The sequence below is a fragment of the Kluyvera genomosp. 3 genome (assembly GCF_011765685.1).
Taxonomy (GTDB): Bacteria; Pseudomonadota; Gammaproteobacteria; order Enterobacterales; family Enterobacteriaceae; genus Kluyvera; species Kluyvera georgiana_A.
Genome location: NZ_CP050321.1, coordinates 2,546,663 through 2,603,463 on the forward strand (window position 1 = coordinate 2,546,663; position 56,801 = coordinate 2,603,463).

Genomic DNA, 56,801 nt, shown 5'->3' on the forward strand with positions numbered 1-56,801 from the left:
TTCAGTGGTACTTCTCTGAGAACCACGCGCTGCTGTTCCACACCGCCGCGCTGCTGGCAGGCAACCTCTTCCCGGATGCCGTTTTCACCCGCTCCGGGCGCAGCGGCCGCGAACAGGCGGCGGCAGGTAAGGCTCGCGTTATCAGTTGGCTGGATCATTTCGAGCAGTGTGAAATGGCCGAATGGAACTCGGTGCCTTATTTCCCTATCGACCTGAAAGGGCTCACCGCGCTGGCAGCCCTGTCTGGCGACGAGCAAATCAGCCAACGCGCCATTGCGGCAATCACCCGTTTGCTGGCACAGATTGCCCGTTCCGCTCACCAGGGATTCCTGACCGCGTCGCAGGGGCGTTCTTACGAACATACCCTTCGCGCCGGGCGCTCTCTGGAGCTGGCGGCGATATCGCGTCTGCTCTGGGGTAAAGGCAACTACGGCTGCCGTTTCCATGCCCTGCCGCAACTCGCCCTGCTACTGCGCGATGGCCTGCTCACCCTGCCGGCAGAACTGGCGGAGGTGGCTGCATGGCAAAAAGAGAGCGCCATTGAGTGGTGCTTTGCTCAGGGGGCCAACCGGATTGCCAAACTCTATCACTACAAAAACCGCCACGCGGCGATGGGCTCAATTGCCGGCTACCGCTGGGGAGAATGGGGTTATCAGGAGACGCCTTTCCATTTGCGTCTTGGCAACCAACCCGAAGCGCAGATCTGGATTAACCACCCCGGAGAAACCCTACACGGCGGTTTCGGTCGCCCTTCTTACTGGGGTGGATGCGGCACGCTGCCTCGCGTTCAGCAATATCGCGGGCTGGCCGTACTGACGTTCAATCTGCATGCCGATCAACCGCCGTTTACGCATGCATGGCTGCCGCAAAGCCAGTTCGATGAAGTCGCTATCAGCGGCCAGCGCGCTGCCGTACGTAGCGGCGACGGCATGGCGCTGCTGGTGGGCAATCAGGCGTTCGAAACGGTGAATACGGGCCCAACCCGCGGCTGTGAAATTCGCCTTAATGGGCAACAAACCTGCTGGCTGGTTCGCATCAACGATCGGGTCGACAGCGACCTGGAGACTTTCAGCGCGCGCTTTAACGACCTGACCATGACGCAACATGACGACGGCAGTATCGAAGTCAACGATCCGCTGTACGGCACGGTGCGTTTCCTGGCCGAAGGACGAGTGAGCGCCGAAAACCGCACGCTTGACCCACAGCAGTGGACCGTTGCAGGCAGTAGCAGTGAACTTCCTCTGTAACCAACGCCCGGCAGAGACCGGGCAAGGAAAATAATAATGGATACGCAAATAGATAAACCGTCTGCGCCTGCCGGGCAGACCTCTGGTGACGTTAATCCGAATACGCTGCACAACCCCGCTCGCGAAGTGGCGAAACCGAAAAGCAACTATCGCTGGGTGGTCTGTTCCATGCTGGTATTTGCGACGACGGTTAACTACATGGACCGTCAAATTCTCGGCCTGCTGGCGCCGATGCTGCAAAAAGATATCGGCTGGACGCAAATGGAGTACAGCTGGCTGGTCAATGCGTTTACCGTCGCCTACGGCGTCGGCACGCTGGTGTGCGGGCGCATTATCGACAAACTGGGGACCAAAATCAGCTATGCGGTGGCGATGGTGGTCTGGAGCGCCGCGGCAATGGCGCACGCGGTCGTCGGTTCGGTCGCCGGTTTTGCGCTGGTTCGCGTGCTGCTGGGTCTCGGTGAGTCCGCTAACTTCCCGGCCGCGATGAAGGTGATTGCCGAGTGGCATCCCAAGAAAGAACGTACGCTGGCCACCGGTATTCTCGGGGTTGCGGTCAATATCGGCGTGGTTATCTCGCCGGCGTTGATCCCGCTTATCGCGGTGCATTACGGCTGGCACGGCGCATTCTTAATTCTTGGCGCCGTCGGCTTCCTGTGGCTGATTCCGTGGTTTATCGCCTTTGGTCCGGTGAAAGCGAAAGCCAGCGCCGAAGAGCAAGCGTGGATTGCCCAGGATAAAGAAGAAACCGTCAGCGTTTCCGCGATCAAATGGACGCGTCTGCTGGGCTACCGTCAACTGTGGGCCGTCGCATTAGGCAAAATGTTGACCGACCCCATCTGGTGGTTCTTCCTGTTCTGGCTGCCGAAGTGGCTCAACGAGTCACGCGGTATCAACATGGAAGGTCTGGGTCTGCCGCTGATTGTCATTTATCTGTTCGCGATCGTCGGCAGTCTGGGCGCGGGCTGGTTACCCGGTAAGTTGATGAGCAAAGGCTTTAGCACCGCCCGCGCACGTAAAATCACCATGCTGATTTGCGCCTGTCTGGTACTGCCGATTTTCGCCGCCACTCAGGTCGAAAATCTGTGGGCCGCCGTCGCGCTGGTCGGTTTAGCGGCGGCAGCACACCAGGGTTGGTCCGCCAACATTCTGACTTCGGTATCTGACCTGTTCCCAAGCGCCGCCGTCGGCTCCGTCGTCGGGATCGGCAGCACCTTCGGGATGATCGGCAGCGTTATCTTCTCTACGGTCATTGGCGCCGTGCTGGAAGCTTCTGGCAACTACTGGGCGCTGTTCGCCATCAGCTCGGTCGCTTACCTGTTGGCATGGGCGGTGATGTATCTGCTGTTAGTGCCGAAAATGGAACGGGCTAAATTCGAGTAACCCGCTCCTCTCCGGCTGGCCCGTATCAGGCGATACGGGCCACCGATTGACGCTCAACGATGGCGCACGCCAGCTCAATCCGTCGCGGTATTTCCACACTCCCTGCAATCATATCCTGCAACAGCTCCAGCGCCAGCGTGCCAATTTCCTGTACCGGCAAATGTACGGTGGTCAACGGCGGCGTGGCAAACTCCGCCTGCGGTAGGTTATTCATCCCGATCACCGAAATATCTTCCGGCACGCGCAGCCCTAAGGCCCGCACGCCATTGATCGCCCCGAGCGCCAGCGAATCATTCGCACACAGAATTGCCGTGCACTCCCGCGGATTACCGCGAAAACGCGCGATCACCGCCTGCTCCGCCAGTTCCGGCAGCCAGTCGGTGACCGTCAGAATACGCGAATCGTCGCACTGCAGTTGACGGCAGCGCATCGCGTCTCGCCAGCCGTCTTCACGCTGTTCAATTGTTCGGCGGCCCGGGTGCGTTAAAAACAGAATATCGCGATGGCCGCGATCCAGCAGGTATTCACAGGCCATGCGCGTGGCAGAACGGTTACACGGCAGCACGCTGGATAAGCGCATCAGCGGATCTTCGGTGTTCACCAACACCGCAGGTTTTTTGAGATTCACCACCGTATTGAGGAAGCCGCTGTCATCCACCGTCAGCGCCAGTACGCCCCCGACGTCCGGTTCCTCCAGCAGCGCTTGCAGGGCACCGTTATCATTATCGTTGAGCGGATGGGTGGTGAGATCAACGCCCAGCACTTTCGCCCGTTCTTTCAAGCCTTGCAGAACATACCAGCTGAACTGGTAGCGGTTATAATCGAGCATCGCTACCTGTGAAATGGCCAGCACAATACGCGCGCCACCCAGCTCCTGAGCTGGCGTGTAACGCATCGCCCGCGCCACTTCCTGAATACGTGTACGCAGTTCGTGGCTGACCCCTTTTTCACCCGAGAGCGCCCGTGACACCGTACTGAGCGAAGTGCGACAACGGGTCGCAATATCTTCCAGCCGGACGCGGCGATATCCCGCGTCGCGCTCGGCCTGATTGTCTGATTTACTCATCTCTCATCCTTTCTGCCGCCGCTCTTCACTCGGCGTAATTCCAAAGACCTTTTTATACAGTGTGGTGAAATGATTGCTGTTAGCAAAGCCGCATAAATAGGCAATTTCGGTCACCGACATTTCCGTTTCACGTAATTTAACCCGCGCAGAAACCAACCGCAGCCGTTTTAAATAGTTATCCGGCGTTAATCCCGTCGCCTCTTTAATATGACGAAACGCGGTGCGGGTCGTTAAATGGAAGCGCTCGGCAAGCTGTTGCCAGTTATGGTCTTCAAAACAGTGTTCTTGTAGCCAGGTTAATAGCTTATGCAGTTTATATTTGGTCGAGCTGTATTCCGCCTGCGTTTGCGCGTATTGCAGCGTAGTGACCAGCTGAAAAAAACGCGCTTCGCGTAACGCCTGATTTTTCGCTTCCCGCATCTCTGGCAGAAAGATCTGTGCAATCATCTCTTTACACGCCATACGTGTCTCCGGCGACAGCCAGCCGTAACAGCTGGCCTGCTGCGCTGAAAACTGCCCCAGCAGCGTGTCAATCTGCCGCAAATAATGAAACGGCACCTGCGGATTGATCAAAATATTAATCAGCTTAAGGGTTCCCAGCTCGTCGTAAAAATGAAAATCGCCAGATTTGACGTAAAAAACGTCCCCTTGTTGAATATACAACGGGCGACCATTAATAACATGCAGACCGTGGCCCTGCTCCACAATCACCAGTTCATCAAACTCGTGGCTATGCTCGCAGTTATTATCCTCCGGGTCGCTGGCATACATCGCCAGCTTATCGCCGGTACTGGCGAAATAATATTCAGTAGTCAGTGTAATCATTGATGCTATCCAAACGGCTTACCGCACGACGGCACGATAAGCCATTTTTGCCCCAACGACGATTGAGAATCGCGGATTTGTGATCGTCAGTCGCACTATCCCACCATCAGTGCCACTCTCGCGCCAAATTTGGCATTAGCAGAGTGGTTGCCGTCCCTCACGCCGCCGTATCCTGCGGACAACTTATTCCGAGGACGTCGTATGTCACAAGCCATTCAGCTTAATGCCCAGCTCCCCATGGTCCGCCTGCCGCAGTTCTTGCACAAGGCAGACTCGCTCACCCCTGAGTTGCATCGTCAGCCGCGATCGCCGCATGCCGTCATTAACGCCGTTGCCGATCCGCAGGCGCTGTTCGGCTGGCGCGCCGAGCCGCTCTGTTCGCTGGAAGCGCTGTATCAGCGCGAGTTCAGCGAAGGCGAAAGCGTGATTATCGATTTTGGCAGCCACTGCGTCGGTTATCTGCAGTTTGCCTGCCACAGCGCCGGGAGCCCGCCGGATGCCCCCGCCCATCTGCAACTCACCTTTGGCGAGACGCTCTGCGAGGTGTGCGAACCGTTTAGCGATTACCGCGGCTGGCTCAGCAGCAGTTGGCTGCAACAGCAGGATTTATGGCTGGATGTGTTGCCCGCCGAGGTTGCGCTACCGCGTCGCTACTGCTGCCGCTACGTGAAAATTGAGGTCAAAGCCGTGTCGCGCAAATTCCGCCTGCGCTTCGACAGCCTGTTGCTCGACACCGTGACTTCGGCTCCCGAGCAGTGTCCGCCATGTGAGAGCGCCGACGCCGAACTCCAGGCCATTGACCGGGTGTCGGTACTGACGCTGAAAAACTGTATGCAGGAGGTCTTTGAAGACGGTCCGAAGCGCGACCGCCGCCTGTGGCTGGGCGATCTTCGCCTGCAGGCACTGGTCAATGACGTGACCTTTGCCCGCCACGATCTGGTGCGTCGTTGCCTGTATCTGTTCGCGGGCCACACGCGTGCCGACGGCATGGTTTCCGCCAACGTCTTCGTCAAACCGCAGACGATCGCCGACGACACCTTCCTCTTCGACTACTCGCTGTTTTTTGTCGATGTTCTCTACAACTATCTGCAAAGCGCCGAAGATCTTGCCACAGCGCGCGAATTGTGGCCGGTCGCCAGACGACAGCTCGAACTGGCCTTTACCCGCCTCGACGACAGTGGGATCGTGCGCGACAGCGACGACTGGTGGGTGTTTATCGACTGGCAGGAAAGTTTAAACAAACAGGCCGCGGCCCAGGGCGTGCTGATCTACTGCCTGCAACGCGGCCTGTGGCTGGCTGAACGGTTTGAACCGCAGCTTGTCGCCGCCTATCGCGCACAGCTTCAGCGCTTAAAAGCGGCGGCGCAAACACAGTTCTGGGATGAGGCGCAGGGCTATTTCGTCAGCGGCGAGGCGCGCCAGGTTTCCTGGGCTTCGCAAATCTGGCTGGTGCTGGCGGAAGTCGGCCACCCGGAACAGCGTCTGGCGGTTATGCAGCGGCTGCTGAGCCATCCGCCAACGATCGCCATGAATACCCCCTATCTCCGCCACCATTTTATTGCCGCCCTGCTGCAATGCGGGCTGCGCGAGCAGGCAGTCAAGGAGATCAAAGCCTACTGGGGTGAAATGGTGCGCTATGGCGCGGACACCTTCTGGGAAGTGTTTGATCCGCAGCATCCTGAATTTTCTCCGTATGGTAGCAAGCTTATCAATAGCTACTGCCATGCATGGAGCTGTACCCCGGCCTGGTTTATTCGCCTGTACGGTCTGTAACAACTAACGCGAGTTTATTTATATGGCAGAAACAACGTTTGAACGCTGGAAACAGCGCGTGGGCTACGGTATCGCCGATCTCTCCTGCAACCTGGTGTGGCAGCTTATCTCGCTGTACCTGATGTTTTTTTACACCGACGTGATGGGCTTACCGGCTTACTACGTCGGGTTGATGTTCCTCATCACCCGCCTGGTCGACGGCGTGGCCGACGTGCTGATGGGGCTGGTGATTGACAATACTGCGACCCGCTGGGGGCGCTGCCGCCCCTATTTGCTGTTCGGCGCGGTTCCCTTTGGTCTGCTGTGCATTCTGGCGTTCTATGTCCCGGATTTTGGCACCACCGGCAAACTGGTTTACGCCTTTATCACCTATTTGTGTCTGTCGTTCCTCTATACGCTGGTGAATATTCCGTTCTGCGCCATGCTGCCGTTCCTGACCAATGACTCCGGCGAGCGCACCACGCTCTCTACCGTGCGCATTTTGCTCGGATCCCTTGGCGCAACCATTGTAGCCGTCGCCACGCTGCCGCTGGTTAGCGCACTGGGTAAAGGTAACCAGGCGCACGGTTTCTTCTACACGGCGATCGTGTTCGGCGTGATCGCTACCTTCTTTTTGCTGGTCAGCTTTCGCAACGTGAAAGAGAGTATCAGCATTACTCAGGAGCGCATGACCCTCAAGCGCGCGTGGGTGAGCCTGAGAGCCAACCGACCGTGGTTTGTTTTCGCCATCAATATCTTTCTGATGTGGGGCGCATTTTTCTTCCAGACCGGTGCGCTGGTGTACTTCTTCCACTACTACGTCGGCAACGTTGAGTTGACGGCGGTGGTCGCGGGGATTTCCACCTTCGTGCCGCTGCTCGGTACGCTAACGGTGCCGATGCTGGCCAGCCGCATGAAAAAACGTCATGTCTATCTGGTCGCCAGCACCATTAACCTGCTGGGCATGGGGGTGATGATTGCCGCCGGAGCGAATACGTGGGGGCTGATTGTTGGCGCCGTGATCCTGTCGCTCGGCGCAGGCCAACGCACGGCGATTTACTTTTCGATGCAGGCCGACCCGGTCGACTACGGGGTATGGAAAACCGGCATTAATACCGCAGGTATTCTCACCTCCATCAATGGTTTCCTCGGTAAAGTCGCTATGGCGGGAGCCGGGGCAATTATCGGCGTGCTGCTCTCCTCCAGCGGCTATGTCGCCAACGCGACGCAAAGCGCCAGCGCCATGATGGCGATAAAAGCCTGCTATCTGTATATCCCGGCGCTGTTGATTATCGCTTCGATGATCTGCATTGGGCGCTTCTATCGTCTGGATGACGACTACGAGCAGATTCGCGCCGACCTGGATGCGGGGCGGCATGCACCAGAAGAGATGACCGCGGTCGCCGCAACGAAAACCGCATAATATCCGTGCAGAAGTCACCCGGCGTGCCAGAGCAACGCCGGGCGACATCATCATCACATACTGTAACCCGGCTTTTTAATCAGCGTCTTCATCTGCGGCGCAATCTCGCTATCCCAGACCTGCTGCCAGTCGCTTTCCTGCACCTGATTCAGGGCCACGCTCACCGAGCGGTCTTTGGTATTAAGATGGCGAATCAACACTTCAGTGATATCCGCCGCGAGCGCGGTTTTCTGTTCATCGTTCAGGTCGCGGGGGAAACATTTAATATCAACGTGTGGCATGGGCAGGACTCCTTATAATGAGAACCCTAAAACTACCACAGTCAGGCCGCTTCATCCGTCATTTCGTGCGCGAGCAAGGAGTGAATTCAGCGCTTAATTGCGCGATAAACGCCTCGGTTTCCCGCTGATTGCGCAGGCGTACAAAGCGGATATGCGCCCAGGCTGGATCGGCCATGTCTTGCAGGTAGCGCTGGCGGTTGAGACGCCAGGTTTTTAGCGTCCACAGAATGATCGAATCGCGGCTAAAAAATGAGCGACGAAAACTCTCACGGTTGCCGGTACCCGGCCACAGCTCTTGCTGACGCCATGCGCGCACTGTCGCACGCGTGACGGCCTGCCGAAAGGTGCGCCAGAAACTGTAATCAACCCACACCACCAGATCCACGTCGCGCCATTTTACCGGGCGACTGCGATTATAGTTGCCGTCCAGCACCCAGTCAGGGCCCGCGATGGCCTGCGCCAGCCCGGCGAAAAGCGTCTCATCGCTGACCCCCTGCCAACCGGAACGCCAGTAAAGCGTATCCATTTCGATATAAGGCACGGAAAATAGCGCCGCCAGACGCTTTGCCAGCGTCGATTTACCCACGCCGCTGGTGCCTACCACATTGATTTTCATTGTCATCTCACCTGATATCACCTGTTGCATATAAATCATCGGCTATTACACTGAAAAAATCATTCTGCAACGATGAGCCAGATTCATTAATGGTCGCACCTTATGTTAAAAGATAACATCAACGATCTGATCTCTTTTATGGTCGTCGCGCGCGAGCGCAGTTTTACCCGCGCGGCCGCACAGCTTGGGGTTTCACAGTCGGCGTTGAGCCATGCGATGCGTAATCTGGAAAACCGCCTCGATGTTCGCCTGCTGACGCGCACCACCCGCAGCGTCGCCCCGACGGAAGCCGGAGAAAGACTTTATCAAAGCCTCAGCCCACATCTGCAAGAAATTGAACAGGAAATTACAGCTCTACGCGATTCTCGCGAACGACCGGCGGGCAATATTCGCCTGACGGCTGCCGAGCACTCAATGAATACCGTGCTCTGGCCACGACTCAAGACGTTTATGCAGCAATACCCGGACATCAATATTGAAGTGATTGTGGATAACGGCCTTACCGATATTGTCGGTGAACGGTTTGACGCGGGAGTACGCCTCGTTGAACAGGTGGCGCGCGATATGATTGCGGTGCGTATTGGCCCCGACATGCGCATGGCGGTTGTCGGTTCTCCCGGGTATTTTGCCCACCGCGGTATCCCGCAAACACCCCACGACCTTCAGCATCATCGCTGCATCAACATGCGTTTGCCAACGCGCGGCGGGTTATATGCATGGGAGTTCGAACGAAACGGCGAGCCGCTGCGGGTTCGGGTTGAGGGACAATTAACCCTTAACTCCCTGCCCCAACGCATCGAGGCCGCCGAAGCCGGTTTGGGCCTGGCCTACGTGCCGGAAGACACCATCGTCGATGGCGTGGCCGCCGGACGTTTGCAGCATGTGCTCGCCGACTGGTGCGCGCCGTTCGCGGGTTACTCGCTTTACTATCCCAGCCGCCGCCAGCATACCGCCGCGTTTGCGCTGTTAGTGGATGCGTTACGCTACTCATAAAAACGCGTAGGCCGGATAAGGCAAAGCCGCCATCCGGCCTACATTTCCGTAAGAGGTCAGAGCTAAACTGCGGATTTAGGCTGCAGGTTCTCGTCGAACACCAGCCGCTTTCTGTCCGGTTCTTCTTCGGTTAACGGTTCAACGGCAACCAGCGTCTTCTGGCAACGGTCGACCAGCACCTGATATTCGCGAGTGCCCTGCTTTTTCCACTCAAGCTCCTGCTCGGTTAAGGTACGAATCGCCTTTGCCGGGCTGCCGATAATCAAATGATTGGCAGGCATTTCGGCACGCGCCTTCACGAATGCGCATGCGCCAACAATACTGTTTTCACCAATGGTCGCGCCGTCGATAATCACCGCGCTCATGCCGACCAGCACATTACGGCCAATCACGCAGCCGTGCAGGATCGCCCCGTGGCCGATATGCCCGTCTTCTTCCACGACGGTGTCCTGACCGGGAAAACCGTGCATCACGCAGTTATCCTGAATGTTGGCCCCATCTTTCACCACGATACGGCCAAAATCGCCGCGCAGGCTGGCGTTCGGCCCGACGTAAACTCCTTTACCGAGGATCACATCGCCAATCAGCACGGCGGTGGGGTGAACGTAGCTTTCCGTCGGAACAACCGGGATCATTCCGTCTATCTGGTAAATCGGCATCGCTTCTCCTGTTACGCTTCGGGCAATCCCCCAAAACGCTGGTAATAGAGCGGCCCCGGCGCAGGGAGTTCGCCTACCGAGCTTTCGCCTTTTTCACTGACGAAAGCCTGTGCCCCTGGGGCCACGCGTTGATAGATGTTGATACAGAGCTGGCGCGCGGTTTGGCCCAGCCAGTGGGCAGGCAACAGCTCTTCTGGCAGCAGCGGATCCTTCAGCACCACACGGCGATAGAAGTGGATCAGCAGTAGACGGATCTGAAAACAGCGTTCCGGCGTGAGTTCATCCGGCCCCGCATCCCGCAGCAGCGGCAACAGTGGGCGGAACAGTGTGATAAACGCTTCGTACATGGCGTTCTGCTCGGTCAAATGCCAGCACTCCTCGACCCGCTCACGCAGCGCGGCGCGCGAGAGCGCCAGCGGCGAATGCGCTTCGAAGAAGATCACGTTCTCCGCCACGCCGGCTTCGTGCAAAAGCGACTGGACATCCGCCAGCTTTTGCGACGGCGAGGCTAAAAGGCTCGGCGCAAGCACGCCAAACCCCTGCCAGATCAGCTGTTTTTTGACTTCGGCCAGGGTGTTTTTTTCCAGCCCTTCAGAGAGCAGCAGCAGCCAGGTACCGTCCCATTCCGGCGCGTTGGCGCGGTAAATTTTGCTCTCGGCACGACGCGTCAGGCGCAGGCCTTTGTCGCTCAGACGATAGAAGCTACGGCGCCCAATGCGCACCACGTCCAGCCACTCTTCTTTGTTGAGGCGAAACAGCGCGGTACGTACGAAGCGTTCGCCAAAGCCTAACCCTTCAAGCAGCGCGGCCACGCTGCCAAGCCAGACTTCGCCGCCGCGCTGGGATAAACAGTCACCATAGAGCGAGGCAATCAGCGAGGTGCCGCTGATCGGCATTGCTGTCACCGCCTGCTGAATAAAGCTATCGAGTTTTTCCATATGATTCATAGTGTTGTTGTTTTTGTCCTTTTTGAATCATAGCACAGGAATAAAGCCGCGAAACGCCAGGAGTTTGTAGGCCGGATAAGGCAACGCTGCCATCCGGCAAGCTGCGCCGAATTGCCTGATGGCGCTGCGCTTATCAGGCCTACCATTCTCAGCCGTTGGCAGCGGCCTTACGCAGGTCGAACACGCGGCACGCCTTGCCTTCTGAGCGTGGAATACTGCCGCAGTTAACGATGCTGACGTCGGTGGAAATACCGACCATCGACTTAATGCGATGACGCAGGTGGTGGCAAATCTGGCAGCGCTGCTCATGGCTCAGCACCAGGCTACTCTCTTTGAGTTCCACGCGTACCGAAAGTGAATCAAGATGCCCACGGCGATCGACTTCCAGCTGGTAGTGCGGCGCCAGGTGTTCAATCTTGAGGATCTCTTCTTCCAGCTGCGACGGGAAGACGTTCACGCCGCGAATAATCAGCATGTCGTCGCTGCGCCCACTGATGCGATCCATACGGCGCATAGTGCGGGCAGTGCCCGGCAGCAGGCGCGTCAGGTCGCGAGTACGGTAGCGGATCACCGGCAGTGCCTCTTTGGTGAGCGTGGTGAACAGCAGTTCGCCGTGCTCGCCATCGGCCAGCGGCGTACCATCGTCCGGGTTAACCACTTCCGGGAAGAAATGGTCTTCCCAGATGGTGGGGCCATCGCCGGTTTCAATACATTCCATCGCCACGCCCGGCCCCATCACTTCAGACAGGCCGTAGATATCCAGAGCGGTAATACCGAGGCGACGTTCAATCTCCGCCTTCATACCGGTGGTCCAGGGTTCCGCGCCAAAGACGCCAGTACGCAGCGAACAGCCGCGCGCGTCGCCGCCCATCTGGCGCTCCAGTTCTTCAATCAGGTTCAGACAATAAGATGGCGTCACCATGATCATGTCGGGTTTGAAATCACGGATCAGCTGCGCCTGTTTCTCGGTCTGGCCGCCGGACATCGGGATCACCGTGGCCCCTAAGCGTTCAGCGCCGTAGTGCGCCCCCAGGCCGCCGGTAAACAGGCCATAGCCGTAGGCGACGTGAATTTTATCCTTCGCCGTGCCGCCTGCGGCGCGCAGCGAACGGGCGACGATATTCGCCCAGGTATCAATATCGTTCTGCGTATAGCCAACCACGGTTGGCTTGCCGGTGGTGCCGGACGACGCATGGATACGCACCACTTGCTCCATCGGCACCGCAAAGGTATCGAACGGATAGTTGTCGCGCAGATCCTGCTTGGTGGTGCAGGGAAACTTATTGAGATCGCTCAGCTCATGAAAATCGTCAGGATGGACGCCCGCCGCATCGAACTTACGGCGGTACATCGGCACATTTTCGTAAGCGTGTTTCAGCGTCCACTTCAGACGCTGGGTTTGCAGGGCCTGTAACTCGTCACGCGATGCAGTTTCAATCGGATCTAATGTTGTTGTAGTTGTCATTTTGTAGGGTACTCGCAGGTCAATTAGCTCACACTCTCTCGAGGATCATGGCAATGCCCTGACCCACGCCAATACACATCGTACACAGCGCATAGCGTCCATTGCGTCGTTCCAGCTCCAGCGTCGCTGCCAGCGCCAACCGCGCGCCGCTCATACCTAACGGGTGGCCTAAGGCGATGGCGCCACCGTTGGGATTCACATGCGCCGCGTCGTCCGGCAGCCCAAGCTGTCTGAGCACGCCCAGCGCCTGGGCGGCAAAGGCTTCGTTCAGCTCAATCACGTCCATATCGTGAATATTCAGCCCGGCGCGCTCCAGCACTTTACGCACCGCCGGAACCGGTCCAAGCCCCATGAATTTCGGTTCGACGCCCGCCGTCGCCATGGCGACAATACGCGCGCGCGGCGTCAGGCTCTGCGCGGCGGCCTGCTGCGAGCTGGCGATAATCAGCGCCGCGGCACCGTCGTTCACGCCGGAGGCGTTGCCCGCCGTCACCACGCCGCCCTTGCGGAACGGAGTTTTCAGCGCGGCCAATTGCTCAAGGGTGGTATCTGCACGCGGATGTTCATCTTCACGCACCGCGCTGACCGCGCCCTTCTTACCGATAATCTGCACCGGCACGATTTCCTGCGCCAGAATGCCGTCATGCTGCGCTTTAGCGGTACGCTGCTGGCTGCGGTAAGCAAAGGCATCCTGGTCGGCACGGCTTATTTTTAACAATTCCGCTACATTCTCTGCCGTTTCCGGCATGCTGTCAGTACCAAATTGTTGCTGCATGAGCGGGTTCACAAAACGCCAGCCGATGGTGGTATCAAACATCTCGGCCTGACGCTGGTAAGGCGTGGTCGCCTTGCCCATCACGAACGGCGCACGGGACATCGACTCCACGCCGCCGGCAATCATCAGATCCGCATCGCCCGCTTTAATCGCCCGCGCGGCGAAGCCAATCGCATCAAGGCCGGAGCCGCACAGGCGGTTGATGGTGGTGCCGGAAACCCCGTACGGATAGCCCGCCAGCAGCGTCGCCATATGGGCGACGTTACGGTTATCTTCCCCGGCCTGGTTGGCGCAGCCAAAAATGACATCGTCGATACAGGTTGGGTCTAACTTCGGGTTACGGCTCAACAATTCACGCAACGGAATAGCCGCCAGATCGTCGGCACGAACCCCGGCCAGCGCGCCGCCGTAGCGGCCAATCGGCGTACGAATGCCGTCACAAATAAATGCATCACGCATCAGACTTCTCCTGTTATCGTGCCGCCGATGCGGTGCGATTTGCCGCGAAACAGCGCCACGGTTTTTTGCTGCGGGTTGACGATTTCAATGTCATAGACACCGGTCAGTTTGCCCTGCTGTTTCACCCGGGCGGTGGCGGTTAATTTCTCGCCCGCAAAGGCCGGACGCAGAAAATCGATGCTGGCAGCCGATGCCACCGCCGCCAGCCCCTGGCTGTTGCAGGCGTAGGCAAAGGCGGTATCCGCCAGCGTGAAAAGCTGCCCACCATGGCAGGTTTGATGCCCGTTCAACTGCGAGGACGATACGGTCATCGTCATCTGCGCGTAGCCGTCGTCCATCTCGATAATTTCGATCCCCAGCGCCTGCGCGCAGGTGTCTTTCTCATACATGGCACGGGCGTTGCGCCAGGCTTCGTTACTCATCACGCATCTCCATCAGCGCTTTCTGGCGCAGCAGCGCACTGGGGCGATAACGTTCTTCGCCGTAGTGCTGTTGTAGATTTTCCAGCAGACGCAGCACGCGCCCCCAGCCGAGCGATTGCCCCCAGGCCAGCGGGCCACGTGGATAGTTCACCCCAAGACGCATCGCGGTATCGATATCCTCGGCACTGGCCACGCCTTTTTGCACCGCATCCAGCGCTTCGTTCGCCAGCATCGCCACCGTACGCCACACCAGAAGTCCTGGGTAGTCGGCAATACGCAGCACTTTTTTGCCCTGCTGCTGGAAGTAGTACACCGCTTTGTCGGTGGCTGAATCCGGGTTGGTTGGCGCGCCGGCCAGCACAACGGTATCGCCCGCGGCATGGTCATACACCACCACCGGACGCTGGTGCTGCACACTTAAGGACAGCGCGGTTTCACCGGTGGTTTCCAGCAGCAGCACATCGTCCAATTCTGTGACAACGTCACTTTTAACCCTCTTCGCGGCGCGTTCGGCGGAAACGGCATCCAGCGCCAGTTCAGGCTGGTTTTCCAGAGGCCAACGGTAGACGCCATGGCCGTTTTTTTTACCCAGACGCCCCGCCAGCGCCAGCTCCTGCTGCAGCAGCGACGGCAGAAAACGGCGGTCCTGCCAGAAGGCGTTAAACACCGAACTGGTCACGGCGAAGTTCACGTCCTGGCCGATAAGGTCAGTCAGCGCCAGCGGCCCCATCGGAAAACCGCCGCCGTCGCGCAGCGCCGCGTCAATCACTTCCGCTGATGCCACCTGCTCTTCCAGCGCGCGCCAGGCTTCGGCGTAGTACGGACGCGCCACGCGGTTAACGATAAAGCCCGGCGTGGAGCGGCAGCGCACCGGCTGTTTGCCCCAGGCGGTTACGCACTGGCAAAGCTGCTCGACCACTTCGGTAGAGGTGGCAAGCCCGCTCACCACTTCCACCAGTTTCATCACCGGTGCCGGGTTAAAGAAATGCAGCCCGGCCACGCGTTCCGGGTGTTTGATACCCGCCGCAATGGCGGTAATGGAGATGGACGAGGTGTTGCTGGTCAGCAGCGTTGACGGCGGGCAAATCTCCGCCAGCTCGCTGAACAGCGCCTTTTTAATCTCCAGACGCTCGGAAGCGGCTTCAATCACCAGCTGCGCGTCGGCAAGCTGCGTTAATTCGGTTGCCGGCGTAATACGCGCCAGCAGCGCCTGCGCCTGTTCAGTGCTAATTTTGCCGCGGCTAACGCGGGCGTTCAGGCGCTCGGCAATGCCGTCGATAGCGCGCGTAATCGCCTCGGCGGAAATGTCATACAGCCGCACCGCGTGCCCGGCGCTCGCTGCCACTTCGACAATCCCGGCCCCCATGGTGCCGCCGCCAATCACCGCGACGGTGTGAAGAGTCTGGCTCATGGCTTATTTCCCGCTGAACTGTGGTGAACGTTTGGCGAGGAAGGCGCTGACGCCTTCACGATAATCGTCGCTGCGACCGGCCAAACGCTGGTAGTCGCGCTCAAGCTCAAGCTGCTGATCCAGCGAGTTAGTTTCGGAAAGCTGTAGCGCTTTCTTAATCAGCCCCAGACCATAGGTCGGTTGGGTAGCGAAATGGCGCGCCATGGTCAGCGCGGTATCTTTCAACTCGGCGTCGTCAACCACCTGCCAGATCATCCCCCACTGCGCGGCCTGTTCGGCGCTGAGGTTGTCGCCGAGCATCAGCAGGCCAACGGCACGAGCACGACCGGCAACGCGCGGCAGTACCCAGCTTCCACCGCAGTCCGGCACCAGGCCAAGCTTGCTGAAGGCCATGACAAACTTTGCTGAACGCGCGGCAATCACGATGTCGCAGCCCATCGCCAGCGTGGCGCCAGCACCAGCGGCGACGCCGTTCACCGCGCAGATAACCGGTTTTGGCAGCGCGGCTAAACGGCGCACCAGCGGGTTGTAAAAGCGTTCCACCGACATGCCCAGATCCGGCGCGGGGCCGCTGGGGTCAACGTTACGGTCGTTCAGATCCTGCCCGGCGCAAAAGCCGCGTCCGGCGCCGGTGATCAGCAGGCAGCGAATGGTGTCGTCGCGTTCGGCCTGTTTCAGGCAGTCGGCAAGCTGCTGATGCATCACGTCGTTAAAGCTGTTGAGTCGGTCCGGGCGGTTCAGGGTGAGGGTCATTACACCCTGTTCCACTTCGCTGAGAATGAATGCGTCCACGATTAGCGTCCTTTAAATTCCGGTGTGCGTTTTTCTAAAAAGGCGCTCACGCCTTCACGACGATCTTCGGTGCCGCTGAGCAGCGTAAACAGCTGACGTTCCTGCACCAGACCGGCCTGCAATCCCACCTCCTGGGCCAGACGCAGCGACTGCTTTACAGCCCGCAGCGCCAGCGGTGAGTGGCGAGCGATGGTCGCCGCCAGCTTCAGCGCGTATTCATCGGAGAGGTTCGCTGGGTGAATGTCGCTCACCAGCCCGGCCTGCTGGGCGCGTTCGGCATCAATGCTTTCGCCGCTCAGTACCATGCGGCTGGCCAGCGCTTTGCCGACGCTGCGAATAAGCCGCTGCGTACCGCCCGCACCCGGCATGGTGCCGAGGGTAATTTCCGGCAGACCAAAGCGGGCGTTATCGCCGGCAATGACCAGATCGCACAGCAGCGCCAGCTCGCAGCCCGCGCCCAGCGCGTAGCCGTTCACCACCGCAATCAGCGGTTTGTTGAAGGCATCAATACGCGCCCACAGACGCGGGCGAATATCGTCGAAGGTGGCGGGCAAGTCTTTTTCCGCCATTTCGTTGAGATCGGCACCGGCGGCGAAATAACGCGGGTTGCCGCTAATCACGCAGACGCTGATACCTGAATCTGCCGCCGCGCTTTCCAGCGTTTCGGCAATCTGCATCAGCAGCGCATTGTTCAGGGCGTTACGCGCCTGCGGGCGGTTCAGGGTCAGTTGCAGCACGCGGTCGTGACGGGTAATCAGCAGTTCGCTCATGCCATCCCCCGCGCGTCAAAGTCGACTACCACGTCGCCGCTGGTGGGCAGCGCCTGGCAGCTAAGAACATAGCCCGCCGCCACTTCATCGGCTTCGAGGCTGTAGTTCGCGGCCATCGCCACTTTACCGCTCACCACCTTGCATTTGCAGGTGGCGCAGACGCCGCCTTTACAGGCGAACGGCAGATCCGCGCCCTGACGCAGCGCGGCGTCGAGAATGCTGTCATCTTCGGCGTTCAGCGAAATCAGGCGATCACGGCCGTCCTGGCGGATAGTGACCGTGCGGCCCTCCGCCTGTACGCCGGTGGCGCGTTTCACGCTGCTGCCGGGGGTGTTGAAGCGCTCAAGGTGAATCGATTTCTCCGGCACGCCCAGTTCGCGCAGCGCCACTTCGGCTTCGTCCATCATCGCCGACGGGCCGCAGATAAAAGCATCGTCAAAGCGACTGAAATCGATCAGCGTTTTGCCGAGCGCATGCAGTTTGTCGCCGTCGATGCGCCCTTGCAGCAGATCGCTGTCCATCGACTCCTGGCTGAACAGGTGCACTATCTGTAAACGCTGCGGATAGCGGTCTTTCAGGTCAGCCAGCGCCTGACGGAACATCATGCTGTGGCTGCTGCGGTTGCCGTAGATCAGGGTAAACTGACTCGCCGGTTCGGTCGCCAGCGTCGCTTCAATAATCGCCATCATCGGCGTAATGCCGGAACCGGCGGCAATCGCCAGATATTCCGCTTGGCGCTCGGCCTGCGGCTGGTAGCCAAAGTGCCCCTGCGGCACCATCACCTCAAGCGCCATGCCCTGCTGAATATCGCTCTGGGCATAGCGGGAGAAGCGGCCGCCGTCGATGGCTTTGACCGCCACGCTGATTTCAGACGGCGAGCGGCTGCGGCAGATGGAGTAGCAGCGGCGTAACTCTTCCCCGCCGAGGCGGGTTTTCAGCGTCAGATGCTGGCCCGGACGGAAGGCGTAAACGCTACGCAGCGCGTCGGGAATGGCAAAAGTGATGGTGACCGAATCACGGGTTTCCGGTTCAACCTTTGCCACGGTAAGCGAATGAAATGTTGTCATCGCAGCCTCAAATACATTTAAAGTAATCAAAGGGTTCACGGCAGCTATCGCAGCGATACAGCGCTTTGCAGGCCGTGGAACCGAATTCGCTAATCAGCGAGGTGTGGGTGCTGCCGCAGCGCGGGCAAACCACATCCTTCGGCAGCGCGTCGGCGTGGCAGGCGTGGGCCTGCGGCGGGCTGATACCGTACTGACGCAGACGTTCGCGGGCATCCGGGCTCATCCAGTCGGTGGTCCACGGCGGGTCGAGCTGCAATACGATATGCACCGGCGTATAGCCGTGCTCCGCCATCACCGCGCGAATTTCCCCCAACAGATGTTCAGTGGCCGGGCAACCCGAGTAGGTCGGCGTAAAACCAATCACCCAGCCGTCGCCGTGACGCTCCACGCGGCGCACCATGCCGAGGTCGGTAATGGTCAGCACCGGCACTTCCGGGTCTGGAATGGCGCTTAATAATCCCCAGACGGTACGCACTTCCGGAGGCGCGATTGCGGCGAGACGTTGCATAGCCACCTCCTGCTACCACTGCTGGCCGGGATACGACCGCTGTAAATACTGCATCTCTGCCAGCATCGGGCCGAGATGTTCACTGTGCAGCCCCTGCTTACCGCCGCGACGGAACGCCGCTTCTTCAGGGATTTGCAGACCCGCATCGAGCAGCGCGGTATGCACCGTCGCCTGCCATTCGGCCTGCAATTCGCGCGGGTCAACGGCGATGCCCTGCTCGCTCAGGCTGATATCCAGCTCATCGGCCATAAACAGTTCACCGGTGAAGCGCCACAGGTTGTTGATTGCCTGCTGCATCAGTTGCGCGGAATAGTCGGTGCCGTTGCCCAGACGCTCCAGCCAGCCGCGGCTAAAGCGCAGGTGATAACGCACCTCTTTCAGCCCTTTGGCGGCGATGGCGGCAATCTGTGCGTCGCGGCTATTCACCAGACGGCTGAACAGCGCCACATGCCAGGCATCGATAAAGAACTGACGGGCAATGGTGTCGGCGAAATTACCGTTTGGCTGTTCCACCAACAGCAGGTTGCTGAACTGACGTTCATCGCGGCCAAAGGCCAGCGTGTCTTCGTCGCCGCTGCCGTTCAGTTCAGCGGCGTAGCTCAGGAAGTTGCGCGCCTGACCCAGCAGGTCAAGGCCGATATTGGCCAGCGCGAGGTCAATCTCCAGCTCCGGCGCGTGGCCGCACCAGGCGCCTAAGCGCTGGGCCAGCACCAGGCCGTTATCGCCAAGACGCAGCGCATAGGTTGCAACGGGGTTTTGCGTGTTCATCGTTGCCTCACATATGTTCCATGCCGTCCGGCACGGTATAGAACGTCGGGTGACGGTAGACCTTGCTCTCGGCAGGATCGAAGAACTCACCGCGCTCTTCCGGCTGTGAGGCGACGATTTCGCTCGCCTTCACCACCCAGATGGAGCAGCCTTCGCTGCGGCGGGTGTACGCATCGCGGGCATTTTCCAGCGCCATTTGATCGTCGGCGGCGTGCAGGCTGCCCACGTGACGGTGCGACAGCCCCTGTTTGCTGCGGACAAACACTTCGTATAACGGCCAGTATGTTTTGCTCATCTTTTTCTCCTCAGGCGGCATCGCGAGCGCGTTGTTTTTCGGCATGCGCCAGCGCGGCTTCGCGCACCCATGCCCCCTCTTCCCAGGCTTTGCGCTTGGCACCCAGACGTTCGTGGTTACAGATGCCACGCCCGTTGATGACTTCGTTGAGTTCCTGCCAGTCGATTTCGCCGTAACGGTAGTGACCGGTGGCTTCGTCAAACGTCAGATCGGCATCCGGCACCTTCATGCCAAGGATCTCGACCTGCGGGACAGTGTTGTCGACGAAGCGCTGACGCAGTTCATCGTTGGAATGCAGTTTGATCTTCCACGCCATGCTGCGGGCGCTGTTCGGCGAGTTGTCATCGCTCGGCCCGAACATCATTAATGCCGGCCACCAGAAGCGGTTGATCGCGTCCTGCAACATCTGCCGCTGTTCTTCACTCCCCGCCGCCAGCGCCATACAGGCTTCAAAGCCCTGACGCTGGTGGAAGCTCTCTTCTTTGCAGATTTTGACCATCGCCCGGGCATAAGGGCCGTAAGAGGTACGGCACAGCGCCACCTGGTTGACAATCGCCGCGCCGTCGACCAGCCAGCCGATCACGCCGATATCCGCCCAGGTCAGCGTCGGGTAGTTAAAGATGGAGGAGTATTTCATCTGCCCGTCGAGCATCTTCTGGTAGATGTCTTCGCGAGCGCAGCCGAGCGTTTCCGCCGCGCTGTAGAGATAGAGGCCATGCCCGGCTTCGTCCTGCACCTTCGCCAGCAGAATCGCTTTACGGCGAAGGGTTGGGGCGCGGGTGATCCAGTTGCCTTCCGGCAGCATGCCGACGATTTCTGAATGCGCATGCTGGCCAATCTGGCGGATCAGCGTTTTGCGGTACGCATCCGGCATCCAGTCCTGCGGTTCGATGGCTGTTTCCTGCGCGATGCGCTGGTCAAAGCGTTGTTCTTCTGTCACGTCATCACCTTATGATTCCGATAAATTCAACAAATCATTTTTTGCGAATCACTTTGTTTTATGAAAGTTAAATCTTAGTTAAATAAAACCACAAATTTTGTTTACGAATTTTGTGATACATACCGCAATCACCGCTGATTTATCGCAGGCAAACCGAATGTTAATCAATGCACGTAAGGTGCCCGCGATCGCATTGTTAACAAATTATTAAAATCTGACTTGCATTTAATGATTCATGAAAGAACTATTAATGGCGAGAATTCGTAACATATCTGGAGAAACACCATGCAGCAGTTAGCCAGCTATTTGTCCGGCGTCTGGCAAACCGGCCGGGGCCGCGCCCGTACTATCCACCACGCCATCAGCGGTGAGCCGCTGTGGGAAGTGACAAGCGAAGGGCTGGATATGGCGCAGGCGCGCCGTTTTGCGATTGAGCACGGCGGCAAAGCGCTTCAGGCGATGACCTTTATTGAACGCAGCGCGATGCTGAAAGCAGTCGCCAAACATCTGATGGAATTGAAGGCCGACTTCTACGCCATCTCCGCCCAGACCGGCGCAACGCGCGGCGATAGCTGGGTGGATATCGAGGGCGGTATCGGCACCCTCTTCACCTACGCCAGTCTGGGCGGCCGCGAGCTGCCGGATGACGTGCTGTGGCCGGAAGATGAGCTGATCCCGTTGTCCAAACAGGGCGGCTTTGCCGCGCGCCACGTGCTGACGTCAAAGTCTGGTGTGGCTTTGCACATCAATGCCTTTAACTTCCCCTGCTGGGGCATGTTAGAGAAACTGGCGCCGACCTGGCTTGCCGGGATGCCTGCCATCATCAAACCGGCCACCGCCACCGCCCAACTCACCCAGGCGATGGTCAAAGCCATTATCGACAGCGGCCTGGTACCGAACGGCGCGATTAGCCTCATCTGCGGCGGCGCGGGCGACCTGCTCGACCATCTCGACAGCCAGGACGTGGTGACCTTTACCGGCTCGGCGCATACCGGGCAGCAGCTGCGCGTGCATCCGAATCTGGTGGCGAAGTCTGTCCCCTTCACCATGGAAGCGGACTCGCTGAACTGCTGTGTGCTGGGCGACGATGTCACCTCAGAGCAGCCGGAATTTGCGCTGTTTATCCGTGAAGTGGTGCGCGAGATGACCACCAAGGCCGGGCAGAAATGTACCGCCATCCGCCGCATTATCGTGCCGCAGGCGCAGGTAAGCGCAGTCAGTGAGGCGTTGATTGCCCGTCTGCAAAAAGTGGTCGTCGGCGATCCGGCGCAGGAAGGCGTGAAGATGGGCGCGCTGGTGAACAGTGAACAGCGTCAGGATGTGCAGGATAACGTCAATCGTCTGGTGGAAGCGGGATGCGAGGTGCTGCTGGGCGGCAAAGCAGATCTCAGTGCCGCCGGAGCCTTCTTCCCGCCAACGCTGCTGTTCTGCGCGCAGCCGGATGAAATCTCCGCGGTACATGCCATTGAAGCCTTTGGTCCGGTTGCCACCCTGATGCCGTATCAGAATACCGAACACGCGATGACGTTGGCTCGTGCCGGTGAAGGCAGCCTGGCCGGAACGCTGGTAACCGCCAGCGGCGAACTGGCGCGTGAGTTTATCCTCGGTGCCGCCCGCGCTCACGGGCGTATTCAGGTGTTAAACGAGGAATCCTCCGCGGAATCCACCGGCCACGGTTCCCCGCTGCCGCAATTGGTACATGGCGGCCCAGGACGTGCAGGCGGCGGTGAAGAGCTGGGCGGCCTGCGCGCAGTGAAACATTACATGCAGCGCACCGCTATTCAGGGCAGCCCCACCATGCTGGCTGCCGTTAGCCAGCAGTGGGTACGCGGCGCGCAGGTGGTGGAAGATCGTATTCACCCGTTCCGTAAATACTTCGAAGAGATCCAGCCTGGCGATAGCCTGTTGACCCCGCGTCGTACCTTAACCGAAGCGGATATCGTCAACTTTGCCTGCCTCAGCGGCGACCACTTCTATGCCCATATGGACAAGATTGCGGCAGCCGATTCCATTTTCGGCGAGCGCGTGGTGCACGGCTACTTTCTGATTTCCGCGGCGGCCGGTCTGTTTGTTGACGCGGGCGTCGGTCCGGTGATTGCTAACTACGGCATGGAAAACCTGCGCTTTATTGAGCCGGTTAAGCCGGGCGATACCATCCAGGTGCGCCTCACCTGCAAGCGTAAAACGGTCAAACGCCAGCGCAACGCCGAAGAGAAAGCCACCGGCGTGGTGGAATGGGCGGTGGAGATTTTCAACCAGCATCAGCAGGCAGTGGCGCTGTATTCCATTCTGACATTGGTCGCGCGTCAGCACGGGGATTTCCCGGCGTAAGCGGTGGTGACGTCCGGCAATTCAAACATTCATGCCTCTTCGGAGGCATTTTTTGTAACTGGCAAAACTGACAAATAACCTGGCAAGCGCAAGCAAACGTCTCGTGACGATCGGCTGTTAGGGTAAGAGACTGAAGCCGAAGTAGCAGCGGCAAGGCACAACATAACGATAAGATGAGGTCACAATGTCAACAGGCTCGATTCGTTCAAACCGTAAAACAGCGCTGGCGCTGGCCGTCGCCCTGTTCTGCGCCTGGCAAACTCCGGCCTTCGCCCACGGCGGCGAAGCGCATATGGTTCCAATGGATAAAACCCTGCAAGATTTCGGCGCTGACGTGCAGTGGGATGACTACGCGCAGATGTACACCCTGATCAAAGACGGCGCGTTCGTGAAGGTGAAACCGGGTGCGAAAACCGCGGTCGTCAACGGCAAAACCCTCAACCTGCAGGTGCCGGTGGTGATGAAAGACGGTAAAGCGTGGGTATCCGATACCTTTATCAACGACGTTTTCCAGTCTGGCCTCGATCAAACCTTCCAGGTCGAGAAAGTGCCTCACCCGCTGAACTCCCTCTCTTCTGCTGAAATCAGCGAAGCGGTCACCATCGTGAAGGCCGCGCCAGAGTTCCAGCCTAACACCCGTTTTACCGAGATTTCCCTGCACGAGCCGGACAAAAAGGCGGTGTGGGAGTTTGCCTTAAAGGGCACTCCGGTTAACATTCCGCGCACCGCCGATGTGGTGATGCTGGACGGCAAGCACGTGATTGAAGCCGTGGTTGACCTGCAGAACAAAAAAGTCCTCTCCTGGAAGCCGATTAAAGACGCGCACGGCATGGTGCTGATTGACGACTTCGTCAGCGTGCAGAACATCATTAACGCCAGCAGCGAATTTGCTGAGGTGCTGAAAAAACACGGCATCAAAGACACCACTAAAGTCATCACCACCCCGCTGACCGTCGGCTACTTCGACGGTAAAGACGGCCTGAAGCAGGACGCGCGGCTGCTGAAAGTGGTGAGCTATCTGGATACCGGTGACGGCAACTATTGGGCGCACCCGATCGAAAATCTGGTGGCGGTGGTTGACCTTGAACAGAAGAAAATCATCAAGATTGAAGAAGGCCCGGTTATTCCCGTACCGATGGAGTCTCGTCCATTTGATGGCCGGGACCGCGTTGCCAAAGCGGTGAAACCGCTGGAAATTATTGAACCGGAGGGCAAAAACTACACCATCACCGGCGATATGATCCACTGGCAGAACTGGGACTTCCACCTGCGCCTGAACTCCCGCGTGGGGCCGATTCTCTCCACCGTAACCTATAACGACAACGGCACCAAACGCCAGGTGATGTACGAAGGTTCGCTCGGCGGGATGATCGTACCCTACGGCGACCCGGACGTAGGCTGGTACTTCAAAGCCTATCTGGATTCCGGCGACTACGGCATGGGCACCCTGACCTCACCGATCGCTCGCGGCAAAGACGCCCCGAACAACGCCGTGCTGCTGGATGAGACCATCGCCGATTACACCGGTACGCCTACCACCATTCCTCGCGCGGTGGCGGTATTCGAGCGCTACGCCGGGCCGGAGTATAAACACCAGGAGATGGGCCAGCCGAACGTCAGCACCGAGCGTCGTGAACTGGTGGTTCGCTGGATCAGTACCGTGGGTAACTACGACTATATCTTCGACTGGGTATTCCACGAAAATGGCACCATCGGTATCGATGCCGGCGCCACCGGTATTGAAGCGGTTAAGGGCGTGAAGGCCAAGACCATGCACGATCCAAGCGCCAAAGAGGATACCCGCTACGGTACGCTGATCGATCATAATATCGTCGGCACCACCCACCAGCATATTTATAACTTCCGTCTCGACCTCGACGTGGACGGCGAAAATAACACCCTGGTGGCAATGGACCCGGAAGTGAAGCCGAACACCTCGGGCGGCCCGCGTACCAGTACGATGCAGGTCAATCAGTATACGATTGAGTCTGAGCAGAAAGCGGCGCAGAAATTCGATCCGGGTACCATTCGCCTGCTGAGCAATACCACCAAAGAGAACCGCATGGGGAACCCGATTTCGTATCAGATTATCCCTTATGCCGGTGGTACCCACCCGGCGGCGACCGGCGCGAAGTTTGCCCCGGACGAATGGATCTACCATCGTCTGAGCTTTATGGATAAACAGCTGTGGGTTACCCGCTATCACCAGGAAGAGCGCTATCCGGAAGGGAAATACCCGAACCGTTCCGTTCACGATACCGGCCTCGGGCAGTACGCAAAAGATGACGAATCACTGAGCAACCAGGACGATGTGGTGTGGATCACGACCGGCACCACCCACGTGGCGCGCGCCGAAGAGTGGCCGATTATGCCAACCGAATGGGCCCATGCGCTGCTGAAGCCGTGGAACTTCTTTGACGAGACGCCGACGCTGGGCGAGAAGAAGAAATAATTCACAGCCTCGAATAGCCTCAGCAATGAGGCTATTCCCTCCCTAAAACGCGATTAATCGCGCGCTCCCCCTGATATTAACGCCCTTTCGATTGCCCCCATTGTTCTTTCATTATTTTTACTAACCCCAGATGAAACATTCTTATTAAAGCGTTTTTTATCGTTTCACTTGATGACGATGTTTTATGAATAAGATATAAATCCCTTTCTTGATATTAACATTTTAACAACATCATTAAGGTTAAAAAATGACGCAGGTTGGCATTATTGGTTGGCGCGGGATGGTGGGTTCTGTTTTGCTGCAGAGAATGCTGGAGGAGAATGATTTCAATGGCATTTCCGCCCATTTCTTTAGCACCTCCAGTGCGGGTGGTCACGGTCCGGTTATTGATGGCATCCGCTATACGCTGAAGGATGCGCATTCTATTGAGGCGCTTGCCGAAATGGATATTATCATTACCTGCCAGGGTGGTGAATATACTAAGGCTATTTACCCCGCTCTGCTTGAATATGGCTGGAAGGGTTACTGGATTGATGCCGCTTCGGCGCTGCGTATGGACGAGAGGGCCTGTATTATTCTTGATCCCGTTAACCGTAAGAATATCGATCGCGCCGTCAACGATGGTATTAAACTTTTTGTCGGCGGCAACTGCTCTATTACATTAAGCCTGATGGGCCTTGCCGGTTTGATAAACGCAGACCTGATAGAGTGGATGAGCGTTATGACCTACCAGTCGGCCTCCGGCGCCGGCGCCAAACACGTCCGCGAACTCATCGCGCAAAGCGCTTATATCAGCCAACATTTGTCGCCCGATGAGCTGGAAAATCCAGGCTCGGTGCTGCCTTTAGTCAACAAAGTGAGCGAGTTGATTCGCAGCGATAAGATGCCCATCGACAACTTTGGCGCACCGCTAATGGGGAGCATTATCCCGTGGATCGACAGCGACTTAGGGGATGGAAACAGCCGGGAAGAGTGGAAAGGCGAAGCGGAAACGAACAAAATTCTGGGTCTTCCTGTGGGGACCATCCCGGTCAACGGTTTGTGCATTCGTGTTGGCGTGATTCGCTGCCATAGCGCGGCTATCACGCTGAAACTCAAGCGCGAAGTCAGTGAGGCCGAGTTTGAGGCATTGGTGACGCATTCCCATCCCTGGGTGAACTATGTGCCAAACAATAAGGAGGCAAGCGTGGCTCAATTGACCCCTGCCCACATCAGCGGTTCTCTTCAGGTGGGTATTGGTCGCTTTAAAAAAATGGCGCTGAACAATGACCCTATCTACTCGGTACTGACCGTGGGCGATCAGTTGCTTTGGGGGGCTGCAGAGCCGCTGCGTCGTATGCTGAATATCTTGTTGAATAGAATTTAACGATGAAAAGCAGCGCAGGATAGAGAGTGATTGAGGAATATTCTGCGGCTGTGGATTGAGCACAAAATGGCCCGGGGAAGCCTGGGCCAGCTTGTTTTTTGCGCCGTAAATTTAGCACCACTTTGGTAAGTTCGCGTTGTGCAATATGTTCCGCTTTTCGCGCGAATCAGTCTGCGGTAACGTAACGGAAAAATTTCTCCGGATTCAACAAACATGCCTTCCCTCGAAACGTTTATGACTTTCCTTCTCGCGCTGACGCTTCTGGAGATTTCTCCGGGGCCAGACATGATGCTGACTATCGCCAGAGGCGTCGGCCAGGGAAGACGTATTGCCCTTCTTACCGTTCTGGGTAATGTCTTTGTCGCAGGTTTTGTGCAAGTCTCTTTTCTTGTCCTTGGGCTGGTTACCGTCGTTCATGCGTGGCCGGTGGCGCTAGACCTCCTGAGGTGGGTGGGCGCAGCTTATCTGATGTGGCTAGGCATAAAAATGATTGCGACTTCCGGAACCGATACCCGGTTACGAAAAACGGCAAAAATTTCTGACTGGAATGCCGTTAAGGAAGGCGCTCTGAATAGCCTCACTAACCCAAAATCCCTGCTGTTTATGTTTGCTTTTCTGCCTCAATTTGTCGATCCCGCCGCGGGACCTGTCTGGCTGCAATTGCTTATGCTTGGCAGTATCCAAAAACTGGCAGGAATTGTTTCACTGGGCTCCGTCGCAATGGCATCAGGAACATTTGGAAACTGGCTAGGCCAGCACCCGGGTTTTATCAAATGGCAGGAACGTTTTACCGGCGTTGTGATGATAGGGCTTGGCATCCGCATGCTGTTGAGCGGCTCTGGTGTAGTAACGAAAGCTGTCAGGTAATTTTACTGAAATGATGGGCGAAATGTCCGCTTCGTGCCATAAGCGGACATCGATTAATGCAATCGTTGTTCAAATACTGTAATAATTCTCAAATCTGATTTAAGGTTTATCTATACAGAACTTCCAAAATATTAGAAATACTCAGGGTGTATATAAAAAGGTATAACTTTAGCTCAACCATCAATGGATAAATTATGTTAATTATATTTAATGGTTTACCTGGTAGCGGTAAAAGTACAGTTGCAAAATTGTTGTCCAAAAAAATTAATGGTGTGTATCTACGGGTTGATACGGTTGAGCAGGCGATTCGTTCAGTATCTGAACAGAACAAAAAAATTGGCCCTGAGGGTTATTTTGTTCTTTATGAGTTGGCGCGTGAAAATCTACAGTTAGGCGCTACTGTTGTCACCGATTCGGTTAATGATATCAATCTGATACGTAATACTTTCCGCGATATAGCGATATCGTTAAATGTTCCGTTCTTAGAAGTTGAAATACTCTGTTCAGATATGACACAGCATCGTTATCGTGTGGAGAACAGAATCTCAGATATCCCGGGGTTAACCACTCCTGACTGGGAACAAGTACAACGCCGTAACTATGAACCATGGGAACGAGAGCATCTGCAATTAGATACAGCAATTTTATCAGCACCAGAATGTGTCGATGTAATTCTCAGAAGAATATCGTCCGTTTGAAAAGGATAATGGCAAAATTAAGTAGACGATGGTTAAACACTAGCGTCTGCTTATCGCTCACAGCGGACCTTCACCTCAGTGACCTAGTCCGCTTCGTGCCAGAAGCAGAAGTTAACTACGGATAAAATTCAGCGCCTCACACCCAGAGCCGCTGCATAACGGCAATAAGCTACACTTGTTCATTATTTCCAAAACAGGAAAGCCTTCCACTGCTTCAACGGTGTGTGTTTGACATCGCGCTGTTGGGGCATTTTGATCAACAACGAGCAAGGCCCGCTAACGATGAAATTGATACTTGTTCGACACGCAGAAACAGAGTGGAATTTGGAAGGAATTATTCAGGGGCACAGCGATAGCCCCTTGACCTGTCGGGGTTTTCGTGAAATATCCGTCCTACTAGCAGCGTTTAGTGCAAGTGAGTATCAAATAGAGCGTGTTTACGCTTCTCCGCTTGGACGTGCCTGGCAAATGGGGCGAAGCCTGGCTGAAAATTTTCGCTGTTCACTGACGGCTGAACCGGCCCTTAAAGAGCAGGCTTTTGGTCAGTTTGAAGGTATGCCGTTAGAACTACTCAGACAAAAACATCCGAACGATGCAAATGCGTTATTCAGGCTTGATGCAGAGTATTGTCCACCTGGGGGGGAGTCACTGGCGCATGCTTCTCAGCGAGTTATGCGTTTTTTACAAAACCTGGAAGAGACCTCATCACATCAACAAACAATATGTATTGTGTCTCACGGGCATGTCAGTCAGGGCACTCTGGCAATCCTTAAAGAAGGGACTGTCAATAATTTCCCTCGCTATGCTCACCCCAATGCAAGTTATTCTGTTATCGACCTGATCAATGGAAAATGTATCGGCCTAAAGTGGGGGATTGCTACACATTTACGTCACCTGAATTAGTGGCCACCTTGCAATCATTGAACACCCATCCTGCCAGAGCTATCATTATTTAAGCACAATTTCAGCTAGCGGACCTTCACCCCAGTAAACTCGTCCGCTTCGTGCCAGAAGCGGACGTTTATATGACCGGCAATCGCGCTTCTCCGGTCAACTCTACAACCCAAACGGTGGGTACTTCGACATCAGATATTTTATGCCCAGGCTTTTGATATTTCAGCAGAACCGGTAACAAAAGCATGTTGAGGCAGAATTTTTTCAAGTAAAAACAAATTGGTGTCATGATCTGGATCGGCACAACAATCTCTCGCAATCACCAGCCGGTAATCCAGGTCAAAAGCTTGCCCTACGGTAGACAGCACAACGCCACTTGTGGTGACGCCAGTAAGAATCAAGGTTTCTATTCCCTGCGCCCTAAGAACCAAATCGAGTTCAGTAAAGGAGAAAGCCCCCACTCTGTGTTTAACAATGACGACCTCATTCTCTTCAGGAGCGACATCTGCATGAATGGCCGTACTCTCGTTATCAACCATAAAAATGCCATTCTCTTTAATTGACGAGAAAATCGTGTTGTTGTGACTGACTTCAGGGTAACCCTTGCGGAATCCGACACTCACGTAGATAACCGTTACGCCAGCTGCGCGTGCGGTAGATATCAGCGATGCCGTGTTGCGAATAACATCCCTGGCACTCTCTTGCGAGAGGAAGTTGTTGAGGATGAGCATCTGAAAGTCCATTACCAGCAGCGCGCTATTTTTATTGATATTACTGAGTTGAGTCGTCATAAAATCTCCGGGATTTGCAGGTAAGAGGCAATGCCGTCAGTCAACGCGTTGCTGACTGACGATAAATTTTGAGGTTCCAGGCTGCTCCGAGCAGCAGTATGCAACTGGTTGCCAGGAAGACGGCTCGCATACCGATATGCCCGCCGACAAAGCCGCCGATCAACGGCCCGATGAACTGACCTGCGAACTGTGCCGCTACGGAATAACCGAGGATACTACCTACCATTCCTTCTGGTACACGATGACGTATTACCGCCGCCATACATGGCAGTAATCCACCTAGTGCCAGCCCCATAAGGAAACGCAGAGCAATAAGCTGCCAGCCTGAGGAAACAAACGCCTGAGGAATAAGCAGAAAACCGGCTGTCGCCAATGCCATTGTGATAATGCGTAAATGTCCTATCCTGTCAGCCAGTTTTCCAAGCCAGGATGCAGAAATAATGCTGCCCAGGGCTGCGGCAGCCATTACATATCCTGCCACTTTGGTTATCTGAGAAGCGTCACTGACGAGAGTTCGCACATATACCGTAATAATGGGCTCTATCGACATATTGGCCAGCATCAGCAGCAGACCGGTGCTAAGCATGCAGATAATGACAGTACGGGCAGGCAACTGCGACCAGCTCACTGCCGTTTTTGCCAGCGTATTCTCAGGCTTTTGCACCTCTTCGCGAATGAGAGTGAGGGTCATGATAAAGGACAGAAATATCAGCGCACCTGCACAGAAAAACGTGGTTCGAATGCCGAGCAGACCAGGTAGCCACCCTCCAGCAAGTGGACCGATAAGATTGCCCGCCATTACACCGGATGAAACAATCCCCAACGCCCAGGCTGCACGTTCTCTGGGAGCCTGGACTGCGATAAGAATTGTTGCACCGGATGAGTAGCCACCAGCCAGACCAACTAACAACCTTAGTCCGACAAGTTGCCATATATTGGTCACCAGCCCCATAAGCGAAACAGTCACCGCCATGCCAAGGCTGGCTCTCACGAGCATCGACTTGCGTCCATATCTGTCACCGAGTTTCCCCCAGACAGGGGCGATCAACCCGGCAGTGATAAACGTTGCGCTGAATGCTACGCCAGACCATTGCACGACCGCAGCATGCCCACTAACACCCAGTTCTTCGACATACAAAGGCAGAAACGGCAGCATAAGGGTCATTGCGAAGACCGTTGAGAACGAGCCAATGAAGCAAACAAGCAGGTTTCGCTGCCAGAAGCTGTTATAGAATTGGGTCATAGAAATACTCTTTCTTGGTATACCAAATTGGTATACCATATCGATTGCGCATCTTACTGTCAATTTGCGGGAGAACATTGTCGTTATGAGTCAGGCATCAGAAGTTGAAAACCAATTAAGAAAACTGATACTCAGTATGGAGCTGGGGCCAGGAGAACGACTTACCGAGCGCTGGGCTGAAGCTACGTTTAACGCATCCCGGACGCCTGTGCGAGCCGCATTACAAAAACTGGAGTCAGAAGGTCTGGTCTGTCGTGACGGGCTGCGCTGGTTAGTGGCACCGATCGATGTCGCTGAAGTGGAACAGCTGTGTATTTACCGGGAAGTACTGGAAGTGGCGGCATTAAAACTGTCAGCCAGCCAAATAACGGAAGAACAACTCAACGGTCTGGAAAACCTGCTTAAAACGAAGACTGCTGATGTGTCAGAAGAGGTGATGGACGATGCCGGGACACGGTTCCATCTACAGTTGACCCGTCTTTGTCAAAATGCGTTTATTTTCGAAGGGGTAAGCGATGCCCTGCGCCGGCTTTCACGGGCACGATGGCTCGACAAAGCACCATCGAATCCCGCATGGGAAGATCATCAAGAAATAATAGCTGCGCTTAGGTCGCGGGAGACTGAAAAAGCGGCAGAGTTACTCGCCGTTCATCTCAGCGAAAGCCGCCTTCGCCTACTGGAAGCCATCAATTCAAGTAGACGGAGCTTGAGGGCAAGAGGTATTGCTATCTCCTGATTAAGCGGTGAGTTTTTACGACAACATGACAGAGGTCCGCTCCTCGCTCACATCGGACCTTTAGCTCAGTCAGCAATGTCCGCCTTGTGCCAGTGGCGGACATTGTCGAAGAAGGATGTGTAGAAATAAATAACAGAAAGATAAAACGCTTATCGGCTCTCTGTTTCTTGAGCGGTTAGTCCCAATTTTTCCGGTACGATATCTTTCAATATTGCTATCAACTCAGGATCCATAAAAAGATAATCGTCAGGGATATCGAGCACATGCAGAGGCTTGAATGCGATGATCCTGCCATATTGGGCCACTAAGCGATTTTTGTGCTTCTGCTCCATCACACAGAGAACATCAGCCCATTGAAGCAATTCGATAGAGACTCTTTTTTTTGCATTCCGGCTAGTCCCAGCGGAAAGTACGGCAAGGGATGGATAACGGCGGAACACCTGTTCCGCCGTGGGACTTCGCCATTGATTACGACTGCATATAAAAAGTACGTTCATCAGAGTACTGGCACTCTTCCAGACCTCTCAAGGCAAGCTGTTGGTTAGTAATACGTGGATACTCAAGCCCCAGTTGTGCGGCACGCAACAATTTATCCGACCGAGTGTAAAGCATCTTCCAGTTTTTTTCGCCACGGAAGTTTAATAAAGTCTTGCGGATATCACGAGACTTGTTACGTCGCTTCTGTGCATTGCGCCAATCTCTAGTACGTTTAGTTTCCATTGTTCCACTCTCTCAGATTAATCGGGTCAGCAGCCGCGATAATACGGGGAGAACAAACTGGAGAAATATAGCTTTTTACGGAGAGAATTTATAGTCCGGATTATGGCGAATCATTGAGCTGCTTCTCGTTAATTGCCACTGAGCACGGTAAGCAATGTCCGCACCTCGCCCACAGCAGACCTTCTGTCCGCAAAACCTCGAGTTATTTTTCTTCCCTGTAACGGGAAAGGCGGTGCTCAAGGTTAGTCCGAACCTGCGGCCACTCATCATCAATTATGCTGTAGCGTATGGAAGTCCGTTTTCGACCATCAGGCATAATGCGTTCATTTCTGATGATGCTTTCCTGAACCGCGCCAATACGGAGAATGGCTGCCTGCGAGCGCTCATTCAATACATCAGTCGTAAACTGAACGCGAACACACTTCAGTTGCTCAAAAGCGTATTGCAGCAGTAACAGTTTACTCTCGGTATTTGCAGCTGTTTTTTGCCAGCTTTGGGAATACCAGGTGTGGCCTATTTCGAGTTTTCGGTTTTCTCGATCAAGCTTCCAGAAACGTGTTGACCCAATGACGCGTTGGTCGGATGAAAGCGTTACCGCAAACGGCATGACTGTGCCTTCAGCCTGCCCCTTCAGGGCTTTCTGAATGTAGGAATCGGCGGTGTCAGCAGACGGAACCACCGTAAATGGCAGGGACCAGAGCTCCCCATCCGCTGCCGCATCAATCAATAGCTGAGCATCTGTCTCAAGCAGAGGACGGAGCGTGACTAGCGATCCTTGCAATGTAGGCGTCATATTTGTGACCTCACCGTTATTCTGTGTCGATGGATTGGACTGAATAATCCTGTTCCGAATGGCTTACTATGCCCCGTTTACATTGAATAAGCGACTCATCAACAGGCGATTATCTGCTCACTGCTCATGATGGTAGCTTGTACGCTCGGCGCCATTACCTGACGTTATATCCTTTTATGCTAATTCCCTTAATGTTGTATATCCCTGTTCGCTTAATTCGCTTGCCCTTTTTATCCGTAATAGTCGCTGTAATTGTGCTACAACGAATGGAATACCGTTCATCAATCACCAGCCGAATTGCTTCTGAAGGGTCTTCCACCTCCAGGAGGTCGTCAGTTTTATCCAGGCCAAATGGTACAAGGTGAAAGGCGGTTTTTCCCGTTGATTTTCTGGTTATCTTCACAGGGTACAGTACATCACCACTTTTATGGATCAATTCAAGGCGTTCAGTGTAAATCATGGCAATTCTCCAGGGTTTGTCTACATGACAGTACAAATCGAAGCCAGGAGATACAACAAAAAAAGATCGGCAAAGATAAAATAGCCTAACACACATCATAATTCATTGAATTAGATACAAATAATCATAGATACTTTGAGCGGCGGTAATCTTTTACTGTTGTTTCGCTTGTAGGCCTGATGACGCAACGCTTGTCAGGCCTACAGGTTCGTTGCGATACGTGACTATCGCGCTTTTGCACCAATCAGAAATATTCCGTTTCGTGGTTTGAAACCCAGAACAGAATTGAGCCACGATATTCCTCATTTGCAGAGGATATCAGCGAGCATTTATCGGCATTGCCATCAACAGTATAAGAACAACTCTGTTTCACGCGCACAGTCGATTCCCCTCTTTTCGACACGATTTCTGAATCAACAAACTGTGCGCTTCCTGACGGATAAAAAATACGCTGGTCGGTGTTATCCTGGTAGTTTCGGATACGTACGGGTAATTGGCTATTGCCATATTCATATCGTTCTACCACTTCGCCCGTACTTTTATCGACAATAGTCTCAAGCAACCCACGTATATTGTAGTTAAGGGTATATTGCCCTGTTTCATTTTCAAGCTCAGTGATTTCGCAGCGACCGTTAATTTTTCCGGTAATGCGCTGACCATTAAAAGAGGTTAACGCCCCTTCTTTATTGACCAAATGAAAAATACGAGTGTTCTCCTTGTCAACCATATTGATATGAGTAAAACAACCATTACGGTCATATCTTACTTCCGTCATCACCCTGAGTTTGCCGTTAACATCCCGAATCCACTGCACACTATGTTTGACGTTGCCGACTGTTGGATCATGCTCAAACAAAAGCGCAGCATTTAAGACCGCCGGTTTAAATTGCGTGATAGCTGCGGCATTAAATGATGCTGTGAAAAGAAACAGACTGCAAAGCGCCCTTACTTTCATTATTTATTCCTTTATGGAAGCCATTTATCAAATTTGTTGCAAATAGCCATGGGTATGTTCGGTGTCAGCGGCCGCTGTTAATACGGGAGAACCACCAGGCCATTCTAGCGTCTTCCTGAAACAAGTTGTATTCCGGTTTCTGGTAGGGCTTGCTCGGCTGAGGGTATTTTTAGCTGCAACACGGCCTCTGACTTGATATACTGGATATAATCACAGTGCAAGGGGCAAATCATGGCCGTTGAAATAAAATATGTTGTCGTAAGAAAAGGTGAAGAGAAAATGACATTTGCCAGTAAGAAAGAGGCTGACGCTCACGACAGACTGCTCGATATGGCAGAAGCGTTTACCGACTTGCTGTTGCAAAGCGGAATGCCGATGGATGAAACGCAGGCGGAGGACCTTGGTCTGTATCTCGCCGAGCAGAAAGTGACCGTGCAGCATATTTTACGCACCAGCAAGCTGCCGGAGATGAATACCGCAACGAAAACCGACACTCCAGCGTCTGATACGGCTGACAGTAAAAAAATTAAAGCCGTGAAGGCAGCCTGAATACCAGAACGTAACCTCACCGCTCCTGGAGCCGTAAGCAGAAAACTGCTTGCGGCTTTTATTCTGCAGCCATCATCCATCCCGTTGATGGACTTCATACATCAAGAATTAAGCGTATCTGGCAGGCTCTCATCGACAAATCAAAAACAGGCTAACGTGTAAACTCATCGAAGATATCCACGTTCATACCCTATCTTCGCCAGGAGAGTCGCCGATGTTTAGTCACATGCGTATTGCCAAACCCGTCACCAATATTGAACGGTCTTTTTTGATGTACAGTCAGGGGCTGGGGCTGCAGAAAATTGCTGAATTCAACGACCATGACGGTTTCAACGGAATCATGTTAGGCCGGGAAGGCTTAGGCTGGCATATCGAATTGACTCATTGCGAATACCATCCGGTTCAACCGCTGCATACCGAAGAGGATTTACTCGTTCTTTATTATCCGGATGAAAAGGAATGGATGCATGCTTGCCAGAAAATGACCGATGCCGGTTTTATCATGACAAAATCATTCAACCCTTACTGGGATGTGAACGGGAAGACATTTGTTGACGTCGATGGATACAGAGTCGTTATCCAGAACAAAGCGTGGGGGTAGGACACGTGCTCGTCAGCGCGTGCCCCCCTGCTCGCCTGTATCCCGGTGAGTGAGGTGACCTCCCCGGCAATCAGTTAATCTGAATGACGATTTTGCCAAACGCGCCTTTATCGAGGTAGTTTAGCGCCTCTGGTAGTTCGTCGAAGCGGAAAGATTTGTCGATAACCGGTTTCAGGGCAATCGTGTCAACGGCACGAACCAGATCTTCCAGCGCCCGCCGATGGCCAACGCCAATCCCCTGAACGGTTGGCGATTTGAGCAACAGTAATCCCCCTGGTGCTGAGGTGTCGTGCGTGTCCATCATCCCAATGAGTGAGATACGACCGTGCGACGCCACCGCGCGAACAGAATCGGCAAAATTACGGCCACCAACGGTATCCACAACGTGATCGATACCTCGCTGATGAGTCAGCCGATAGACCGCGTCAACCCAGTCCTCTTTGTTGCGGTTAATACCATGATCAGCGCCAAGGGCCACCGCTGCTGCCAGCTTGTCGTCACTGGATGAGGTAATAAACACTTCGGCCCCCATCGCTTTGGCAATCTGAAGGACAAAGATCGCCACGCCGCCCGTGCCCTGAACCAGTACGGTTTCACCGGCATGCAGGTGGCCACGCTCAACCAGGGCAAACCAGGCCGTCAGCCCCGCACACACCAGCGTACTGGCCTGCGCGTCGTTGAGCGTTCGTGGCGCCGCAACCAGCCACGCTTCACGCATCACGACGTATTCTGCCAGAACGCCCTGGATAGCGTACCCCAGGGTGTTGTAATGCGGATTGGCGGCATTATTTTCCAGCTTGCCATCAATCCAGTCGGCGTTAAAAGAAGAAATCACGCGCTCGCCAGGGCGAAAACGGGTCACCCCAGGCCCAACGGCCTCAACCACGCCGGCCATATCGGAACCGGGGGTGAAAGGCATGGGCATGCCGTTCCCCATTCCGCCTTCGATAATGACCTTATCCCGGTAGTTAAGAGCGACCGCATTCACCCGCACCAGGACTTCATTCTGGCCGGGCTGCGGGATTTCTGCTTCGGTGAGTTTGAGATTCTGACGTCCGGTTTCGTTTAGCGTCCAACGTTTCATCGTACGGTTCATGGCGATTCCTGCAAAGTTAATCACGGATGTTATGGATGGTAACATTGCACTTTACGCTACAGTGGAGATAGTATTTCCTCTGATTGATTCCTGAATGGCAACAATATGAAAAGTGAATTGAACAGTATTCCCGTCTTTGTCGCCGCGGCTGAATCGGTGAGCTTTTCACAGGCTGCCGCCAAACTTCACGTCACGCGTTCGGCGGTAGCCAAAACCGTCTCCCGGCTTGAGGAAAGATTAGGCGTAACCCTTTTTAGCCGTACCACCCGCAGCCAGAGTCTGACCGACGAAGGCTCGCTTTATTACGAATACTGTCGCCGGGCGCTGGCGGAAATCAAAACGGCAGAGGATATCCTGGACAGCGGCAAACTCCAGGCAAACGGCAAACTACGGGTGTCCGTTCCTGTTCTGCTCGGCCACTTGTGTATTGCGCCGCTATTATCGGCGCTGGCAAAAGAACATCCGCAGCTGATACTGGAAATCTCGTTCAGCGATCGCCAGGTTGATTTGTCAGAAGAAGGGTTCGATCTGGCCGTCAGGATCGGCGCACTGGCCGACAGCAGTAGCCTGATTGCGCGGCAGCTGGCCTCGCACACCATGGTTTTCTGCGCCTCTGCGGATTATCTCCGCCGCGCCGGTGAGCCCACTTGTGCAGAAGACCTTCATCAACACGAGGCGGTGGCCTACATTCATTCCGGGCGCATTCTCAAATGGCGAGTGCAAAATGAGCGTGGGGAAGCAATCGAGATGAATCCTCCTGCCAGAATCATGATGGATGATATGCAGGCGGTAAAAGACAGTGCGTTAACGGGAGCGGGGATTGTCTGGCTGCCCTACTGGCTGGTCAAAGAGCAACTGCTTAACGGCGAACTGAAACAAATATTAAAAGCGCAGTCTTCGGGAACGTGGCCAGTTTATGCCGTATGGCTGAGAACGCCCCATCCTTCTCTTAAGGTCCGACTGGCCGTCGATAAACTGATAAGCGAGTTGCCCGCGATGATGACTGTCGCATAAATGCCGGAACTCGCTTGGTTGCCTGATGGCGCTTCGCTTATCAGGCCTACAGATTATGGCGATAGGTTTAAGTATCGCCTCAACCGTAGGCCACCCGTCATCACTCAGTAACGAACGCACACCGACTTGGTTTCACACCAGTCGTTCAGCCAGTCCGGGCCAAAATCACGCCCCGTGCCCGACTGTTTCATGCCGCCAAACGGCAAGTTAGCATCAATCAGCGTATGGCTGTTGACCCATACCGTACCGGCTTGCAGGCGGTCGGTATAGTTCAGCGCCTGGGTCAGGTCGCGGGTCCAGACGCTGGCGGTCAGGCCGAAGTCGCTGTCGTTGGCCAGGCGCAGCGCCTCTTCGCCGTCGGTGACGCGCACCAGGTTCACGACCGGGCCAAACACCTCTTCGCGGGTTAAGCGTAGGTTGGCGTCTGGGTTGATAACAAGCGTCGGCGGAATGTAGAAACCCTGCGCGTCCGGGCCAACGTTGCCGGCGATCAGTTCCGCATTCTGTTTACGTGCCTCGTCCAGATAAGCCGCCACTTTAGCGCAGTGCGCCTGAGAAACCACCGGGTTAATCTGTGTGGTCTCCAGCATACCTGGCCCCACCTGCAGCGATTTCACCGCCTGCTCGAAGCCGCTCACCAGGGTGTCGAACAGCGGCGCTTCAATATAGATGCGTGAACTGGCCGCGCACACCTGCCCCTGATTGAGGAAGCTGCCTGTCATCAGCCCTTCAATCACCCACGCCGGGTCGGCGTCTTTCAGGACGATCGCCGGGTTTTTCCCGCCCAGTTCCAGCGTGACGCGGGTCAGCCTGTCGGCGGCAACGCGGGCAATCTGTTTGCCAGTGGCGGTCGAGCCGGTAAAGCTCACCTTGGCCACATGTGGATGCGAGGTTAACGCCGCACCGCACTCGGTGCCGCTACCGGTGACCACGTTGAAAATACCTTCCGGCACCCCGGCCTCGATAGCCAGTTCAGCCACGCGCAGCAGCGTCAGCGGCGTAGTTTCGGATGGCTTAATTACGATAGAGCAGCCTGCCGCCAGCGCGGGCATCACCTTCCACATGCCGATCATCAGCGGGAAGTTCCACGGCACAATACCGGCAACCACCCCGACCGGCTCTTTTTTGGTCCACGCCTGATAGCGCGCGCCCGGCGGGAACGGAATGGAAACATCCAACGTGCGACCGCTGATTTTAGTGGTTAATCCGGCGGTGTAGCGCATCCAGTTCAGCGTACAGCCCACTTCGAAAGCGCGGGAGATATTGATCGATTTGCCCTGCTCCAGCGTTTCCAGCTGGGCCAGTTCTTCGCCGTTCTGTTCAACGAGGTCAGCAAAACGCAGCAAAATACGTTCACGTTCCGCAGGCGTTCGACCGGCCCAACTGCGGGAAACAAACGCGCGCCAGGCGGACATCACCGCGCGATCAACGTCAGCCGCGTTGGCATCAGCCGTGGTGGCAATCGCTTTGCCGGTCGCCGGATCCCAAACGGTGAGACGTTTTTCACTCTGCGCCGCCTGCTGCGCGCCATCAATAAACAGGCCATGCTGACGGTCTAAAAATTGCTGCACGCCTGGGAGCAGCGCTACCTGTGCTGAGGACATATCGTCTCCTTATTCTTCGCGGTTAGTCATTTCAGTCTACGGCGGGTCTGAAGAAGTCGCTTTTGTCTCTGTGACATTCGCTTGTGCGGCTGTGACAGACGCCGCAATTAAGCAGATTGCGTTGGCAGAAGTGTGTCGCAGGTAATAGTTCTTTCATATATTCCTGTGAACAGCCTTGTTTAAAGAAACACAAATGCAACAATAACATCACATTTTCATTGCAGAGATGACGTATGGCAGCGGTAAAAGGCGGTGAGACGTATCATGACTGGCTGGCGAAGATTAATCAGGTCTGCGGGCATTTTGCCGCACGTCCGCTGGAAGGCGACTTCCACGGCGAGATTGATACCAGCTATGCGGGCAGCCTGAAGCTCAGTACCGTCACCACCCGCAACGTCAATCTGTATCGCACGCGTCAGGAGATCCGCGGCGGCAATGACGCCTGGTTCTATACCGTTTTTCAGCTTTCCGGCGAAGCCAGCATTGAGCAGGACGATCGTCAGGTGTGCCTGCAAAGCGGCGACATGACGCTGATTGATGCTTCGCGTCCCTGTTCTATTCTCTGGCAGCAAACCTCGCGTCAGGTCTCGCTGTTGCTGCCTCGCCAACTGCTGGAAAACCAGCTGCGCGGCAGCGGAATTCGCGTCGCCACCCGTCTGGATAAATCGCTACCGATGGTGCAGCTCAGCCAACGTCTGCTGCATGAAAGCATGAGCAGCCCGCAACTTTCGGCCAGCGAAAGCGAAGCGGCGCTCGATGCGATGGTCTGCCTGCTGCGTCCGATGCTGCATCAACAGGATGTCCAGCCCTCGCGGCGAGAGAAGCAATATCAAAAAATCATGCGCTTGATCGACGATGCTATCCAGGAAGAACATCTGCGCCCTGAATGGCTGGCCAGCGAAACCGGGATGTCGGTTCGTAGCCTGTACCGGCTGTTTGCTGATAAAGGTCTGGTGGTGGCGCAATATATTAAAAATCGCCGTTTAGATTTATGCGCCCAGGCGCTGCTGAGCGCGCACGACGATGAAAAGCTGGCGGGAATTGGCTACCGCTGGGGGTTCAGCGACCACAGCCACTTCTCCACCGCCTTCAAACAGCGGTTTGGCATGTCGCCGGGAGAGTATCGTAAACGCGGCCGCTGAGGTCAGCGTAATCAGTTATCTTCGACCAGTTGCGCCACGTCACTGCTGTTAATTTCTCGCGCGTTGCCGTCCTGATCGGTATAGCTGGTCATACCGGTCTCTTTATCCAGCTGCGGCTTGCCGTGCGTCACAATCGTTTGTCCGCTTTTGGTGGTCATCACGTAGTTAGTGGTGCAACCCGCCAGCGCCAGAACCATCAGGCCCGCACACAGCGCATATAAAGATTTTTTCATGGTTTCTCCGTTCATTCTTCTACCCACCGTGGGGTTAAGTGGGTGCATTGTATGCCCGATGGCGCAAAATGAAATAAACCGGATGTAACAGAAGATAAATTAGCAGGATACGGGAGACGTCGACCGTCTCCCGTTAAAGGTTACAGCGCGATACGAATCACATCATCCGGGGCGGTCGCCTCTTTCTGACGAGTAGATTCCTGCTTCACGCTCACAAACAGCGTTTTGCCATCGGCAGACAGCGCCAGGCTGTTTGGGAAGGTCGGGGTCTGAATGGTTTTGGTCACCTTGTAATCTTTGGCGTCGATAACCGTCACGGTGCCCGCTTTGCGCTGGGTAACATAAACTTCATTACGCGTCGGGTTAAACAGCACCGCCAGCCCTTCTTTGGTATCCACCTTCGACAACACTTTGCCATCTTTCAGGTTCACCACCAGCAGTTCCGGCTGTTTCGAGTCGGTAATAAAGGCGCGCTGACCGGCGGTATCCAGGCTCAGGTTGATGTAGAAGTGCTCTTTGCCATCGTCCTGCAGTTTCTGACGATTGACGATTTTGTTGCTCGCGGTATCAATGGTCACCAGCTCGCCGTCGGCGTTCGTCACGTACAGGCGCTGTTTCTCCGCATCAACCGCCAGCCCGGTGCCGAAACTGCCGGTGCCTTCGATTGTGGTTTTCAGCGCGATTTTATCGCCATCAACCACCCATACCGCGCTGCCCTCTTTCCCAACACCGGTGATATACACGGTGTTGGTCTTCTCATTCACCGCCAGCTGACGTGGCTGCAACGGTTTCACCGTTTCGCTACGCTGACGGCCATCAAGCACCAGACGCCCTTTGACGTCACCGCTTTTCGCATCAATGGCGGTGACAGCACCGTTGATGGTGTTGCCAAACCACAGCGTCTGGGTCTGCGAGTTCAGCGTGGCGCCAAACGGTTTAAGATCGTTATGGATCGTTTGGGTCACTTCCAGCGTAGTCGGGTCCAGGCGGTACACCACCCCACCTTTATCCGTTTTACGGCTTTGTGAGGTGGCTAGCCACAGCGCATTTTCCTGCTGGCTGTAGGCCATTTCATATGCCCCTTTACCGACCGCTTTACGCAGCATTTCCTCTGCGGCCTGCGCGCTAAAGCTTCCCGCCAGCAGTAAGGCACTCAACAACAGAGAACGGCGCAGGCGCGGTGCGGACAATTGACGTAATGACATGACGACTCCCTTTGATGAACTTAATTGTTACTGCTCACATGGCTTCAGCCTTCGCAGCGTCATGGCGCTACGTTTTGTAGATGCGAATAGTAATCATTAATTTATACAAAGTGGAGCTTTTCTTTCTACCGTGCGGCAAAAAGTTTCTATTTCATCACCTGAAATTAACCATTTATGCTGCTAAAGTTTTCAATATATTTACAAAAGTATTACTCTATTCAGAGTCTGTTCCATTTGGTACATTTTGCGAGTTTTTCATGAAAATCATTTCTGTGCGCTCAGCGACGCTGCCTGTGCTGCTGTTGCCGCTTGCTTTCTCCCCCTTTTCCTGGGCCGCTGACGAACAAACGTTAATTGTGACCGCCACGCCTCAAACCGTCTCTGAGCTGGATACGCCGGCCGCGGTCAGCGTGGTTGACGGCGAGGATATGCGCCACGCCACGCCGCGCGTTAACCTGTCAGAATCGCTCGGCGCCGTGCCGGGTTTACAAATTCAGAACCGGCAGAACTACGCCCAGGATCTCCAGCTGTCGATTCGCGGCTTTGGTTCACGCTCCACCTACGGTGTGCGCGGTATTCGCATGTACGTTGACGGCATCCCGGCGACCATGCCAGACGGTCAGGGGCAAACGTCAAACATCGATATTGGTAGCGTCGATCATATTGACGTGCTACGCGGCCCCTTCTCCGCGCTATACGGCAACTCATCCGGCGGCGTAGTCAACGTCACCACCGAAAGCGGCAAACAGCCCACCACGCTGGAAGCCAGCAGCTATTACGGTAGCTATGGCACCTGGCATTACGGTATGAAAGCGACGGGCGCCGTCGGCGACGGTAGTCACGCGGGGGATGTCGATTACACCGTGTCGACGAATCGATTCATCACCCGTGGTTATCGCGACCACAGCGCGGCGCGCAAAAACCTCGCCAACGCCAAACTGGGTGTACGCATCAACGATGTCAGCAAGCTGACCCTGCTGTTTAACAGTGTCGATATTAAGGCCAACGATCCCGGTGGGCTGGACTACAACGAACTGCACCAGAACCGCGAGCAGTCGCCGCGCGGTGACCAGTACAACATGCGCAAAAGCGTAAAACAGACCCAGGCAGGCCTGCGCTACGAGCGTCAGCTCAGTGAACAGGACGATTTAAGCGTCATGATGTACGCTGGTGAGCGTCAAACCACGCAGTATCAGTCGATTCCACGTGCCCCGCAGCTTAAACCCACCCATGCGGGCGGCGTGATCGACCTCGATCGTCACTATCAGGGCATCGATACCCGCTGGACGCACCGCGGCGAACTGCTGGTTCCGGTCAGCTTCACCACCGGCCTGAACTACGAGAACATGAGCGAGAAGCGTCGCGGTTACGAAAACTTCGTGATGAATGGCACCACGCCGGAATACGGTGAAAAAGGTAATCTGCGTCGCAATGAACGCAACCTGATGTGGAATGTCGATCCCTACCTGCAAACCCAGTGGCAGTTAACCGATAAACTCAGTCTTGATGCAGGCGTGCGCTACAGTTCGGTGTGGTTTGACTCCAACGACCACTACATCACCGCGACAAATGGCGACGATAGCGGCGACGCCAGCTATCACAAATGGCTACCTGCGGGATCGTTGAAGTACGCGGTCACCGATGCGTGGAACGTCTATCTCTCCGCCGGGCGCGGCTTTGAGACCCCGACGATTAACGAGCTTTCCTACCGTTCAGACGATCGCGGCGGACTGAACTTTGGATTGCAACCTTCGACCAACGAAACGGTGGAAATTGGCAGCAAAACGCGTATTGGCAACGGTTTGCTGACGGCGGCGCTGTTCCAGACAGATACCGATAACGAAATTGTCGTCGACAGCAGCAGCGGCGGACGTACCAGCTACAAAAACGCCGGAAAAACACGTCGCCAGGGGGCGGAGTTGTCGCTGGATCAGCAATTCGCTGAAAACTGGCGCGCCAAAGCGGCCTGGACCTGGCTTGACGCGACCTATCGTACCAACGTCTGTGATGACGCCAACTGTAATGGCAATCGCATTCCAGGGATTGCGCGCAATATGGGCTTTGCCTCTCTGGGCTATGAACCGGAAAACGGCTGGTATGCGGGTGCCGACGTGCGCTATATGAGCGATATTATGGCCAACGATGAAAACACCGCCCGCGCGCCATCGTGGACGGTTGTCGGATTGAACACCGGCTACAAGTTCGATATCGGCAACTGGAATCTGGATGTGTTTGGCCGGGTCGATAACCTCTTCGACCGCCAATATGTCGGCTCCGTTATCGTCAACGAGTCGAATGGTCGTTATTACGAACCGGCTCCTGGGCGTAACTACGGCGTTGGCGTGAATGTCGCCTGGCGTTTTGAGTAAAGCGCGTGAACGTTTCCGGGGAAACCCGGAAACGTATTTGCAGATTAATGGCTAGGGCAATACTGGCGCTGTAAGAAATGCGCTGATTCATCAACAATCTGGCACATTGCCGTATGGCTGGCCATCGAATCTTTTTTCTCCAGCGCCATCAGCAGGCGCTGATATAAATTGGTTTGCTGAAACGGTTCTACTGAATTTAAATATAAATAGTGGAAACTTGGCCCTACCCGAACCCATAATTGTTCGATCATAATCATTAAAGTGGGCATTTCCGCGTATTCATATATTCGAAAACGAAACTGGTAATTGCTCTGCAGCATGCGGGTGATATCACCAGAGGCTTTTGCTTCATGCAGTAACGCCAACAGATGATGGAGTTCCTGCATTTTTTGTGCGGTCATATTCCCGGAGGCCGCTGCGGCCGCCATTCCTTCGAGATTTTTTCGTATCTGGGTTATTTCCTGATAGCTGGAATCGGTTAGCACCGGAACCATAAATGCCTGCGCCGGTGCGGCCTGCAATGCCCCCAAGGAGACCAGCCGCAACAGCGCCTCGCGAACGGGTGTAATGCTGATCCCTTGATTCGCGGCTATTTCACGCGTCACGAGTCGGGCACCGGGTTTTAATGCGCCAATGATAAGTGCGTTCTTGATATTATTCTCAACCTGCTGTGTCAGGCTCATACGTTGTGCTTTAGCAAAATCCAGCATATTTATTATAACCCCACGGTTAATTGGCCCAGAGCCTATAATAATTAATAGCTGGCGTTTCCTGTTTTGTGCAAAAAACACAATATATATTTTTCACATGTTGCAGACGTGAAATTAAAAGCGATTGAGAGCGCTTCGCCAAATGACGCATTAATACGTCATTAGCGAAATAATCACGAGAGTGGAAGATTCAAACGAACAACCAGATAAACACATGTATGACCGCTATCGTTAATAAAGCGGCAGTCGTTCGGCGGCCCCAGCTCCAGACAGTCGCCAGCCTGCATACGATGCCCGGTTTCCCCTTCCATGAAGAGCAATTCCCCTTGCTGAACCCAGATCAGCTGACGCGCCATCGCGTAAGCCGAAGCCGGCATCGGGATATCGCTACCTGCGGGAAGCTCAATTTGTACCAAATCGACAGGCAACTCACCGCGCGGCGAAACATGACGCCGCAGATAGTGGCTTTGTGGATCGTGCCACACGGGCTGGTCCGCGAAACGCAGCAGTTTCCCCTCCTGAATCTCGGCGCGGGCAATCAAGGTTGACATGCTTATGCCGAACGCGCCGGAAAGCCGCGCCAGCAGCGTCGCCGTGGGGCTGCTTTCACCGCGCTCAATTTTGTGAATCATCGCCCGAGATACGCCAGCGCGCTCGGCTAACTCACTCAGCGACCAGCTTCGCGATTCGCGCTCAATACGAATTCTTGCGCCGATCCGTTGATTTAAGTTGTCTTCAATAGTATTCATATCGTTATACTATAGTGAACAACACACAGGGTGCAACCATGCCTATTCGTTTTGCGACCAAAGAAGACTGCGCCGCGATAGCGGCCATCTATAATCACGCCGTGCTGCATACCGCGGCCATCTGGAACGATAAAACCGTCGATACCGACAACCGCATTGCCTGGTTTGAAGCGCGTCAGCTTGGGCACTTTCCCGTATTGGTCAGCGAAGAAAACGACGTGGTGACGGGCTATGCCTCCTACGGTGACTGGCGCGCGTTTGATGGTTTCCGCCATACCGTCGAACACTCCGTTTACGTTCATCCGGACCATCAGGGTAAGGGGCTGGGCCATATTCTGCTTGCCGCGCTGATTGAAGAAGCGAAACGTCGCGGCAAGCATGTGATGGTGGCAGGCATCGAGTCGCAAAACCATGCGTCCCTGCACTTGCACGAAAAGCACGGTTTTGTCACCACCGGGCAAATGCCGCAGGTTGGCACCAAATTTGGCCGCTGGCTGGACCTCACCTTTATGCAGCTTCAGTTGGATAATCGTCGCGATCCGGACGGTAAAGCATGAATCAATCCCTCACGTTGACGTTTCTGGTTGCCGCCGGCATCGGCCTGGTTATCCAGAACACGCTGATGGTGCGGATCACCCAATCGGCCTCGACGATTCTGGTGGCGATGCTGCTCAATTCACTGGTTGGTATTGTGCTATTCGTCAGTATTCTGCTGATCAAACACGGGCTGGCGGGCGTAAACGAACTCATCTCCACCGTTAAGTGGTGGACGCTGCTTCCCGGTCTGTTGGGTTCGTTCTTCGTCTTTGCCAGCATCAGCGGCTATCAGTACGTGGGCGCGGCAACCACGATTGCCGTGCTGGTCGCCAGCCAGCTTATCGGCGGTCTGGTGATGGACGTGATGCGCAGCCATGGGGTGCCCTGGCGAGCGCTGGTGGGGCCGGTGTGCGGCGCGGTGATGTTGATTGTCGGGGCGTGGCTGGTGGCGAGGAGACAGTTCTGAATCAGCGCCGCCTCCCCGCGCTGCGCCTGGCCGGGGCTCAGCCCGGCCAGAGCGGTTTACAGGATTGTTCCACCCTGAGTGAGCTGCTCTTTACGTGCCTCTTCCTGCTCGCGCAGATGCTGCCCGTGATGGGAAATCGTCACGCGCAGGCGCTGCTGCTGGGTAAAACGATCTTCACGACTCAGCTCTGCATCGTCGCTTAGCGCCACCAGCAGCTCATTCATGTGCGTAATCACGCTCTCTTCAATCGCCGCGTCAACGCGCGCGATGACCTCATCCAGATGTGACATACCTGCTCCTTAATTGATTTTCACTTTCGAGAAATCGCTGCCCATCAGGCTTACGCTGTAGCCGGTTACGTTGCTACGCGTGGCATAGAACGTTTTGCCGTTCGCCAACGCAATCCACGGCGCCTGCTGGTAGTAAATCTCTTGCGCCTGCTCGTAGAGCGCGGCACGTTTCGCCGGGTCGCTCACCACCAGCGCTTTTTTCACCAGGCCATCATACTCTTTATTACACCAGCGCGCGGCGTTAGAGCCCGTTTTAATGCTATCGCATCCGAGCAGCGTATTGGCAAAGTTATCCGGATCGCCGTTGTCCGACATCCAGCCGTACAGCGCGCTGCCATGTTCGCCTTTGCGGATACCGGAGAGGTACTCCCCCCACTCATAGGTCACAATTTTGGCCTTCACGCCCACTTTGGCCCAATCGTTCTGGATCATTTCCGCGATCCGGCGCGAGTTCGGGTTATAAGGGCGCTGCACCGGCATTGACCACAGCGTCACATCAACCCCCTTCTCTAACCCGGCCTGTTTCAGCAACGCTTTCGCTTTTTCAGGATCGTAACTGTAATCCTTCAGATCTTTATTAAAGCCCATCATGTTTGGTGGGATCGGCGATTTTGCCACCGTTCCGGAGCCCATAAACACCGCATTGACGATCGCCTGCTTGTCGGTAGCGTAGTTCAGCGCCTGGCGGACCAGCACATTATCGAACGGCTTTTTCTCGGTGTTAAACGCCAGATAGCCAACGTTCAGGGCTTCGACCGCATGCAACGCCAGATCGTGATTGTTTTTAATCACATCAAACTGTACCGGCGACGGCGCAGGGATAATCTGGCATTCGTTGGTTTGCAGCTTGGCCAGACGCGTCTCGACGTTCGGGGTGATGGCGAAGATCAGGTGCTTCGTCGGCACCGCGCCGTCCCAGTAGTTCGGGTTCGCAAGGTAACGAATCTGCGAGTCAGTCTTATATTGCTGTAACACGTACGGTCCGGTACCAATCGGCCAGTTATCCACGTTTTCCGGCGTGCCTTTTTTCATCATCGCATCGGCGTACTCCGCCGACAGGATAGACGCAAAATCCATCCCCCAGTCGGCCAGGAATGCGGCGTTCGGCTCACTCAACACAAACTGCACGTGATAGTCATCGAGTTTTTTCACCGATTTAATCAGCTTATCGAGACCCACGTCGTTGAAATATTCGTAGTTGCCTTGCGAAACCTTATGATACGGATGATCGCTATCTTTCTGTCGTAGTACGGAGAAAATCACGTCATCAGCGTTAAAGTCGCGAGTCGGTGTAAAGAATTTATTGCTGTTGAACTTCACGCCCTGACGCAGCGTAAAGGTATAAGTCAGCCCATCCGGGGAAATCGTCCAGTCGGTAGCCAGCGAGGGAATCGGTGTATTTTTCACCGGATCAAAGTTGATCAGCCGGTTATACAGCGTTTGCGAACTGGCGACGAAGGTCGGGCCTGAGCTGGCGATTTGCGGGTTAAAGGACTCCGGCGAGGCTTCGGAGCAGTAGACGAGTGTGTCGTTGTTCGCCGCCCAGGCGGCGCTTGCCGGTAACAACGCGCTGAGCGCCAGCGCGAGGAGCGTTTTCCCTGTGGTCATGGTTATAAGCCTTTCGATTTTATTATATGAACGGCTTAATAACAGCACAGCCCCGGATAACTGGCAAATAACCAATTTGTCTCAGGTTATGCTGAATAACCTTAATTTGTTGGTTTCTTCATCGGCAATTCCTCAGGTTTGACTTAAGTCCAGCGATTCAATGCCGCGAGAATTACCCGATTTACCCCTCTCTTTCGCCGTTTGTTGCATTTTGCTTTGCGTAAAGTAATGCCGTGAAGAAGTCTATGGGACAGGAACGTGGCAAAAACTCTTTTACGCAGCGGAAGTCTTGATGACTTTCAGGCCGTAGGCGGCGGCGGGCAAACCGTATTTCATTCCGCGCTTCAGGTGCGCGAAACCCTGCGTTTACGTAAGCAAAACGCGCTGGTCGACTGCCTGGCGATACCGCAGTTAAATGATGAAGGCGACCGGGTGGACTGGTATTCGCCCATTGATGGTGCGGCGATGAGCTGGAAAGCGGCGGATGAAACCTCACGCACGCGGGCGCTGCACTATTTAGAAGGTTTGCAGGAGAGCGCACGCACGCTCAGCAAAAAATGCCTGCAATCCGACAAAACCGCACAACAACTGTTCGGCGCCCTGCTGGATAAATCGCTGCAATTTCCTGGTGAAAATCACCTGTTCCTCGTCGACGGTAAGCCGGTTATCAGCTTCTGGGGCTTTGTGAATCTCAACGAAGGCGCACGTGAAGACGTATTCGACTGTCTGCGCTACGTTGAACCGGAACAACCACAAGCGCCGACCATTGACGAAGTGCCTCTCGTAGAAGAACCCGAACCCGCCGTGGTGACGTTTAGCGAAGCCGATGCGCCGCTGATTTCAGCGAATGAACCGTTGATTAATGCCTACACGCTGCCGGTGGAAGAGCCTGAAGAACCGCAGGCACCCGCCGAACCGATGATACCGATGACGGTCGCCAGAACGCGCCGTCCGCGCTGGCTATGGGGCCTGCCGATTGCTGCCGCTGTTGCCGCCGTAGCGATTGCGGTTCCCATGATGATCCCGACCACTCAGGCTGAGTCCGAGCCCGTCGTTCAGACTGCCGACGCGCCTGCCCTCCCGCAAACGCCCGCCATGCCGGTACTGATTACCGACCTGCCGTTGCATCAGGCCAGTGTGAAAGCGGAACCGGTGGTGAAAGAAGAAGAAAAACCGGTGGTGATTGCCGTTATTCCAAAAGATGCGCTGGTGATGGATGCCGACCAGATGCGCGCAGGCACCACGCGCTTCCTCAACGGCAACTGGCGGGCACAGATGGATATCAGCGACGCGCATACTGGTAAAGCGCCAAGCCTGCGCTACCAGATTCAGAACAATAAAGGCGCCGTGCGCCTCGTGCGAGAAGGCAATATCGTCTGTAAAGCCGCGGTCTTTTCTGGCCTGCATCAAAACGGCGAGTTGATGATCAAAAGCCGCGGCAACGCCCAGTGCAGCGACGGCGCCCGCTACCCGCTGCCGGAAATCAGCTGTAAACCCGGCAACAGCAACGTGGCTGTGTGCACCGCCCGCTTTGACGCCAGAACGGTGGTACCGCTGACCTTTAAGAAGACGGGAGCGTAACCTATGCTGGTCACTCTTTGCGATTACAAACAGAGCGTCACATTAATTGCCAACAGCGGCGTGCAGTTTCTCGACTTTGGCCTTAGCCCGCAGGAGTCGCTGCAAAACGGTCGTTTCGTGCGAAAAACCGCTAACGGCCCGCTGCTACGTCTGGACTATGACGTCGTCAATCAGCGCTACACGCTGCCCGGTGAAGCCGGACGCGCGCCCGAGGTGGTGAAACCGGAATCGACCCTGGCCCTGCACCACTCACTCACGCTGTTAGACGGCATCTGGTTGCCGCTGCCGTTCCTGCGTTTTAACCCGCCGCGCACCTTCGTTGAAGGACCGGACAACTGGGCGCGCGTGCAGATTCGTCGCCTGGCGGAACCGGACAACGCGGGCAATACGCACCGCGTGACGTTAGCGTTTGATAGCCAGATCAGCGACGATGACGCCAACGGCCTGTCACCCGTCGCCAGCGATCTGCTCAACGGTACCCGCTTTGCGCTGGCGTGGCGCGACAATGAAATCAGCGACTTCCTCGATCAAACATGGATTGACGGCTGGCTGCGTGAAGTATTCCAGCAGACCGTTGCCGCTCATGAATCCCGAAGCGAACGCGATGTGGCACAGGCGCTACGCAGTTTTGAATATCAGGGCCACTGGCTGAATATTCTGGCGCTGCTGGGCGAACAATTGACGGTGCCGGAAATTAAAATCGTCACCGCCACGCTGAGCACTCCGGCCATCCCGGTAGATTTGATCCTCGACGTGGGTAACACCCATACCTGTGGCGTCATTATCGAAGATCACGGCGACGCGAACGACGGTTTACGCCAGACCGCCGAGCTGCAAGTGCGCTCATTAAGCGAACCGCAATATCTGAATGAACCGCTGTTCACCAGCCGCGTCGAGTTCTCGGAATCACGGTTTGGCAAGCAGCATTTCTCGGTGGAAAGCGGCCGCGAAGACGCGTTTATCTGGCCATCGCTGGTGCGTGTGGGTGATGAAGCCCGTAAGCTGGCGATGCAGCGTTTAGGTACGGAAGGCTACAGCGGTATCTCCAGCCCACGCCGCTATTTGTGGGATGAGACACCGACCGTGCAGGACTGGCGCTTTAGCCAGATGAATGGCAAGACCCAGCGCGAACCGTTGGCCACCGCCTTCCCGCTGATGAACCTGATGAACGACGAAGGCCAGCCGCTGTTTACCCTACCGCCAGACGAGCGGATGCCGGTCTTCTCGCCTCAGTACAGCCGCAGCACCCTGATGACCCATATGCTGTGCGAACTGCTGGCACAGGCGTTGGGGCAGATTAACAGCGTCGCCACCCGCCTTCGCCTGGGCTTCCCCGCCTCACCGCGCCAGCTGCGTACGCTGATCCTCACACTACCGTCGGCCATGCCAAAGCAGGAACGCGAAATTTTCCGCCGCCGGATGTTTGAAGCTATCGCGCTGGTGTGGAAAGCAATGGGTTGGCACCCGCAGGATGATGATTTTGCCCCTGTTCGCGTGCAGGAAAAAAGCATCGTGCCCATCCCGAAAATTCATATGGAGTGGGATGAAGCCAGCTGCGGCCAGCTGGTGTGGCTTTACAACGAAGCGATTTCCCATTTCTCCGGGCAGACCGAAGCGCTGTTTGCGGCGATGGCGCGACCGGACCGCCAGCCGGAGCCAGGCATCGCGCCGGGCCGTGCGCTGCGCATCGCCTCGCTCGATCTCGGCGGCGGCACGACAGACATGGCTATCGCCCAGTATCAACTGGACGACGGTATTGGCGGCAACGTCAAAATCACCCCACAGCTGCTGTTCCGCGAAGGATTTAAAATTGCCGGGGATGATGTCCTGCTGGATATTATCCAGCGCTGCGTGCTGCCCGCGCTGCAAACCCAGCTGCAAAAATCCGGCGTCGCTGACGCACAGGCGCTGATGGCCACGCTGTTTGGCGACTCCGGCAGGCTGGATACTCAGGCCGTGCTGCGCCAGCAAACCACGCTGCAGCTCTTTATGCCCATCGGCCACGCCATTCTGGCAGCGTGGGAACAAAGCGACGCGCAGGATCCGCTTGCTGGATTGCACGCCACCTTCGGTGAATTGCTTAGCCAAACGCCAACTCGCAACGTGATGAACTATGTCGGCCAGGCCGTAGAGCACGCATTGCCTGCCGGTAGCGCGCCGTTCGACCTGCTGGCCGTACCGCTGGAAGTGACCTTCAGCCGATTGCAGGAAGCCATGCTCGCCGGTGAGTTTACCCTCGCCGGTCCGCTGCACGCGCTCTGCGAGGCAATCTCACACTATGCCTGCGACGTGCTGCTGATTACCGGGCGGCCCGGCTGCCTGCCGGGCATACAGGCGCTGATCCGCTACCTTCAGCCAGTCCCGGTCAACCGGATGGTCTGGCTGGATAAATATCATGTACATGAATGGTATCCGTTCAGCCAACAGGGGCGTATCGGCAACCCGAAATCCACCGCCGCCGTGGGAGCGATGCTGTGCAGCCTGGCGCTGGATCTACGCCTGCCGCACTTTAACTTTAAAGCCGCCGATATCGGCGCGTACTCCACCGTGCGCTATCTGGGGGTACTGGATAAAACCGTCAACACGCTGCGCGATGAAAATATCTGGTACCACGATCTCGATCTCGACAAACCCGGCGCCAGGCTGGATGCCCGCCTGCACTTCCCGCTGCGCGGCAATGTTACCCTCGGTTTCCGCCAACTGGCGAACACCCGCTGGCCCGCGACGCCGCTGTATACGTTGAGCATCAACTCGCCAGAACTGGCGAAAGCCATCGCCGGAGACGGCGTGCTGCAGGTTCGCCTGAAGCTTGAAGGTGGTAGCCGACACGAAGCGCCGCTGTCGTTTGTATTGAGCGACGCCTGGCTTCAGGACGGCACGCCGGTTTCGCCGGATGCCCTGACCCTGAAACTCAATACCCTGGCTGACCGTCGCCATAGCGGCAGCCACTACTGGATCGACAGCGGGAGCGTATTCCTCAAATGACCATGATAGCCGCAGTAATCGACTGGCTCGCTGACGCCCGTCAGGAGCATCCGTTACTGGATGATGACGCCAACGCACTGTTCACTCGACTGCTGGCGCTCGACGCCCAGCAGAAAGCGCGTCAGGACACTCGCGCCCAACCCGCCAGCATCGCGCTGTTTGGCCATTCACAGGCCTCTAAAGCCCACCTGCTGCGCACCCTGTGCGGCAGCGGCGATGGCCGTCTGACGGTGCAAACCGGCAGCAAAACGCTGGACTACTTCAGCCATATCAATCCCGGTCACAGCCTCACGCAAATGGCGGTTCGCTTTAGCCGCGAGCAGCCTACGCCGGACGACGCCTTCCCGCTGCGGCTGGTACTGATAAGTGAAGCTGAGCTGGTACAGCTGTTTATCGCCCATGCCTGGCAGCGCGGCGATATTCGCCCACCGGATAGCCACCTTATCGCCTCCCGCCTGCGCGGTTGGCAGAACCTGCGCCAGCCGCAGCCGGTGCCGGGCCTGACAGCGGCGGAAGTGGCCAGCGTGGCCCGCTTCTGGCGCGATACGCTACCGACGGCGTACCAGACGATCGATGACGATCTGTGGTACCAGTTCGCGCATCTCCTGCCGTCGCTGGATCTCACCGCGCGCGCTCGGGCGTGGTCGCTACTGTGGGGTGAACAACAGGAACTCACCCAAAAATGGTTGACGCTGGCACATACCCTGCACCAGGCGGGCAACCGCCGGGAAGTAATGGCGCCGCTGAGTTTATTGGTGGATGCGTTTACCCTGCCGATGGATGCGTTCCTGACGCCGGGCGTTGAGAGCGATGACGCGGTACTGGTGCATCCGCTCACCGACGATGGTTATCAGAATGCGGTCAGCATACCGGTTGCCACCCTGGCGCTGCTGACCGTTGAACTGGTGCTGAACGCGGAACAAGGCGTGCTCGACAATGTGGACATTATTGATATTCCCGTGCCGTCGCTCACCCCTGACACCCCGCTGTGGGCCAGTAAATGTCGCTGGCTGTTGGAAAACTATCGTCAGCATCGGCAACCGGATATCCTGCTGGTGTGTAACGCTACCGCCCAGCGCGCGGCGATTCCGTCTACCGCCAGGGCGTTACTGCGTTGGGTAAACGACACCCAACCCACGCAGGAGAACAAGCTGCCGGGGCTGGTGTGGGCCATTACGCCGGAAGACGATCGTTTCTTAAATAAGCGTCACTTTGATGAGGCCATTCAACAGCTGGTTGGTAAACCAGGCCAACATTGGGGAACGCTGCAAGCGCTGGATCACAGCAGCCTGCAACGGTTGATGGAATGGCTGTCGCAGGCCACGCAGCCTGAACTGCGCCAGCGCCGTTTTACCGCCATGGCAAACACTCTTCAACAGCAGTTAATCACCCTGTGCCAGCCGCTGCTCGCTTCGACAAGCCATGACGCCACGCAGGCGGAAACGATGATTCGTGAACTGCAAACGCACGCTTCGCGCCACGGCGAGCTGCTGGAGAGTCTGCTTCCCGCTCTGCCCGCGTTCGAAGCGTTGTGCCAGGTTCAGCAGCAGCGTGAAGAAAAAGCCAGTGGGTTGTTTAATGAATCCGTCGACCTGTTCGCCGCTCCGGAAGCCGTCAGTCAGACTACGCCGACGTATCAGGATCGGGGATCGCAGGTTTATGCCCTGTGGTGTAAACATTTGCGCCAGTGGAGTCGCCAGCCGCACCCGCAGCTCACATCAGCCACTCAACAGCAGCTGGTACTTGCGCTGATGACCGCCAGCCAACGACAAGGGCTGGCGCAACAGTTACGCCACGCAAGCGCAGAACAGCAGGCTGGCGCGGCGCAGCTGCGGGCGATCATCGCAAACTTTATTCACTGGCTGGGCTACGCTGAACAGCCCGTCAGCCAGCGCCCCGCCAGCCGTATCGCCAAAGGCAGCGCGGTTTTCGCCCACGATACGCCAACCTCCAGCGCACGCCTGACTCAGCTTGGCGAACAGCCGGTACACGCCGCCACACGCTACGTGTACGACTGGCTGGTCGCGCTGTATGCCCGCAGCACGGAATCGGGCGATTCAGTGAACCTCCTCCAACTCAGCGATAGCAGCCAGCGCGAGCTGCGGGCGCGACTCGCGTAACCCTCGGCGGCACAAGGATGTGAACCGCTTTCAAAAGCTGAAAAAAAGCGTGCGAAATCCGTATGATGGATATTCAGCACGCTTGCGCCTCTCTACACTCAGAGCGTTACCCGAGCCCAGAAGAGGTTTCCATGACCATCACCTGTACCCTGTTCATTAACGGCGAAGCGTGCGCCGCGCAAGGCAATGCGACCTTTACACGCCTGAATCCCATCAACGACGCCGTTGCCAGTACCGCTCCAGCAGCGGGTCTCATTGATGCCACACACGCCGCAGACGCCGCTGCCGCCGCGTTTCCCGCCTGGCGTGATACCACACCCGGCGAGCGACGTCGCCTGCTGCTTGCCGCTGCAGATGAGCTTGAACAACGCCGCGAGCAGTTTATTGCCACCATGAATGCCGAAACCGGCGCGACGGCGCACTGGGCCGGGTTTAACGTCCACCTCGGCGCGGAGATCCTGCGTGAAGCTGCAGCACTCACCACGCAGATTGAGGGCCAGGTGATCCCGTCTAATATTGCGGGCAATCTGGCGATGGCGACACGTCAGGGGGCTGGCGTGGTGTTAGGGATGGCGCCGTGGAACGCGCCGATTATCCTGGCGGTTCGCGCCATTGCCACCCCGCTCGCCTGCGGCAATACGGTGATCCTCAAAGGTTCTGAACTTTCTCCGGCGACGCAGGGGCTGATTATTGATGCGCTGGCGGCAGCCGGATTCCCCGCGGGCGTAGTGAACTATCTGACCTGCGCGCCCCAGGATGCCCCGGCTTTTGT

At 55.9% G+C, this 56,801-nt stretch carries 54 protein-coding genes and 1 pseudogene (2 of these 55 running past the window's edge); 23 read left to right on the forward strand and 32 right to left on the reverse strand.

The window, feature by feature from the left end:
• Positions 1-1,247 carry the 3' portion of a hypothetical protein gene (locus GY169_RS11875; protein WP_167575857.1) on the forward strand. The gene continues 1,237 nt to the left of window position 1, outside the view, so the window shows 1,247 of its 2,484 coding nt (coding positions 1,238-2,484); the start codon falls outside the window, past its left edge; the stop codon is at positions 1,245-1,247.
• 36 nt (positions 1,248-1,283) lie between these two features.
• On the forward strand, positions 1,284-2,630 hold the full coding sequence (locus tag GY169_RS11880; RefSeq protein ID WP_191091002.1) for an MFS transporter: 1,347 nt from the start codon (positions 1,284-1,286) through the stop codon (positions 2,628-2,630).
• A gap of 25 nt (positions 2,631-2,655) precedes the next feature.
• On the opposite strand, the gene GY169_RS11885 is transcribed toward GY169_RS11880, so the two are convergent.
• Complete coding sequence (locus GY169_RS11885) at positions 2,656-3,696, reverse strand: LacI family DNA-binding transcriptional regulator (RefSeq protein ID WP_163445549.1); 1,041 nt, start codon at positions 3,694-3,696, stop codon at positions 2,656-2,658.
• Between the two features lie 3 nt (positions 3,697-3,699).
• Positions 3,700-4,521 carry a helix-turn-helix domain-containing protein gene (locus GY169_RS11890; RefSeq protein ID WP_163445547.1) on the reverse strand — a complete coding sequence of 274 codons (822 nt, stop codon included), beginning with the start codon at positions 4,519-4,521 and terminating at the stop codon, positions 3,700-3,702.
• A 201-nt stretch (positions 4,522-4,722) separates the two neighbouring features.
• Here GY169_RS11890 and GY169_RS11895 point away from each other — a divergent pair, with 201 nt between their 5' ends.
• Both GY169_RS11895 and GY169_RS11900 read left to right on the forward strand, forming a co-directional pair.
• The gene (locus GY169_RS11895) at positions 4,723-6,294 is read left to right on the forward strand and encodes a sugar hydrolase (protein ID WP_167575858.1); all 1,572 of its coding nucleotides are present in this window, start codon (positions 4,723-4,725) and stop codon (positions 6,292-6,294) included.
• A 22-nt stretch (positions 6,295-6,316) separates the two neighbouring features.
• Positions 6,317-7,696, forward strand: coding sequence for a glycoside-pentoside-hexuronide (GPH):cation symporter (locus tag GY169_RS11900; RefSeq protein ID WP_167575859.1), 1,380 nt, complete (start codon positions 6,317-6,319; stop codon positions 7,694-7,696).
• A 53-nt stretch (positions 7,697-7,749) separates the two neighbouring features.
• Here the strand turns inward: GY169_RS11900 and pptA are convergent, their stop codons facing one another.
• Both pptA and GY169_RS11910 read right to left on the reverse strand, forming a co-directional pair.
• Complete coding sequence (gene pptA / locus GY169_RS11905; RefSeq protein ID WP_167575860.1) at positions 7,750-7,977, reverse strand: tautomerase PptA; 228 nt, start codon at positions 7,975-7,977, stop codon at positions 7,750-7,752.
• A 58-nt stretch (positions 7,978-8,035) separates the two neighbouring features.
• Positions 8,036-8,593 (reverse strand): adenylate kinase, encoded by a 558-nt coding sequence (locus GY169_RS11910; RefSeq protein WP_163445540.1) that lies wholly within the window; start codon positions 8,591-8,593, stop codon positions 8,036-8,038.
• A gap of 102 nt (positions 8,594-8,695) precedes the next feature.
• On the opposite strand from GY169_RS11910, the gene GY169_RS11915 reads away from it, so the two are divergent.
• The gene (locus GY169_RS11915; RefSeq protein WP_167575861.1) at positions 8,696-9,586 is read left to right on the forward strand and encodes a LysR family transcriptional regulator; all 891 of its coding nucleotides are present in this window, start codon (positions 8,696-8,698) and stop codon (positions 9,584-9,586) included.
• Between the two features lie 62 nt (positions 9,587-9,648).
• On the opposite strand, the gene paaY is transcribed toward GY169_RS11915, so the two are convergent.
• From paaY to paaA, 13 genes are all read right to left on the reverse strand, one after another.
• The gene (paaY, locus tag GY169_RS11920) at positions 9,649-10,245 is read right to left on the reverse strand and encodes a phenylacetic acid degradation protein PaaY (protein ID WP_167575862.1); all 597 of its coding nucleotides are present in this window, start codon (positions 10,243-10,245) and stop codon (positions 9,649-9,651) included.
• 11 nt (positions 10,246-10,256) lie between these two features.
• On the reverse strand, positions 10,257-11,183 hold the full coding sequence (gene paaX / locus GY169_RS11925; RefSeq protein WP_163445534.1) for a phenylacetic acid degradation operon negative regulatory protein PaaX: 927 nt from the start codon (positions 11,181-11,183) through the stop codon (positions 10,257-10,259).
• Between the two features lie 157 nt (positions 11,184-11,340).
• Positions 11,341-12,657: a phenylacetate--CoA ligase PaaK gene (gene paaK / locus GY169_RS11930; protein WP_163445532.1), complete on the reverse strand. Its 1,317-nt coding sequence runs from the start codon at positions 12,655-12,657 to the stop codon at positions 11,341-11,343.
• Positions 12,658-12,685: 28 nt separating this feature from the next.
• Positions 12,686-13,891: a 3-oxoadipyl-CoA thiolase gene (gene pcaF / locus GY169_RS11935; RefSeq protein WP_167575863.1), complete on the reverse strand. Its 1,206-nt coding sequence runs from the start codon at positions 13,889-13,891 to the stop codon at positions 12,686-12,688.
• Positions 13,891-14,313 (reverse strand): hydroxyphenylacetyl-CoA thioesterase PaaI, encoded by a 423-nt coding sequence (gene paaI, locus GY169_RS11940; RefSeq protein ID WP_163445528.1) that lies wholly within the window; start codon positions 14,311-14,313, stop codon positions 13,891-13,893. The genes pcaF and paaI overlap by 1 nt, the downstream gene beginning before the upstream one ends.
• Positions 14,306-15,724, reverse strand: a complete 1,419-nt coding sequence (paaH, locus tag GY169_RS11945) for a 3-hydroxyacyl-CoA dehydrogenase PaaH (RefSeq protein ID WP_167575864.1) — start codon at positions 15,722-15,724, stop codon at positions 14,306-14,308. The genes paaI and paaH overlap by 8 nt, the downstream gene beginning before the upstream one ends.
• A 3-nt stretch (positions 15,725-15,727) precedes the next feature.
• A complete protein-coding gene (paaG, locus tag GY169_RS11950; RefSeq protein WP_167575865.1) occupies positions 15,728-16,516 on the reverse strand; it encodes a 2-(1,2-epoxy-1,2-dihydrophenyl)acetyl-CoA isomerase PaaG in 789 nt (262 codons plus the stop codon).
• 2 nt (positions 16,517-16,518) lie between these two features.
• Positions 16,519-17,286, reverse strand: a complete 768-nt coding sequence (paaF, locus tag GY169_RS11955) for a 2,3-dehydroadipyl-CoA hydratase PaaF (protein WP_167575866.1) — start codon at positions 17,284-17,286, stop codon at positions 16,519-16,521.
• Positions 17,283-18,353, reverse strand: coding sequence for a 1,2-phenylacetyl-CoA epoxidase subunit PaaE (paaE, locus tag GY169_RS11960; RefSeq protein ID WP_163445519.1), 1,071 nt, complete (start codon positions 18,351-18,353; stop codon positions 17,283-17,285). The genes paaF and paaE overlap by 4 nt, the downstream gene beginning before the upstream one ends.
• Positions 18,354-18,360: 7 nt before the next feature.
• A complete protein-coding gene (gene paaD / locus GY169_RS11965) occupies positions 18,361-18,861 on the reverse strand; it encodes a 1,2-phenylacetyl-CoA epoxidase subunit PaaD (RefSeq protein ID WP_167575867.1) in 501 nt (166 codons plus the stop codon).
• Positions 18,862-18,873: 12 nt separating this feature from the next.
• Positions 18,874-19,629 (reverse strand): 1,2-phenylacetyl-CoA epoxidase subunit PaaC, encoded by a 756-nt coding sequence (gene paaC, locus GY169_RS11970; RefSeq protein ID WP_167575868.1) that lies wholly within the window; start codon positions 19,627-19,629, stop codon positions 18,874-18,876.
• A 7-nt stretch (positions 19,630-19,636) separates the two neighbouring features.
• A complete protein-coding gene (gene paaB, locus GY169_RS11975; protein WP_032943000.1) occupies positions 19,637-19,924 on the reverse strand; it encodes a 1,2-phenylacetyl-CoA epoxidase subunit PaaB in 288 nt (95 codons plus the stop codon).
• Between the two features lie 10 nt (positions 19,925-19,934).
• Entirely contained in the window at positions 19,935-20,864 is a 930-nt protein-coding gene (gene paaA / locus GY169_RS11980; RefSeq protein ID WP_167575869.1) for a 1,2-phenylacetyl-CoA epoxidase subunit PaaA, read from the reverse strand.
• A gap of 285 nt (positions 20,865-21,149) precedes the next feature.
• On the opposite strand from paaA, the gene paaZ reads away from it, so the two are divergent.
• The 6 genes from paaZ to GY169_RS12010 all read left to right on the forward strand — a co-directional run bounded on the left by paaZ (position 21,150) and on the right by GY169_RS12010 (position 29,481).
• Positions 21,150-23,195: a phenylacetic acid degradation bifunctional protein PaaZ gene (gene paaZ, locus GY169_RS11985; protein ID WP_167575870.1), complete on the forward strand. Its 2,046-nt coding sequence runs from the start codon at positions 21,150-21,152 to the stop codon at positions 23,193-23,195.
• Between the two features lie 184 nt (positions 23,196-23,379).
• Positions 23,380-25,647: a primary-amine oxidase gene (gene tynA, locus GY169_RS11990; protein ID WP_167575871.1), complete on the forward strand. Its 2,268-nt coding sequence runs from the start codon at positions 23,380-23,382 to the stop codon at positions 25,645-25,647.
• 247 nt (positions 25,648-25,894) lie between these two features.
• Positions 25,895-27,013, forward strand: a complete 1,119-nt coding sequence (gene asd, locus GY169_RS11995) for an aspartate-semialdehyde dehydrogenase (protein WP_167575872.1) — start codon at positions 25,895-25,897, stop codon at positions 27,011-27,013.
• A 213-nt stretch (positions 27,014-27,226) separates the two neighbouring features.
• Complete coding sequence (locus tag GY169_RS12000; RefSeq protein ID WP_167575873.1) at positions 27,227-27,880, forward strand: LysE family translocator; 654 nt, start codon at positions 27,227-27,229, stop codon at positions 27,878-27,880.
• A gap of 194 nt (positions 27,881-28,074) precedes the next feature.
• Complete coding sequence (locus tag GY169_RS12005) at positions 28,075-28,578, forward strand: AAA family ATPase (protein WP_167575874.1); 504 nt, start codon at positions 28,075-28,077, stop codon at positions 28,576-28,578.
• Positions 28,579-28,860: 282 nt separating this feature from the next.
• Complete coding sequence (locus tag GY169_RS12010; protein WP_167575875.1) at positions 28,861-29,481, forward strand: histidine phosphatase family protein; 621 nt, start codon at positions 28,861-28,863, stop codon at positions 29,479-29,481.
• A gap of 190 nt (positions 29,482-29,671) precedes the next feature.
• On the opposite strand, the pseudogene GY169_RS12015 reads toward GY169_RS12010, so the two are convergent.
• Both GY169_RS12015 and GY169_RS12020 read right to left on the reverse strand, forming a co-directional pair.
• A pseudogene (locus GY169_RS12015) lies at positions 29,672-30,263 on the reverse strand (cysteine hydrolase family protein); the annotation flags it as partial.
• A 40-nt stretch (positions 30,264-30,303) separates the two neighbouring features.
• A complete protein-coding gene (locus GY169_RS12020; protein WP_167575877.1) occupies positions 30,304-31,506 on the reverse strand; it encodes an MFS transporter in 1,203 nt (400 codons plus the stop codon).
• Between the two features lie 85 nt (positions 31,507-31,591).
• On the opposite strand from GY169_RS12020, the gene GY169_RS12025 reads away from it, so the two are divergent.
• On the forward strand, positions 31,592-32,242 hold the full coding sequence (locus GY169_RS12025) for a GntR family transcriptional regulator (protein ID WP_167575878.1): 651 nt from the start codon (positions 31,592-31,594) through the stop codon (positions 32,240-32,242).
• 149 nt (positions 32,243-32,391) lie between these two features.
• Here GY169_RS12025 and GY169_RS12030 read toward each other — a convergent pair whose 3' ends face one another.
• The 5 genes from GY169_RS12030 to GY169_RS12050 form a co-directional block, all read right to left on the reverse strand.
• A complete protein-coding gene (locus GY169_RS12030) occupies positions 32,392-32,739 on the reverse strand; it encodes a low molecular weight protein tyrosine phosphatase family protein (protein ID WP_167575879.1) in 348 nt (115 codons plus the stop codon).
• Positions 32,711-32,962, reverse strand: coding sequence for a hypothetical protein (locus GY169_RS12035; protein ID WP_167575880.1), 252 nt, complete (start codon positions 32,960-32,962; stop codon positions 32,711-32,713). The genes GY169_RS12030 and GY169_RS12035 overlap by 29 nt, the downstream gene beginning before the upstream one ends.
• A 202-nt stretch (positions 32,963-33,164) precedes the next feature.
• Positions 33,165-33,755, reverse strand: a complete 591-nt coding sequence (locus GY169_RS12040; protein WP_163449598.1) for a GNAT family N-acetyltransferase — start codon at positions 33,753-33,755, stop codon at positions 33,165-33,167.
• A gap of 154 nt (positions 33,756-33,909) precedes the next feature.
• Complete coding sequence (locus GY169_RS12045; protein WP_167575881.1) at positions 33,910-34,215, reverse strand: transposase; 306 nt, start codon at positions 34,213-34,215, stop codon at positions 33,910-33,912.
• A gap of 244 nt (positions 34,216-34,459) precedes the next feature.
• Positions 34,460-35,170 carry a YnfC family lipoprotein gene (locus tag GY169_RS12050; protein WP_167575882.1) on the reverse strand — a complete coding sequence of 237 codons (711 nt, stop codon included), beginning with the start codon at positions 35,168-35,170 and terminating at the stop codon, positions 34,460-34,462.
• Positions 35,171-35,401: 231 nt separating this feature from the next.
• On the opposite strand from GY169_RS12050, the gene GY169_RS12055 reads away from it, so the two are divergent.
• The gene (locus tag GY169_RS12055) at positions 35,402-35,719 is read left to right on the forward strand and encodes a YebG family protein (RefSeq protein WP_167575883.1); all 318 of its coding nucleotides are present in this window, start codon (positions 35,402-35,404) and stop codon (positions 35,717-35,719) included.
• A gap of 214 nt (positions 35,720-35,933) precedes the next feature.
• Positions 35,934-36,320: a VOC family protein gene (locus tag GY169_RS12060; RefSeq protein ID WP_167575884.1), complete on the forward strand. Its 387-nt coding sequence runs from the start codon at positions 35,934-35,936 to the stop codon at positions 36,318-36,320.
• 70 nt (positions 36,321-36,390) lie between these two features.
• On the opposite strand, the gene GY169_RS12065 is transcribed toward GY169_RS12060, so the two are convergent.
• Positions 36,391-37,416 (reverse strand): zinc-dependent alcohol dehydrogenase family protein, encoded by a 1,026-nt coding sequence (locus tag GY169_RS12065; RefSeq protein ID WP_167575885.1) that lies wholly within the window; start codon positions 37,414-37,416, stop codon positions 36,391-36,393.
• Positions 37,417-37,521: 105 nt separating this feature from the next.
• Here GY169_RS12065 and GY169_RS12070 point away from each other — a divergent pair, with 105 nt between their 5' ends.
• Positions 37,522-38,430, forward strand: a complete 909-nt coding sequence (locus GY169_RS12070; protein WP_167575886.1) for a LysR substrate-binding domain-containing protein — start codon at positions 37,522-37,524, stop codon at positions 38,428-38,430.
• Between the two features lie 104 nt (positions 38,431-38,534).
• Here the strand turns inward: GY169_RS12070 and GY169_RS12075 are convergent, their stop codons facing one another.
• Positions 38,535-40,034: an aldehyde dehydrogenase family protein gene (locus GY169_RS12075; protein WP_163449591.1), complete on the reverse strand. Its 1,500-nt coding sequence runs from the start codon at positions 40,032-40,034 to the stop codon at positions 38,535-38,537.
• A 233-nt stretch (positions 40,035-40,267) separates the two neighbouring features.
• Between GY169_RS12075 and feaR the strand changes: the two genes are divergently transcribed.
• Positions 40,268-41,176, forward strand: a complete 909-nt coding sequence (gene feaR / locus GY169_RS12080; RefSeq protein WP_163449590.1) for a transcriptional regulator FeaR — start codon at positions 40,268-40,270, stop codon at positions 41,174-41,176.
• 11 nt (positions 41,177-41,187) lie between these two features.
• Here the strand turns inward: feaR and GY169_RS12085 are convergent, their stop codons facing one another.
• Together GY169_RS12085 and GY169_RS12090 are read right to left on the reverse strand one after the other, a co-directional pair.
• Positions 41,188-41,409, reverse strand: a complete 222-nt coding sequence (locus GY169_RS12085) for a YgdI/YgdR family lipoprotein (protein ID WP_163449589.1) — start codon at positions 41,407-41,409, stop codon at positions 41,188-41,190.
• A gap of 140 nt (positions 41,410-41,549) precedes the next feature.
• Positions 41,550-42,614, reverse strand: a complete 1,065-nt coding sequence (locus GY169_RS12090; protein ID WP_167575887.1) for a YncE family protein — start codon at positions 42,612-42,614, stop codon at positions 41,550-41,552.
• Positions 42,615-42,871: 257 nt separating this feature from the next.
• Here GY169_RS12090 and pqqU point away from each other — a divergent pair, with 257 nt between their 5' ends.
• Entirely contained in the window at positions 42,872-44,983 is a 2,112-nt protein-coding gene (pqqU, locus tag GY169_RS12095) for a TonB-dependent receptor PqqU (RefSeq protein ID WP_167575888.1), read from the forward strand.
• Between the two features lie 44 nt (positions 44,984-45,027).
• On the opposite strand, the gene GY169_RS12100 is transcribed toward pqqU, so the two are convergent.
• Both GY169_RS12100 and GY169_RS12105 read right to left on the reverse strand, forming a co-directional pair.
• Positions 45,028-45,693, reverse strand: a complete 666-nt coding sequence (locus GY169_RS12100) for a GntR family transcriptional regulator (RefSeq protein ID WP_167575889.1) — start codon at positions 45,691-45,693, stop codon at positions 45,028-45,030.
• Between the two features lie 173 nt (positions 45,694-45,866).
• Positions 45,867-46,442 carry a helix-turn-helix domain-containing protein gene (locus tag GY169_RS12105; RefSeq protein ID WP_163449539.1) on the reverse strand — a complete coding sequence of 192 codons (576 nt, stop codon included), beginning with the start codon at positions 46,440-46,442 and terminating at the stop codon, positions 45,867-45,869.
• Between the two features lie 38 nt (positions 46,443-46,480).
• Here GY169_RS12105 and GY169_RS12110 point away from each other — a divergent pair, with 38 nt between their 5' ends.
• Together GY169_RS12110 and GY169_RS12115 are read left to right on the forward strand one after the other, a co-directional pair.
• A complete protein-coding gene (locus GY169_RS12110; protein WP_167575890.1) occupies positions 46,481-46,999 on the forward strand; it encodes a GNAT family N-acetyltransferase in 519 nt (172 codons plus the stop codon).
• Positions 46,996-47,445, forward strand: coding sequence for a DMT family transporter (locus GY169_RS12115; RefSeq protein ID WP_163449541.1), 450 nt, complete (start codon positions 46,996-46,998; stop codon positions 47,443-47,445). The genes GY169_RS12110 and GY169_RS12115 overlap by 4 nt, the downstream gene beginning before the upstream one ends.
• Positions 47,446-47,501: 56 nt before the next feature.
• Here GY169_RS12115 and GY169_RS12120 read toward each other — a convergent pair whose 3' ends face one another.
• Together GY169_RS12120 and GY169_RS12125 are read right to left on the reverse strand one after the other, a co-directional pair.
• A complete protein-coding gene (locus GY169_RS12120) occupies positions 47,502-47,735 on the reverse strand; it encodes a DUF2526 family protein (protein WP_167575891.1) in 234 nt (77 codons plus the stop codon).
• A 9-nt stretch (positions 47,736-47,744) separates the two neighbouring features.
• The gene (locus GY169_RS12125) at positions 47,745-49,343 is read right to left on the reverse strand and encodes an ABC transporter substrate-binding protein (RefSeq protein WP_167575892.1); all 1,599 of its coding nucleotides are present in this window, start codon (positions 49,341-49,343) and stop codon (positions 47,745-47,747) included.
• 258 nt (positions 49,344-49,601) lie between these two features.
• Between GY169_RS12125 and GY169_RS12130 the strand changes: the two genes are divergently transcribed.
• From GY169_RS12130 to GY169_RS12145, 4 genes are all read left to right on the forward strand, one after another.
• A complete protein-coding gene (locus GY169_RS12130) occupies positions 49,602-50,924 on the forward strand; it encodes an SrfA family protein (RefSeq protein ID WP_167575893.1) in 1,323 nt (440 codons plus the stop codon).
• A 3-nt stretch (positions 50,925-50,927) separates the two neighbouring features.
• Positions 50,928-53,909, forward strand: a complete 2,982-nt coding sequence (locus GY169_RS12135; RefSeq protein ID WP_167575894.1) for a virulence factor SrfB — start codon at positions 50,928-50,930, stop codon at positions 53,907-53,909.
• A complete protein-coding gene (locus GY169_RS12140) occupies positions 53,906-56,029 on the forward strand; it encodes a virulence factor SrfC family protein (protein WP_167575895.1) in 2,124 nt (707 codons plus the stop codon). The genes GY169_RS12135 and GY169_RS12140 overlap by 4 nt, the downstream gene beginning before the upstream one ends.
• 131 nt (positions 56,030-56,160) lie before the next feature.
• Positions 56,161-56,801, forward strand: the start of a protein-coding gene (locus GY169_RS12145; RefSeq protein ID WP_167575896.1) for an aldehyde dehydrogenase. 793 nt of this gene lie beyond the right edge of the window; only the first 641 of its 1,434 coding nucleotides appear in the window; the start codon lies at positions 56,161-56,163; its stop codon lies beyond the right edge, outside the window.

Excerpts from the sequence above, each read along its gene's own strand:
- GY169_RS11880 (WP_191091002.1), top strand. The coding sequence starts at position 1,284 with ATGGATACGCAAATAGATAAACCGTCTGCGCCTGCCGGGCAGACCTCT.
- GY169_RS11885 (WP_163445549.1), bottom strand. The coding sequence starts at position 3,696 with ATGAGTAAATCAGACAATCAGGCCGAGCGCGACGCGGGATATCGCCGC.
- GY169_RS11890 (WP_163445547.1), bottom strand. The coding sequence starts at position 4,521 with ATGATTACACTGACTACTGAATATTATTTCGCCAGTACCGGCGATAAG.
- GY169_RS11895 (WP_167575858.1), top strand. The coding sequence starts at position 4,723 with ATGTCACAAGCCATTCAGCTTAATGCCCAGCTCCCCATGGTCCGCCTG.
- GY169_RS11900 (WP_167575859.1), top strand. The coding sequence starts at position 6,317 with ATGGCAGAAACAACGTTTGAACGCTGGAAACAGCGCGTGGGCTACGGT.
- pptA (WP_167575860.1), bottom strand. The coding sequence starts at position 7,977 with ATGCCACACGTTGATATTAAATGTTTCCCCCGCGACCTGAACGATGAA.
- GY169_RS11910 (WP_163445540.1), bottom strand. The coding sequence starts at position 8,593 with ATGAAAATCAATGTGGTAGGCACCAGCGGCGTGGGTAAATCGACGCTG.
- GY169_RS11915 (WP_167575861.1), top strand. The coding sequence starts at position 8,696 with ATGTTAAAAGATAACATCAACGATCTGATCTCTTTTATGGTCGTCGCG.
- paaY (WP_167575862.1), bottom strand. The coding sequence starts at position 10,245 with ATGCCGATTTACCAGATAGACGGAATGATCCCGGTTGTTCCGACGGAA.
- paaX (WP_163445534.1), bottom strand. The coding sequence starts at position 11,183 with ATGGAAAAACTCGATAGCTTTATTCAGCAGGCGGTGACAGCAATGCCG.
- paaK (WP_163445532.1), bottom strand. The coding sequence starts at position 12,657 with ATGACAACTACAACAACATTAGATCCGATTGAAACTGCATCGCGTGAC.
- pcaF (WP_167575863.1), bottom strand. The coding sequence starts at position 13,891 with ATGCGTGATGCATTTATTTGTGACGGCATTCGTACGCCGATTGGCCGC.
- paaI (WP_163445528.1), bottom strand. The coding sequence starts at position 14,313 with ATGAGTAACGAAGCCTGGCGCAACGCCCGTGCCATGTATGAGAAAGAC.
- paaH (WP_167575864.1), bottom strand. The coding sequence starts at position 15,724 with ATGAGCCAGACTCTTCACACCGTCGCGGTGATTGGCGGCGGCACCATG.
- paaF (WP_167575866.1), bottom strand. The coding sequence starts at position 17,286 with ATGAGCGAACTGCTGATTACCCGTCACGACCGCGTGCTGCAACTGACC.
- paaE (WP_163445519.1), bottom strand. The coding sequence starts at position 18,353 with ATGACAACATTTCATTCGCTTACCGTGGCAAAGGTTGAACCGGAAACC.
- paaD (WP_167575867.1), bottom strand. The coding sequence starts at position 18,861 with ATGCAACGTCTCGCCGCAATCGCGCCTCCGGAAGTGCGTACCGTCTGG.
- paaC (WP_167575868.1), bottom strand. The coding sequence starts at position 19,629 with ATGAACACGCAAAACCCCGTTGCAACCTATGCGCTGCGTCTTGGCGAT.
- paaB (WP_032943000.1), bottom strand. The coding sequence starts at position 19,924 with ATGAGCAAAACATACTGGCCGTTATACGAAGTGTTTGTCCGCAGCAAA.
- paaZ (WP_167575870.1), top strand. The coding sequence starts at position 21,150 with ATGCAGCAGTTAGCCAGCTATTTGTCCGGCGTCTGGCAAACCGGCCGG.
- tynA (WP_167575871.1), top strand. The coding sequence starts at position 23,380 with ATGTCAACAGGCTCGATTCGTTCAAACCGTAAAACAGCGCTGGCGCTG.
- asd (WP_167575872.1), top strand. The coding sequence starts at position 25,895 with ATGACGCAGGTTGGCATTATTGGTTGGCGCGGGATGGTGGGTTCTGTT.
- GY169_RS12000 (WP_167575873.1), top strand. The coding sequence starts at position 27,227 with ATGCCTTCCCTCGAAACGTTTATGACTTTCCTTCTCGCGCTGACGCTT.
- GY169_RS12005 (WP_167575874.1), top strand. The coding sequence starts at position 28,075 with ATGTTAATTATATTTAATGGTTTACCTGGTAGCGGTAAAAGTACAGTT.
- GY169_RS12010 (WP_167575875.1), top strand. The coding sequence starts at position 28,861 with ATGAAATTGATACTTGTTCGACACGCAGAAACAGAGTGGAATTTGGAA.
- GY169_RS12020 (WP_167575877.1), bottom strand. The coding sequence starts at position 31,506 with ATGACCCAATTCTATAACAGCTTCTGGCAGCGAAACCTGCTTGTTTGC.
- GY169_RS12025 (WP_167575878.1), top strand. The coding sequence starts at position 31,592 with ATGAGTCAGGCATCAGAAGTTGAAAACCAATTAAGAAAACTGATACTC.
- GY169_RS12030 (WP_167575879.1), bottom strand. The coding sequence starts at position 32,739 with ATGAACGTACTTTTTATATGCAGTCGTAATCAATGGCGAAGTCCCACG.
- GY169_RS12035 (WP_167575880.1), bottom strand. The coding sequence starts at position 32,962 with ATGGAAACTAAACGTACTAGAGATTGGCGCAATGCACAGAAGCGACGT.
- GY169_RS12040 (WP_163449598.1), bottom strand. The coding sequence starts at position 33,755 with ATGACGCCTACATTGCAAGGATCGCTAGTCACGCTCCGTCCTCTGCTT.
- GY169_RS12045 (WP_167575881.1), bottom strand. The coding sequence starts at position 34,215 with ATGATTTACACTGAACGCCTTGAATTGATCCATAAAAGTGGTGATGTA.
- GY169_RS12050 (WP_167575882.1), bottom strand. The coding sequence starts at position 35,170 with ATGAAAGTAAGGGCGCTTTGCAGTCTGTTTCTTTTCACAGCATCATTT.
- GY169_RS12055 (WP_167575883.1), top strand. The coding sequence starts at position 35,402 with ATGGCCGTTGAAATAAAATATGTTGTCGTAAGAAAAGGTGAAGAGAAA.
- GY169_RS12060 (WP_167575884.1), top strand. The coding sequence starts at position 35,934 with ATGTTTAGTCACATGCGTATTGCCAAACCCGTCACCAATATTGAACGG.
- GY169_RS12065 (WP_167575885.1), bottom strand. The coding sequence starts at position 37,416 with ATGAACCGTACGATGAAACGTTGGACGCTAAACGAAACCGGACGTCAG.
- GY169_RS12070 (WP_167575886.1), top strand. The coding sequence starts at position 37,522 with ATGAAAAGTGAATTGAACAGTATTCCCGTCTTTGTCGCCGCGGCTGAA.
- GY169_RS12075 (WP_163449591.1), bottom strand. The coding sequence starts at position 40,034 with ATGTCCTCAGCACAGGTAGCGCTGCTCCCAGGCGTGCAGCAATTTTTA.
- feaR (WP_163449590.1), top strand. The coding sequence starts at position 40,268 with ATGGCAGCGGTAAAAGGCGGTGAGACGTATCATGACTGGCTGGCGAAG.
- GY169_RS12085 (WP_163449589.1), bottom strand. The coding sequence starts at position 41,409 with ATGAAAAAATCTTTATATGCGCTGTGTGCGGGCCTGATGGTTCTGGCG.
- GY169_RS12090 (WP_167575887.1), bottom strand. The coding sequence starts at position 42,614 with ATGTCATTACGTCAATTGTCCGCACCGCGCCTGCGCCGTTCTCTGTTG.
- pqqU (WP_167575888.1), top strand. The coding sequence starts at position 42,872 with ATGAAAATCATTTCTGTGCGCTCAGCGACGCTGCCTGTGCTGCTGTTG.
- GY169_RS12100 (WP_167575889.1), bottom strand. The coding sequence starts at position 45,693 with ATGCTGGATTTTGCTAAAGCACAACGTATGAGCCTGACACAGCAGGTT.
- GY169_RS12105 (WP_163449539.1), bottom strand. The coding sequence starts at position 46,442 with ATGAATACTATTGAAGACAACTTAAATCAACGGATCGGCGCAAGAATT.
- GY169_RS12110 (WP_167575890.1), top strand. The coding sequence starts at position 46,481 with ATGCCTATTCGTTTTGCGACCAAAGAAGACTGCGCCGCGATAGCGGCC.
- GY169_RS12115 (WP_163449541.1), top strand. The coding sequence starts at position 46,996 with ATGAATCAATCCCTCACGTTGACGTTTCTGGTTGCCGCCGGCATCGGC.
- GY169_RS12120 (WP_167575891.1), bottom strand. The coding sequence starts at position 47,735 with ATGTCACATCTGGATGAGGTCATCGCGCGCGTTGACGCGGCGATTGAA.
- GY169_RS12125 (WP_167575892.1), bottom strand. The coding sequence starts at position 49,343 with ATGACCACAGGGAAAACGCTCCTCGCGCTGGCGCTCAGCGCGTTGTTA.
- GY169_RS12135 (WP_167575894.1), top strand. The coding sequence starts at position 50,928 with ATGCTGGTCACTCTTTGCGATTACAAACAGAGCGTCACATTAATTGCC.
- GY169_RS12140 (WP_167575895.1), top strand. The coding sequence starts at position 53,906 with ATGACCATGATAGCCGCAGTAATCGACTGGCTCGCTGACGCCCGTCAG.